Source organism: Pseudomonas sp. BIGb0381, assembly GCF_024809815.1.
GTDB lineage: Bacteria > Pseudomonadota > Gammaproteobacteria > Pseudomonadales > Pseudomonadaceae > Aquipseudomonas.
In genome coordinates this window covers 402,692-457,955 of sequence record NZ_JANUEN010000003.1, presented here as the reverse complement: position 1 = coordinate 457,955, position 55,264 = coordinate 402,692, and the positions used below count along the sequence as shown (strand labels likewise).

The 55,264-nt window shown below is 60.1% G+C and carries 59 protein-coding genes, 1 tRNA gene and 1 pseudogene (2 of these 61 cut by a window edge); 24 read left to right on the top strand and 37 right to left on the bottom strand.

Annotated elements, in window-relative coordinates; translation table 11 throughout:
- From M2397_RS12220 to M2397_RS12205, 4 genes are all read left to right on the top strand, one after another.
- A protein-coding gene (locus M2397_RS12220) for an alpha-L-glutamate ligase-like protein (RefSeq protein WP_131699701.1) crosses the window boundary here: on the top strand, positions 1–836 show its 3' portion. 151 nt of this gene lie to the left of the window's left edge; only the last 836 of its 987 coding nucleotides appear in the window; the start codon falls outside the window, past its left edge; its stop codon occupies positions 834–836.
- Between the two features lie 101 nt (positions 837–937).
- On the top strand, positions 938–2,281 hold the full coding sequence (gene pabB, locus M2397_RS12215) for an aminodeoxychorismate synthase component I (RefSeq protein WP_184743685.1): 1,344 nt from the start codon (positions 938–940) through the stop codon (positions 2,279–2,281).
- A gap of 229 nt (positions 2,282–2,510) precedes the next feature.
- The gene (locus M2397_RS12210; protein ID WP_131699703.1) at positions 2,511–2,813 is read left to right on the top strand and encodes a type II toxin-antitoxin system HigB family toxin; all 303 of its coding nucleotides are present in this window, start codon (positions 2,511–2,513) and stop codon (positions 2,811–2,813) included.
- Positions 2,813–3,169: a type II toxin-antitoxin system HigA family antitoxin gene (locus M2397_RS12205; protein ID WP_092486821.1), complete on the top strand. Its 357-nt coding sequence runs from the start codon at positions 2,813–2,815 to the stop codon at positions 3,167–3,169. Before M2397_RS12210 ends, M2397_RS12205 begins: the two co-directional genes overlap by 1 nt.
- A 139-nt stretch (positions 3,170–3,308) precedes the next feature.
- Here the strand turns inward: M2397_RS12205 and thrH are convergent, their stop codons facing one another.
- A complete protein-coding gene (thrH, locus tag M2397_RS12200) occupies positions 3,309–3,926 on the bottom strand; it encodes a bifunctional phosphoserine phosphatase/homoserine phosphotransferase ThrH (RefSeq protein ID WP_053132712.1) in 618 nt (205 codons plus the stop codon).
- A 151-nt stretch (positions 3,927–4,077) separates the two neighbouring features.
- Between thrH and M2397_RS12195 the strand changes: the two genes are divergently transcribed.
- The 3 genes from M2397_RS12195 (at position 4,078) to M2397_RS12185 (ending at position 7,552) form a co-directional block, all read left to right on the top strand.
- Positions 4,078–4,812, top strand: coding sequence for a phosphoadenylyl-sulfate reductase (locus M2397_RS12195; protein ID WP_027603661.1), 735 nt, complete (start codon positions 4,078–4,080; stop codon positions 4,810–4,812).
- Between the two features lie 468 nt (positions 4,813–5,280).
- The gene (locus M2397_RS12190; RefSeq protein WP_259243273.1) at positions 5,281–6,810 is read left to right on the top strand and encodes an NCS1 family nucleobase:cation symporter-1; all 1,530 of its coding nucleotides are present in this window, start codon (positions 5,281–5,283) and stop codon (positions 6,808–6,810) included.
- 13 nt (positions 6,811–6,823) lie between these two features.
- Positions 6,824–7,552, top strand: coding sequence for an aspartate/glutamate racemase family protein (locus M2397_RS12185; RefSeq protein WP_259243271.1), 729 nt, complete (start codon positions 6,824–6,826; stop codon positions 7,550–7,552).
- 13 nt (positions 7,553–7,565) lie between these two features.
- Here the strand turns inward: M2397_RS12185 and M2397_RS12180 are convergent, their stop codons facing one another.
- Entirely contained in the window at positions 7,566–8,489 is a 924-nt protein-coding gene (locus M2397_RS12180) for a LysR family transcriptional regulator (protein WP_167656092.1), read from the bottom strand.
- 126 nt (positions 8,490–8,615) lie between these two features.
- On the opposite strand from M2397_RS12180, the gene M2397_RS12175 reads away from it, so the two are divergent.
- On the top strand, positions 8,616–9,362 hold the full coding sequence (locus tag M2397_RS12175) for a 3-oxoacyl-ACP reductase family protein (RefSeq protein ID WP_145337034.1): 747 nt from the start codon (positions 8,616–8,618) through the stop codon (positions 9,360–9,362).
- 48 nt (positions 9,363–9,410) lie between these two features.
- Here M2397_RS12175 and M2397_RS12170 read toward each other — a convergent pair whose 3' ends face one another.
- Positions 9,411–10,100 carry an HAD-IA family hydrolase gene (locus M2397_RS12170; RefSeq protein ID WP_131699706.1) on the bottom strand — a complete coding sequence of 230 codons (690 nt, stop codon included), beginning with the start codon at positions 10,098–10,100 and terminating at the stop codon, positions 9,411–9,413.
- A 260-nt stretch (positions 10,101–10,360) separates the two neighbouring features.
- On the opposite strand from M2397_RS12170, the pseudogene M2397_RS12165 reads away from it, so the two are divergent.
- From M2397_RS12165 to M2397_RS12135, 7 genes and pseudogenes are all read left to right on the top strand, one after another.
- Positions 10,361–10,612, top strand: a pseudogene (locus M2397_RS12165) (type II toxin-antitoxin system RelE/ParE family toxin); the annotation flags it as partial.
- Positions 10,596–10,922 carry a helix-turn-helix domain-containing protein gene (locus tag M2397_RS12160; protein WP_131699708.1) on the top strand — a complete coding sequence of 109 codons (327 nt, stop codon included), beginning with the start codon at positions 10,596–10,598 and terminating at the stop codon, positions 10,920–10,922. The pseudogene M2397_RS12165 and the gene M2397_RS12160, both read left to right, overlap by 17 nt.
- A gap of 49 nt (positions 10,923–10,971) precedes the next feature.
- The gene (locus M2397_RS12155; protein WP_131699709.1) at positions 10,972–11,337 is read left to right on the top strand and encodes a DUF2784 domain-containing protein; all 366 of its coding nucleotides are present in this window, start codon (positions 10,972–10,974) and stop codon (positions 11,335–11,337) included.
- Positions 11,338–11,399: 62 nt separating this feature from the next.
- A complete protein-coding gene (locus M2397_RS12150; protein ID WP_259243267.1) occupies positions 11,400–11,978 on the top strand; it encodes a DUF4337 domain-containing protein in 579 nt (192 codons plus the stop codon).
- 91 nt (positions 11,979–12,069) lie between these two features.
- The gene (locus tag M2397_RS12145) at positions 12,070–12,405 is read left to right on the top strand and encodes a hypothetical protein (RefSeq protein WP_131699711.1); all 336 of its coding nucleotides are present in this window, start codon (positions 12,070–12,072) and stop codon (positions 12,403–12,405) included.
- Positions 12,406–12,467: 62 nt separating this feature from the next.
- Positions 12,468–13,508, top strand: coding sequence for a DMT family transporter (locus M2397_RS12140; RefSeq protein WP_259243266.1), 1,041 nt, complete (start codon positions 12,468–12,470; stop codon positions 13,506–13,508).
- Positions 13,509–14,035: 527 nt separating this feature from the next.
- Positions 14,036–14,305, top strand: coding sequence for a short-chain dehydrogenase (locus tag M2397_RS12135; protein WP_167656069.1), 270 nt, complete (start codon positions 14,036–14,038; stop codon positions 14,303–14,305).
- 85 nt (positions 14,306–14,390) lie between these two features.
- On the opposite strand, the gene M2397_RS12130 is transcribed toward M2397_RS12135, so the two are convergent.
- Positions 14,391–14,480 (bottom strand) — tRNA-Ser (locus M2397_RS12130).
- Between the two features lie 336 nt (positions 14,481–14,816).
- On the opposite strand from M2397_RS12130, the gene M2397_RS12125 reads away from it, so the two are divergent.
- The 3 genes from M2397_RS12125 (at position 14,817) to M2397_RS12115 (ending at position 17,555) form a co-directional block, all read left to right on the top strand.
- Positions 14,817–15,509: a crotonase/enoyl-CoA hydratase family protein gene (locus M2397_RS12125; RefSeq protein WP_259243265.1), complete on the top strand. Its 693-nt coding sequence runs from the start codon at positions 14,817–14,819 to the stop codon at positions 15,507–15,509.
- A gap of 212 nt (positions 15,510–15,721) precedes the next feature.
- A complete protein-coding gene (locus tag M2397_RS12120) occupies positions 15,722–16,444 on the top strand; it encodes a 1-acyl-sn-glycerol-3-phosphate acyltransferase (protein ID WP_259243263.1) in 723 nt (240 codons plus the stop codon).
- A gap of 139 nt (positions 16,445–16,583) precedes the next feature.
- On the top strand, positions 16,584–17,555 hold the full coding sequence (locus M2397_RS12115; RefSeq protein ID WP_131699718.1) for a magnesium and cobalt transport protein CorA: 972 nt from the start codon (positions 16,584–16,586) through the stop codon (positions 17,553–17,555).
- Here M2397_RS12115 and M2397_RS12110 read toward each other — a convergent pair.
- The 3 genes from M2397_RS12110 to M2397_RS12100 all read right to left on the bottom strand — a co-directional run bounded on the left by M2397_RS12110 (position 17,552) and on the right by M2397_RS12100 (position 21,738).
- A complete protein-coding gene (locus tag M2397_RS12110; protein WP_131699719.1) occupies positions 17,552–18,277 on the bottom strand; it encodes an amidotransferase in 726 nt (241 codons plus the stop codon). The two genes, M2397_RS12115 and M2397_RS12110, sit on opposite strands and share 4 nt — an antisense overlap.
- 94 nt (positions 18,278–18,371) lie before the next feature.
- Positions 18,372–20,516 (bottom strand): 3-hydroxyacyl-CoA dehydrogenase NAD-binding domain-containing protein, encoded by a 2,145-nt coding sequence (locus M2397_RS12105; RefSeq protein ID WP_259243261.1) that lies wholly within the window; start codon positions 20,514–20,516, stop codon positions 18,372–18,374.
- A 16-nt stretch (positions 20,517–20,532) separates the two neighbouring features.
- Entirely contained in the window at positions 20,533–21,738 is a 1,206-nt protein-coding gene (locus M2397_RS12100) for an acetyl-CoA C-acetyltransferase (RefSeq protein ID WP_259243260.1), read from the bottom strand.
- A 649-nt stretch (positions 21,739–22,387) separates the two neighbouring features.
- On the opposite strand from M2397_RS12100, the gene M2397_RS12095 reads away from it, so the two are divergent.
- A complete protein-coding gene (locus M2397_RS12095) occupies positions 22,388–23,194 on the top strand; it encodes a cytochrome c (protein ID WP_131699722.1) in 807 nt (268 codons plus the stop codon).
- 28 nt (positions 23,195–23,222) lie between these two features.
- Here the strand turns inward: M2397_RS12095 and M2397_RS12090 are convergent, their stop codons facing one another.
- The 14 genes from M2397_RS12090 to M2397_RS12025 form a co-directional block, all read right to left on the bottom strand.
- Complete coding sequence (locus M2397_RS12090) at positions 23,223–24,026, bottom strand: transglutaminase family protein (protein WP_131699723.1); 804 nt, start codon at positions 24,024–24,026, stop codon at positions 23,223–23,225.
- Positions 24,023–24,973 (bottom strand): alpha-E domain-containing protein, encoded by a 951-nt coding sequence (locus tag M2397_RS12085; protein WP_053139428.1) that lies wholly within the window; start codon positions 24,971–24,973, stop codon positions 24,023–24,025. The genes M2397_RS12090 and M2397_RS12085 overlap by 4 nt, the downstream gene beginning before the upstream one ends.
- A gap of 4 nt (positions 24,974–24,977) precedes the next feature.
- Positions 24,978–26,387, bottom strand: coding sequence for a circularly permuted type 2 ATP-grasp protein (locus M2397_RS12080; RefSeq protein ID WP_131699724.1), 1,410 nt, complete (start codon positions 26,385–26,387; stop codon positions 24,978–24,980).
- 456 nt (positions 26,388–26,843) lie between these two features.
- Positions 26,844–27,185 (bottom strand): ribonuclease E inhibitor RraB, encoded by a 342-nt coding sequence (locus M2397_RS12075; RefSeq protein ID WP_015885395.1) that lies wholly within the window; start codon positions 27,183–27,185, stop codon positions 26,844–26,846.
- Between the two features lie 213 nt (positions 27,186–27,398).
- A complete protein-coding gene (locus M2397_RS12070; protein ID WP_048731221.1) occupies positions 27,399–27,635 on the bottom strand; it encodes a hypothetical protein in 237 nt (78 codons plus the stop codon).
- A gap of 103 nt (positions 27,636–27,738) precedes the next feature.
- Entirely contained in the window at positions 27,739–28,344 is a 606-nt protein-coding gene (locus M2397_RS12065) for an START domain-containing protein (RefSeq protein ID WP_259243256.1), read from the bottom strand.
- 41 nt (positions 28,345–28,385) lie between these two features.
- Positions 28,386–28,640 carry a YkgJ family cysteine cluster protein gene (locus M2397_RS12060; protein WP_017527406.1) on the bottom strand — a complete coding sequence of 85 codons (255 nt, stop codon included), beginning with the start codon at positions 28,638–28,640 and terminating at the stop codon, positions 28,386–28,388.
- 162 nt (positions 28,641–28,802) lie between these two features.
- Positions 28,803–29,294 (bottom strand): translation initiation factor 2, encoded by a 492-nt coding sequence (locus M2397_RS12055; RefSeq protein WP_131699726.1) that lies wholly within the window; start codon positions 29,292–29,294, stop codon positions 28,803–28,805.
- Between the two features lie 104 nt (positions 29,295–29,398).
- Positions 29,399–30,838 carry a PLP-dependent aminotransferase family protein gene (locus tag M2397_RS12050; protein WP_017527404.1) on the bottom strand — a complete coding sequence of 480 codons (1,440 nt, stop codon included), beginning with the start codon at positions 30,836–30,838 and terminating at the stop codon, positions 29,399–29,401.
- A gap of 271 nt (positions 30,839–31,109) precedes the next feature.
- Complete coding sequence (locus M2397_RS12045; protein WP_131699727.1) at positions 31,110–31,925, bottom strand: OmpA family protein; 816 nt, start codon at positions 31,923–31,925, stop codon at positions 31,110–31,112.
- The gene (locus tag M2397_RS12040) at positions 31,922–32,284 is read right to left on the bottom strand and encodes a DUF4398 domain-containing protein (protein ID WP_131699728.1); all 363 of its coding nucleotides are present in this window, start codon (positions 32,282–32,284) and stop codon (positions 31,922–31,924) included. Before M2397_RS12040 ends, M2397_RS12045 begins: the two co-directional genes overlap by 4 nt.
- Positions 32,285–32,293: 9 nt before the next feature.
- The gene (locus M2397_RS12035; RefSeq protein WP_131699729.1) at positions 32,294–33,109 is read right to left on the bottom strand and encodes an ABC transporter substrate-binding protein; all 816 of its coding nucleotides are present in this window, start codon (positions 33,107–33,109) and stop codon (positions 32,294–32,296) included.
- An 82-nt stretch (positions 33,110–33,191) separates the two neighbouring features.
- Positions 33,192–34,121: an electron transfer flavoprotein subunit alpha/FixB family protein gene (locus M2397_RS12030; RefSeq protein ID WP_167656074.1), complete on the bottom strand. Its 930-nt coding sequence runs from the start codon at positions 34,119–34,121 to the stop codon at positions 33,192–33,194.
- 2 nt (positions 34,122–34,123) lie between these two features.
- Positions 34,124–34,873 (bottom strand): electron transfer flavoprotein subunit beta/FixA family protein, encoded by a 750-nt coding sequence (locus tag M2397_RS12025; RefSeq protein WP_065924817.1) that lies wholly within the window; start codon positions 34,871–34,873, stop codon positions 34,124–34,126.
- Between the two features lie 533 nt (positions 34,874–35,406).
- On the opposite strand from M2397_RS12025, the gene M2397_RS12020 reads away from it, so the two are divergent.
- Complete coding sequence (locus tag M2397_RS12020; RefSeq protein WP_259243249.1) at positions 35,407–37,071, top strand: electron transfer flavoprotein-ubiquinone oxidoreductase; 1,665 nt, start codon at positions 35,407–35,409, stop codon at positions 37,069–37,071.
- A 70-nt stretch (positions 37,072–37,141) separates the two neighbouring features.
- On the opposite strand, the gene M2397_RS12015 is transcribed toward M2397_RS12020, so the two are convergent.
- Complete coding sequence (locus tag M2397_RS12015) at positions 37,142–38,035, bottom strand: AraC family transcriptional regulator (RefSeq protein ID WP_131699732.1); 894 nt, start codon at positions 38,033–38,035, stop codon at positions 37,142–37,144.
- A 183-nt stretch (positions 38,036–38,218) separates the two neighbouring features.
- Between M2397_RS12015 and M2397_RS12010 the strand changes: the two genes are divergently transcribed.
- Positions 38,219–39,271 (top strand): NAD(P)-dependent alcohol dehydrogenase, encoded by a 1,053-nt coding sequence (locus M2397_RS12010; protein WP_131699733.1) that lies wholly within the window; start codon positions 38,219–38,221, stop codon positions 39,269–39,271.
- Here M2397_RS12010 and M2397_RS12005 read toward each other — a convergent pair whose 3' ends face one another.
- From M2397_RS12005 to M2397_RS11980, 6 genes are all read right to left on the bottom strand, one after another.
- The gene (locus M2397_RS12005) at positions 39,272–40,075 is read right to left on the bottom strand and encodes an IclR family transcriptional regulator (protein WP_259243241.1); all 804 of its coding nucleotides are present in this window, start codon (positions 40,073–40,075) and stop codon (positions 39,272–39,274) included.
- Positions 40,076–40,162: 87 nt separating this feature from the next.
- On the bottom strand, positions 40,163–41,128 hold the full coding sequence (gene araH, locus M2397_RS12000) for an L-arabinose ABC transporter permease AraH (protein ID WP_090400399.1): 966 nt from the start codon (positions 41,126–41,128) through the stop codon (positions 40,163–40,165).
- A gap of 19 nt (positions 41,129–41,147) precedes the next feature.
- A complete protein-coding gene (gene araG / locus M2397_RS11995) occupies positions 41,148–42,647 on the bottom strand; it encodes an L-arabinose ABC transporter ATP-binding protein AraG (protein WP_259243239.1) in 1,500 nt (499 codons plus the stop codon).
- Positions 42,644–43,630, bottom strand: a complete 987-nt coding sequence (locus tag M2397_RS11990; protein ID WP_259243237.1) for a substrate-binding domain-containing protein — start codon at positions 43,628–43,630, stop codon at positions 42,644–42,646. Before M2397_RS11990 ends, araG begins: the two co-directional genes overlap by 4 nt.
- Positions 43,631–43,667: 37 nt before the next feature.
- Complete coding sequence (locus M2397_RS11985; RefSeq protein WP_131697746.1) at positions 43,668–44,489, bottom strand: SDR family oxidoreductase; 822 nt, start codon at positions 44,487–44,489, stop codon at positions 43,668–43,670.
- A gap of 238 nt (positions 44,490–44,727) precedes the next feature.
- Positions 44,728–45,207 (bottom strand): GNAT family N-acetyltransferase, encoded by a 480-nt coding sequence (locus M2397_RS11980; protein ID WP_027607824.1) that lies wholly within the window; start codon positions 45,205–45,207, stop codon positions 44,728–44,730.
- Between the two features lie 187 nt (positions 45,208–45,394).
- On the opposite strand from M2397_RS11980, the gene M2397_RS11975 reads away from it, so the two are divergent.
- From M2397_RS11975 to M2397_RS11965, 3 genes are all read left to right on the top strand, one after another.
- Positions 45,395–46,591: an MFS transporter gene (locus M2397_RS11975; protein WP_259243234.1), complete on the top strand. Its 1,197-nt coding sequence runs from the start codon at positions 45,395–45,397 to the stop codon at positions 46,589–46,591.
- 85 nt (positions 46,592–46,676) lie between these two features.
- Positions 46,677–47,009 (top strand): hypothetical protein, encoded by a 333-nt coding sequence (locus tag M2397_RS11970; protein ID WP_131697748.1) that lies wholly within the window; start codon positions 46,677–46,679, stop codon positions 47,007–47,009.
- A 51-nt stretch (positions 47,010–47,060) separates the two neighbouring features.
- Complete coding sequence (locus M2397_RS11965; protein ID WP_167656076.1) at positions 47,061–47,327, top strand: hypothetical protein; 267 nt, start codon at positions 47,061–47,063, stop codon at positions 47,325–47,327.
- Between the two features lie 59 nt (positions 47,328–47,386).
- On the opposite strand, the gene M2397_RS11960 is transcribed toward M2397_RS11965, so the two are convergent.
- From M2397_RS11960 to M2397_RS11920, 9 genes are all read right to left on the bottom strand, one after another.
- Positions 47,387–48,304 carry a PfkB family carbohydrate kinase gene (locus M2397_RS11960; protein WP_167656077.1) on the bottom strand — a complete coding sequence of 306 codons (918 nt, stop codon included), beginning with the start codon at positions 48,302–48,304 and terminating at the stop codon, positions 47,387–47,389.
- On the bottom strand, positions 48,297–49,763 hold the full coding sequence (locus tag M2397_RS11955; RefSeq protein ID WP_259243225.1) for a cytosine permease: 1,467 nt from the start codon (positions 49,761–49,763) through the stop codon (positions 48,297–48,299). Before M2397_RS11955 ends, M2397_RS11960 begins: the two co-directional genes overlap by 8 nt.
- Positions 49,764–49,840: 77 nt before the next feature.
- Positions 49,841–50,842 carry an ADP-ribosylglycohydrolase family protein gene (locus M2397_RS11950; RefSeq protein ID WP_131697751.1) on the bottom strand — a complete coding sequence of 334 codons (1,002 nt, stop codon included), beginning with the start codon at positions 50,840–50,842 and terminating at the stop codon, positions 49,841–49,843.
- Complete coding sequence (locus M2397_RS11945; RefSeq protein ID WP_145338694.1) at positions 50,839–51,552, bottom strand: GntR family transcriptional regulator; 714 nt, start codon at positions 51,550–51,552, stop codon at positions 50,839–50,841. The genes M2397_RS11950 and M2397_RS11945 overlap by 4 nt, the downstream gene beginning before the upstream one ends.
- 70 nt (positions 51,553–51,622) lie before the next feature.
- The gene (locus tag M2397_RS11940; protein WP_131697753.1) at positions 51,623–52,183 is read right to left on the bottom strand and encodes a DUF1285 domain-containing protein; all 561 of its coding nucleotides are present in this window, start codon (positions 52,181–52,183) and stop codon (positions 51,623–51,625) included.
- A gap of 16 nt (positions 52,184–52,199) precedes the next feature.
- On the bottom strand, positions 52,200–52,805 hold the full coding sequence (locus M2397_RS11935) for a DUF4823 domain-containing protein (RefSeq protein WP_027607816.1): 606 nt from the start codon (positions 52,803–52,805) through the stop codon (positions 52,200–52,202).
- 145 nt (positions 52,806–52,950) lie between these two features.
- Positions 52,951–53,919 carry a GTP 3',8-cyclase MoaA gene (locus tag M2397_RS11930; RefSeq protein WP_145338695.1) on the bottom strand — a complete coding sequence of 323 codons (969 nt, stop codon included), beginning with the start codon at positions 53,917–53,919 and terminating at the stop codon, positions 52,951–52,953.
- A 114-nt stretch (positions 53,920–54,033) separates the two neighbouring features.
- Entirely contained in the window at positions 54,034–54,702 is a 669-nt protein-coding gene (locus M2397_RS11925) for a TetR/AcrR family transcriptional regulator (RefSeq protein WP_027607814.1), read from the bottom strand.
- Between the two features lie 445 nt (positions 54,703–55,147).
- Positions 55,148–55,264, bottom strand: the 3' portion of a protein-coding gene (locus M2397_RS11920; RefSeq protein WP_145338696.1) for a TatD family hydrolase. 669 nt of this gene lie beyond the right edge of the window; 117 of the gene's 786 nt are visible here — the last part of the coding sequence; the start codon falls outside the window, past its right edge; it ends in the stop codon at positions 55,148–55,150.

Here is a 55,264-nt window from a genome sequence, read left to right as displayed (position 1 = left end):
CCGCCGGCATCCATGTGCCGGAAATGTACGGGGTGATCTCCACCGAGAAGGAAATCGACAAACTCGACGAGATCATCGGCGGGCGCAGCGACTTCGTGATCAAACCGGCCCAGGGCGCCGGCGGTGACGGCATCCTGGTGGTGGCGGACCGGTTTGAGGGGCGCTACCGCACGGTGTCCGGCAAGATCATCAGCCATGAAGAGATCGAACATCAGATTTCCAGCATCCTCACCGGCCTCTACTCCCTGGGTGGCCACCGCGACCGTGCGCTGATCGAATACCGCGTGGTACCCGACCAGATCTTCAAGAGCATCAGCTACGAAGGCGTGCCGGATATTCGCATCATCGTGCTGATGGGCTACCCGGTGATGGCGATGCTGCGCTTGCCGACCCGCCAGTCGGGCGGCAAGGCCAACCTGCACCAGGGCGCGATTGGCGTGGGCGTCGACCTTGCCACCGGCCTGACCCTGCGCGGTACCTGGCTGAACACCATCATCACCAAACACCCCGACACCACCAACGCGGTGGATGGCGTGCAACTGCCCAACTGGGACGGTTTCATGAAGCTCGCGGCCGGCTGCTACGAGCTGTGCGGGCTGGGCTATATCGGCGTGGACATGGTGCTCGACCAGGAAAAAGGCCCGCTGATCCTTGAGCTGAATGCGCGGCCGGGGCTGAATATCCAGATCGCCAACGACTGCGGCCTGACCTTGCGCACCCATGCGGTGGAGGCGCGACTGGAAGAACTGAAAGCGGCCGGCGTGACGGAAACCCCGGAAGAGCGGGTGAAGTTTGTGCAGGAGATGTTCGGGCATATTCCGCCCGTGGAAGGCTGATCCGGTCTTCGAACTGTCTATCCCCGACATCCCCTCTAGGAGCAAATCCTACAGGGGACTACAATCCCCCTCCCCCGCGCCATTGGCTGATTCAACCCCGCATGTCGACCTGCTCCGTACACCCATTGCCCTACCGGGCCAACCCCGCCGAGTATTTTGCGGCGATTCGCCACGCTCCCGGCGCGGTGCTGCTCGACAGCGGCCGGCCGACGGCCGAGCGTGGGCGTTACGACCTGCTCAGCGCCTGGCCCGAAGCGACCTTGACGGTAGCGCCTGACGAAAGCGGCGCTGCTTTCCTGCAACGCTTGCGGGAAAACCTCACGCGATTGGGTGAAGCCGCGATTCCCGACGGTTTGCAGTTACCGTTCGCCGGCGGCTTGATCGGCTACCTGAGCTACGACTTCGGTCGGCACCTGGAGCACATGCCGCACCTGGCGGTGGATGACCTGCACCTGCCGGACGCGCGCTTCGGGCTGTACGCCTGGGCGCTGATCAGTGACCACCAGGCCCAGAGCAGCCAGTTGGTGTTTCATCCCTCGCTGGCAGATAGCGAACGGCAACGGCTGATCGCGTTGTTCAGCCATGGGGCTGTCGACACCTGCGCGACGTTCAAACTCCAGGGCCCGATGGCGCCCGACCTCAGCGCCGAGGCCTACCGCCAAGCCATCGTGCGTATCCAGGATTACATCCAGGCCGGCGACTGCTACCAGGTCAACTTCGCCCAGCGTTTTCGCGCACCGTGCATGGGTGATCCCTGGGCAGCCTATTGCGCCCTTCGCGAAGCCTGCCCGACGCCGTTTTCCGGGTTCCAGAGCCTGCCGGACGACGGCGCGGTCCTGAGCCTGTCGCCGGAGCGTTTCGTGCACATCAGCGAGCGCCACGTCGAAACCCGCCCGATCAAAGGCACCCGCCCCCGCGGCCTCACGCCTGAAGAAGACGCCGCCCAGGCCGCCGAACTGCTGGCCAGCCCCAAGGACCGCGCCGAGAACCTGATGATCGTCGACCTGCTGCGCAACGACCTCGGCCGCACCTGCCGCATCGGCTCGGTCAACGTGCCGGAACTGTTCAGCCTGGAAAGCTACCCCAACGTGCATCATCTGGTCAGCAGCGTGACCGGCGAGTTGGCCGACGATAAAGACGCCCTCGACCTGATCGCCGGCAGCTTCCCTGGTGGCTCGATCACCGGCGCCCCGAAGATTCGCGCGATGCAGATCATCGACGAACTGGAGCCGACCCGACGCGGGCTGTACTGCGGTTCGCTGGTGTACCTGGATGTGCGCGGCGAGATGGACAGCTCCATCGCCATCCGCAGCTTACTGGTCAAGGATGGCCAAGTGTGTTGCTGGGGCGGCGGTGGGATCGTGGCGGATTCGCAGTGGGAGGCGGAGTATCAGGAGTCACTGACGAAGGTGCGGGTGTTGTTACAAACACTGGAAAGCCTGTAGCGCACAGTGCCTTCCTGGCTCTCAGACGTAGCGCCGAGCAGTAGAAAAAACCTGAATCAGAACCGCAGTAGACGTAGTTGAACGTCGGAAGATAGCGTCCGGCTTCAACCGTCCACCCGCCGTCTGTGAAGGATCACATGAAGCGACTGCCTACCCGTCAGGAAATATTTCCGAGTTTGCGCCCCCTCTCAACCGCGCCTATCATCTCCCAAATCGGGAGGTTGCAGCGATGCGGATAATCGCCCTCTCGACCTTACGAATATTCTGGGAAAGCCAACCCGCCTATATCGATGCGAAAGCGCCGCTTATTGAATTGTATCGGCATATGGAAAAGGCCATTTACCCTACGCCACAAGCACTCAAGGCAGCGCTCAGGACCGCGAGCATTCTCAAAGGTAGCAGGGTTGTATTCAACGTGGGCGGCAACAAATATCGAGTGATCATGGCGATCGATTACCAGCGACAGCTTGGGTTCATACGGTTCGTAGGGACTCATGCGCAGTACGACCAGATCAATGCGGAGACCGTGTAATGAACATCAAACCCATACACTCCCAGGAAGACCTCACTGCGGCACTCGCGCGGGTGCAGCAGCTCTGGGGAGCGGACATCGGCTCGACTGAAGGCGATGAGCTGGAAATTCTTGCAGTACTCATTGAGAAGTACGAAGCCGAACATTACCCAATGCCACCTTCTGATCCGGTGGAAGCCATTAAATTTCGCATGGAGCAACTGGGCATGACTGCCCGCGACCTGGAGCCATTTATCGGCACCAGCGGACGTGTATCCGAAGTGCTGAACCACAAGCGCAAGCTGAGCCTGTCGATGATCAAGCGACTGCATGAAGGCTTGAGTATTCCTTATGAGCGGTTGCTTGCAGGGAGCTGACAGAAACATTGGTAGTGGCGCTACCTTCCCCATCGGGAGCAAGCCCCCTCCCACATTCGACCTCGTTTATCTGTTGGAATGGTGTCGAATGTGGAAGGGGGCTTGCTCCCGATAGGGCCCTCAGCCGGCCCGAAAGAAATTACAGGCTCAACTGCCGATTCGACGCCCTGATGAACTCTTTCTTTAAATCTTCAAACGTATGCACCGCCGGGAATTGCGGGAATTCGCGGATCACATTTTCCGGCGCATGGAACAGAATCCCACGGTCGGCCTCGCCCAACATGGTGGTGTCGTTGTAGGAGTCGCCGGCGGCGATCACGCGGTAGTAGAGGGTCTTGAACGCCAATACCGACTGGCGCTTGGGGTCTTTCTGGCGCAGTTGGTAGCTGACCACGCGGTCGTTTTCGTCGGTGATGAGACGGTGGCACAACAAGGTCGGGAAGCCCAACTGACGCATCAGCGGCTGGGAAAATTCGTAGAAGGTGTCGGACAGGATCACCACCTGGAAGCGCTCGCGCAGCCAGTTGACGAACTCGATGGCGCCGTCCAGCGGTTTGAGGGTGGCGATCACTTCCTGGATGTCGGCGAGCTTGAGCCCGTGTTCGTCGAGGATGCGCAGGCGCTGCTTCATCAGCACGTCGTAGTCGGGAATGTCCCGGGTGGTGGCCCGCAGGGATTCAATACCGGTTTTTTCGGCGAAGGCGATCCAGATTTCTGGCACCAGCACCCCTTCCAGGTCGAGACAGGCAATTTCCACAAGACACTCCCATTGGATGTTGTTAGTTGAGCGAGCAAAAGGACTGCCGAACTCTAGCGATTCAAGCCCGCCGCCGCAACGCAGGGCGGATTTTGATACCATCGCTCCCCTATAGAGCGCTCAGCGCCATTGACCTGTAGGAACCGTCCTGATGAACCAAGCCTTCGACGTCGTTGAACTCGCCACGACTTATGCCAACAAGTCTGCCCAGGACATTCTCAAGCTGGCGTTCAGCCAGTTCGGTGATGACCTGTGGATTTCCTTCAGCGGTGCCGAGGATGTGGTGCTGGTGGACATGGCCTGGAAGCTGAACAAGAACGTCAAGGTGTTCAGCCTCGACACCGGCCGCCTGCACCCGGAGACCTACCGGTTTATCGAGCAGGTGCGCGACTTCTACAAGATCGATATCGAACTGATCTCGCCGGACCAGAGCAAGCTGGAACCCTTCGTCAAGGAGAAAGGCCTGTTCAGCTTCTACAAGGACGGCCATGGCGAATGCTGCGGCGTGCGCAAGATCGAGCCGCTGCGCCGTAAGCTTTCCGGCGTCAGCGCCTGGGCCACCGGCCAACGCCGCGACCAGAGCCCCGGCACCCGCAGCCAGGTAGCGGCGCTGGAAATCGACACGGCCTTCTCTACCCCGGAACGCACCCTGTACAAGTTCAACCCGCTGGCGCAGATGACCAGCGAAGAGATCTGGGGTTACATCCGCATGCTGGAACTGCCCTACAACAGCCTGCATGAGCGCGGCTTTATCAGCATCGGGTGTGAACCGTGCACCCGTCCCGTGCTGCCGAACCAGCACGAGCGTGAAGGTCGTTGGTGGTGGGAGGAAGCCACGCAGAAGGAATGCGGGCTGCATGCCGGGAATATCATCAGCAAGGCTTGAAGTTGATGCTGTAAAAAATGTGGGAGGGGGCTTGCCCCCGATAGCGGTGGGTCAGCCAGTTCAATGGTTGCTGACACACCGCAATCGGGGGCAAGCCCCCTCCCACATTTGTCTTGTGTTGAGTGTTAGAGATGTACACATACATGTAACCATCGGTGCCATTTATGTGTGCAATTTCTATTCAGCCGCACCATAACGTAACACCTCTCCCCTCCCCTCGGTTGGCCTGGCGAATCGCACGCTGACAACCCAAAAATAAATAGCTGTTCAATCGGTCAATTTATATTTCTTCAAATTCAGCCAGTTATTTAACCAACCTATAAAAACGAAATTACCCAGGACTTTCATAGATTCAAAACTGGCACGTATGTGGCTTAAGGTGAAATGCGCTTTGTATACAATAAATACAAAACCTACATACACTTTGCCATCTGCGGCTTCCCGGCAGATGTGCTGGAGCCTGCCGGAATGCGTACAAGCCTCTCGAATAACATCGCACTGGATCTGCCCTCCTCCGCCCTGAACTCAGACGCCGCGGGCCCCGGCCCCTTGGTGCTCAGCCCACGCCTGCACAACAAGGACCTGGCGCCCACCAAGGTCGAAGGCCGACGCTGGGGGCGCTACAGCATCTTCGCGCTGTGGACCAATGACGTGCACAACATCGCCAACTATTCGTTCGCCATCGGCCTCTATGCGCTGGGCCTGGGCGGCTGGCAGATCCTGTTGTCCCTGGGCATCGGCGCGGCGCTGGTGTACTTCTTCATGAACTTATCGGGGTATATGGGCCAGAAGACCGGCGTGCCGTTTCCGGTGATCAGCCGCATCAGCTTTGGCATTCACGGTGCGCAGATTCCGGCGTTGATCCGCGCCGTGATCGCGATTGCCTGGTTTGGTATCCAGACCTACCTGGCGTCGGTGGTTTTCCGCGTACTGCTGACGGCGATTCATCCAGGCTTTGCCGACTATGACCATAATTCGATCCTGGGGTTATCCACCCTGGGTTGGGCGTGTTTTGTAGTGATCTGGTTCGTGCAGTTGGTGATCCTGGCCTATGGCATGGAGATGGTGAGGCGCTATGAAGGCTTCGCCGGGCCGGTGATTTTGCTGACGGTGGCCGCGTTGGCCGGCTGGATGTACTTCCAGGCCGGTGGCAACATCGCCTGGTCGATCCGCGAGCCGCTCACCGGCGGCGAGATGTGGCGCAATATCTTTGCCGGTGGCGCGTTGTGGCTGGCGATCTACGGCACGCTGATCCTCAACTTCTGCGACTTCGCACGCTCTTCGCCGTGCCGCAAGACCATCCTGGTCGGCAATTTCTGGGGCCTGCCGGTGAATATCCTGGTGTTTGCCGCAATCACCGTGCTGCTCTGCGGCGGGCAGTTCCAGCTCAATGGCCGGGTGATCGAAAGCCCGACCGAAATCATCGCCGCCATCCCCAATACCTTCTTTCTCGTGCTCGGCTGCCTGGCATTCCTGATCGTCACCGTGGCGGTAAACATCATGGCCAACTTCGTCGCGCCGGCCTTTGTGCTGAGCAACCTGGCGCCCAAGTACCTGAACTTCCGTCGCGCCGGGTTGATCAGCGCCGCCGTGGCCGTGCTGATCCTGCCGTGGAACCTCTACAACAGCCCGTTGGTGATCGTGTATTTCCTCTCCGGCCTGGGCGCGCTGCTGGGGCCGTTGTACGGGGTGATCATGGTCGACTACTGGTTGATTCGTAAAAGCCAGGTGGACGTGCCACAGCTGTATAGCGAAGACCCGAATGGCGCTTATTACTACAACCGAGGGGTGAATATGCGTGCAGTGGCGGCGTTTATTCCTGCCGCCGTGATCGCCATCCTGCTGGCGCTGTTGCCTGGATTTGCCAGCGTCTCGCCGTTTTCCTGGTTGTTTGGCGCCGGTATTGCAGGGTTGCTGTACCTGCTGATCGCCAAGCGCCAGCCGTTCTACGCCGATGTCAGCGGCGAAAGCATTGCCGTCGATAACGTCAGTCACTGAGTAAGGACCTTCCATGCGTATCCTCGTGGTCAACGTCAACACCACCGAATCCATCACTGAAACCATCGCTCAACAGGCACAGTCCGTGGCTTCGCCGGGCACCGAGATTGTCGGGCTTACCCCGTACTTCGGCGCGGAATCGGTGGAGGGCAATTTTGAAAGCTACCTGGCCGCCATCGCCGTGATGGACCGGGTGATGGCTTACGACCAACCGTTCGATGCGGTGATCCAGGCCGGCTACGGCGAGCACGGCCGGGAAGGTTTGCAGGAATTATTGAATGTGCCGGTGGTGGACATCACCGAAGCGGCGGCCAGCACGGCGATGTTCCTAGGCCATGCCTATTCAGTGGTGACGACCCTGGACCGCACCGTGCCGCTGATCGAAGACCGCCTGAAACTCGCCGGCCTGTACCAGCGCTGCGCCTCGGTGCGCGCCAGCGGCATGGCGGTTCTGGAGCTGGAAGAAGACCCGCTGGCCGCCATGGAAGCCATCGTGCGCCAGGCGGAACTGGCTATTCGCGAAGACAAGGCCGAAGTGATCTGTCTGGGTTGCGGCGGCATGGCCGGGCTGGATGAGCAGATTCGCCAGCGCACCGGGGTGCCGGTGGTGGATGGCGTGACGGCGGCGGTGACCATCGCCGAATCCCTGGTGCGGCTGGGGTTGTCGACGTCGAAGATACGGACTTACGCGACGCCTCGGCCAAAGCAGGTGATTGGCTGGCAGACTCGGTTCGGCCGCTGAGCTGCACTTGGTTTTAGATTGCGCTGAACCTTTGCCCCAGTTTCTTTTCGGCAAACTGCTCGATGATGAAATCCACAAACGCCCGGGTCTTGCCGGGCAGCAGTTTGTGCTCGGCGTAGTAGACGGAAATATTGCCGTCGTCGACGTACCAGTCGGGCAATACCCTGACCACGTCGCCGCTGTCGAGGAACGGCACGGCCATGGGCATGCTCACCAGCGCAATCCCCAGGCCTTGAGCGCTGGCACAGCAGGCGGCTTCGGAGTCGCTCATGGTCATGCCGGGCTTGAGCACCAGCGGGCGGTGTTCACGTTCGATACTGGTCAACTGCCAGGACCGGATACGCCCGGTTTGCGGTGAGCGGATCAGGATACCTTTGCACCGCGACAAGTCTTCGGGCTCGCGCACCGGTGGGCGTTGCGCCAGGTAACCCGGGGAGGCCACCAGCACCCGGTGCGCCGGCGCCAGCTTGCGCGCTACCACGCCTTGGGGCAGCTCAAAACCGCCGCCGATGGCGGCATCGAAGCCCTGGCCGATCAAGTCAACCTGGCGGTTATCGAAATGCCAGTCCGGGCTGATATCCGGAAAACGCTCCATGAATGCCCCCAGCAACGGCACCACATAGCGATTGCCAAACACCGTGCCCATGCTGACCTTGAGCGTGCCCACCGGCCGGCCTTCGGCGCTGGCCAGGTTGGCCACGGCATTCTGGATGGTGGTGAGGCTGCCGCTGACTTCGGCCAGGAACAGCTTGCCGGCTTCGGTCAGCGCCAGACGCCGGGTGCTGCGCTGGAACAGCCGCACGCCGAGGCGCACCTCCAGCTTGGCGACGCTTTTGCCGACCGCCGCCGGGGTCAGGCTCAGGTGCCGCGCCGCCTCGGCAAAGCTGCCGCCTTCGGCGCTGCGCACAAAGCATTCGATACTGCCAAAGCTCTCCATCACGCCCCACTCTAAACTTTTGGTTTACACAGACTATAGCAATCACGGTCTACCGGCAGCGGCGAGCGAGGTCGATACTCGGCTCCAACAACAGGGCATTGCGCCTTGAACGACTCGGAGATCGACATGACCACACACAACCTCAGCGGCAAAGTCGCCTTGATCCAAGGCGGTTCCCGCGGCATCGGTGCCGCCATCGTCAAGCGCCTGGCAGCACAGGGTGCAGCCGTTGCCTTTACCTACGTCAGCTCTGCCGCCAAGGCTGAAGCCCTGCAGAACAGCGTGATCAGCGAAGGCGGCAAAGCCCTGGCGATTCACGCCGACAGCGCCGATGCCACTGCGATCCGCAATGCGGTCAACGCCACCGTGGAAGCCTTTGGCCGCCTGGACATCCTGGTGAATAACGCCGGCGTGCTGGCCATCGCCCCCTTGGAAGACTTCAAGCTGGAAGACTTCGACCAGACTTTGGCGATCAACGTGCGCAGCGTGTTTATCGCCACCCAGGAAGCCGCCAAGCATATGGGTGAAGGTGGCCGGGTGATCAACATCGGCAGCACCAATGCCGAACGCATGCCCTTTGGCGGCGGTGGCCCGTATGCGATGAGCAAAGCGGCGCTGGTCGGCTTGACCAAAGGTTTGGCGCGGGACTTGGGGCCACGGGGCATCACGATCAATAACGTGCAACCTGGGCCGGTGGACACCGATATGAACCCGGCAAACAGTGATTTTGCCGAGAGCCTGATCGGGTTGATGGCGGTGGGGCGTTACGGGCATGTGGAAGAGATTGCCAGTTTCGTGGCGTATCTGGCCGGGCCGGAAGCGGGGTATATCACCGGTGCCAGCCTGACTATCGATGGTGGGTTCAGCGCATAACCCAAGGTGGGAGGGGCTTGCCCCCTCCCACATGTTGACCTTGTTGGTTCAGGAGATGGGGGGCAGGCCATAGGCCGCCAGGTCGAAGTCCGCAAGCTTGCGGATGATCTGGTCGGCATGCTGGTACTTGCTGTCGGCCATGGCTTCATCGGGCACGGCGATGGCGGTCATACGGGCGGCCTTCGCCGCCGTTACACCAAACGGCGAATCCTCGAACACCAGGCAATCCTCAGGGGCAACGCCCAGGCGGCGCGCAGCGGTGAGGAAGATGTCCGGCGCAGGCTTGGCAGCGCCGACTTCCGGGTCGTCAGCGGTAACGATGGTGTCGAACAAACCAAACCATTCGCGGTGCAAGGTGGTCTTGTGGCCAAACGAATTGCGCGACGAACTGGTGCCCACGGCAATCGGAATGTTGTGCGCCTTCAAGTGCCGCACCAGCGCCTCGGCACCAGGCATGCCCAAGGCCTTGGGAAAGCGCGCGCTCATCAGCGGTTCGCGAATTTCGAGGAATTCAGCCGGGGTAATCGGCAGGTCCAGCGCCTTGACCACATAGTCGGCCAAATCCTGCGCACCGCGCCCGATGATGTGCTGCTTGATGCCCCAATCGTAGGTTCGGCCGTAGCGTTCGGCGATGATCTGCGTGACTTCGGTGTAGATGCCTTCCGTATCCAGCAACAACCCGTCCATATCGAAAATCACGGCCTTGATCGGACCGACTGCGGTACGCGGTGCATTCATCACTACACAACCCTGGAGGAAGGACTAAAAGGATTCAGCACAATAACGGCCTGGGTTGCCTGCAAGCAACCTTCGCGGCCAGGTATTGAGTCGGCAAAAGACTGCAGTCTGTGTGCGATCAGTGATTCATACCGCGCAACAGTTTTACCCGCCCGCGTGCGATGCGGCCGTCTAGGGTTTGTGAGAACAGAGCGTCCGCTCGATGGCTCGCCGCTGAAAAATACCCCTTGCAAACCTTATAAAAGACTTATTAACCTCTGATGAACTCAATCCACTGGACCCGAAAAGCCGTCAAGCAATTGCTTCGATTGCATTCGTATCATCAGCAACAAGTGCGCGATGCCGTCTTCGCACTTGAACGCATGCCCGACGCAGTCAACGTCAAAGCGTTGGTCAACCACCCCTGCAGTTACCGATTAAGGGTAGGGCGTTACCGAGTCCTTTTCGATTGGGACGGCGATATCCACGTGGTCAGCATTCAAGAGGTCAAGAAACGTGACGAGCGAACCTACTGCCATACAGATCATCCACAATACGGAGGGCAAGCCAGCTTTCGTGGTGATTCCTTATGAACACTATCTGGCCCAGCAGAACGATCCAAACCTAATCCCCCACGCGGTTGTCAGCCGCCTGGTAGATGGCGCAACTCCGATCCGAGCCTGGCGCGAACACCTGAACCTGACCCAGGAAGAAGTCGCCCAACGCCTGGGCATTTCCCAATCCGCATTTGCCCAGCAAGAGGCGGTGAACAAACCTCGCCGGACGACGCGGGAAAAGATTGCCAAGGCATTTGGCATCAACCCCGGTCAACTGGAGCTATAGCCTCAACGGGACTGTCCGCGCCTCCAGTCACCTAAAAGCGAAACCAAACATGCTCTATCGTCTAGCCGCAGACAGCCTCGTGCTGTTCCACCTGTGTTTCATCCTGTTCGTACTGTTTGGTGGGCTGCTGGCGCTGAAATGGCGCCCGATTATCTGGCTGCACCTGCCCGCCGCTGCGTGGGGCGTGGCGGTCGAGGTGTTCCACCTGCCCTGCCCGCTGACCCGCTGGGAAAACCTGTTTCGCCACCTCGCCGGGCAGGACGGTTATGGCGGTGGGTTTATCGAACATTACATCCTGACGATGATCTACCCGGCCGGGCTGACGCCACAGATCCAGCTGGGCCTGGGCGGGTTGGTGCTGGCGATCAATATTGCGGTGTATGTGCGCTTGATCCGACGTTACGTACAGGCTTGAGACAGCTTCACTGGTGAAGAATCAGACTCCCTCAGTCCGTTTTCCTTGACCGGCGCGCCCTCATGTCCGAAGCCTTCGAAGTCCCCAGCCCTCACGAAAAACACCTTGAACACACCACCGAACATGCCCACGGCCGTGGGGACAATTTCGCCAGTCGCATCGCCGTCATGACCGCGCTGATGGCCACCCTCGGCGCCATGCTCAGCTACCAGGCCGGCTCAACCGAGAGCGAGGCGGCGATGGACAAGAACAACGCGGCCATCATCAAGACCGAAGCCGCCAACCAGTGGAACTACTACCAGGCCAAGTCCAGCCGGCAGAACCTGGCGGAACTCGCGACCCATATTCCCGGTGTGGATGCCGCGCATTACAAGGATGAGATCGAGCGCTACAAAAGCCAGAAGGAAGAGGTACGCAAGCAGGCGGAGAAACTGGAGGCGACCTCAAAGGAATGGGATGAAAAATCCGAGCAGGCCCTGCACCAGCACCATCGCTGGGCCCAGGCGATGACCGCGATTCAGATCGCGATTTCGCTGGCGGCGATTACGTTGTTGACGAGAAGGGAATGGTTGAAGCGCATGTCCTATGCGGCGGCGGGTGTGGCGGTGGTGTTAGGTAGCCTGGCGTGGTTGCATATCTGACGGGGGAAGATTGATTTCAATCCCTTGCCGGGGCGATTAAAGTACAGCCCCCGAGAATTGAATCTCGGGCTTTAGTCCATGGAGTTTCCCAGTGAAGTACATCAGTAAAGTGGTTGCAGCAGCAGTTCTCGGTTTCACGCTTGCAGGCTGCACCGGCACCGCCATCAAATCCCCGCAATACGACAGCAGCCAATACACCGTCCTGGGCCACAGTGAAGCCAGCGCCACCGGCATCATGTTGTTCGGCGTGATCCCGATCGGCCAGAACAGCCGTTTCGTGCGCGCCCAGAATGCCGCCATCAAAGCAAAAGGCGGCGATGCGCTGATCAACACCCAAGTGCAGGAAAACTGGTTCTGGGCCTGGGTGCTGAGCGGTTACACCACCAAGATTTCCGGTGATGTGATCAAGCTGAAAACCGCGCAGTAAAATCGCCCGGGCTTTCACCTGAGCCCGCGACGTATCATGGGCCGACCTTTCGAGGACGGCCCATGAACCTCAGTATCCTCTACGCACTCGCCGCCGCCGCGCTGTTCGGCGCCAGCACCCCACTCGCTAAAAACCTCGGCCTGGGCCTCTCGCCCGTGCTGCTCGCCGGCCTGCTCTACCTCGGCAGCGGCGTCGGCCTCGCCGGCGTGCGCCTGATCCGTGATCGTGGCTGGAAACCCAGCGGACTGACCCCATCGGAATGGCCCTGGCTGCTCGGCGCCATCGCATTCGGGGGCATCCTCGGGCCGGTCGCGTTGATGTTCGGCCTGACCCGCACCGCCGGCGCAACCGCCTCCCTGATGCTAAACCTGGAATCGGTGCTGACCGCCGTTATCGCCTGGGTCGTGTTCAGGGAAAACGCCGACCGTCGCATCGTCCTGGGGATGATCGCCATCGTGCTGGGCGGCGTGGTGTTGTCAGGGGCCGACGGCGGTGGCACGAGCCACGATTGGGCGGGGCCGCTGGCGGTTGCCGTGGCGTGCCTGTGCTGGGGAATCGATAACAACCTGACACGCAAAGTGTCTGCGTCGGACGCGCTGTTTATCGCCGGGGCCAAGGGGTTGATTGCGGGGCTGGTGAATGGCGGGTTGGCGCTTTATCTAGGGGCGCAGATCCCGGGCATGGCGCAGCTGGCGCCTATCTTGCTGGTTGGTTTTCTGGGCTATGGCATCAGCCTGGTGATGTTCGTACTGGCGCTGCGCGGACTGGGCAGTGCACGCACGGGAGCCTATTTTTCCACCGCGCCGTTCCTGGGTGCCGCGATTGCGGTGCTGATGTTGGGTGAGTCAGTGACACTGGCTTTCTGGATTGCATCGGCGTTGATGGCCGTGGGCGTTTGGCTGCACCTGACGGAACGGCATGCCCATGAACATCAGCATGACGCGACGGAACACGGGCATCGGCATGTGCATGATGAACATCATCAGCATGAGCATGGGTTTGAGTGGGATCCGAAGGTGCCGCACAGTCATGTGCATACGCACAGTGCGATGAAACATAGCCATGCGCACTTTCCGGATGTGCATCATCGGCATAGGCATTGAGGGAGGCCCCACTACCTCTTCGACGTAGCGCTGTCGCGCAGCAAACTGGGACCTCTGTGGCGAGCGGGCTTGCCCCGCGCTGGGGTGCGAAGCGCCCCTGATGAAGACGAATGAGGTGTATCAGGCACTCCTCTGCGCCTGGTTTTGGGGCTGCTGCGCAGCCCAACGCGGGACAAGCCCGCTCGCCACAGGAATGCGGTCGCCCGAAATTGCTTATGCAAGGCTCAAGACTTTAGGGTGAAATATTAAATCTTAAAAATCAGTAAGTTATTTTAAGTTTGATAAGAGATGTATTGCACAGCAGCAATAGATTTGAGCAACTTCCTACAAAGCTCTCAGAAGCGCCACTCTCCCACTTCAAAACCGCCCAGCCTATAGTCCCTCGGTCGCTGATATGGCGACCGGGTTTGGCGACTCGAGGACAATCAAGACGGAACGTAGACGAGGTCATTGTCCACGCTATTCCCGTTAACGGTTTAGCGTGAAAAGGCTTCGTTGTTTTTATATTTGTCTTAATGGAGTCACTCATGAACCAATACATGGCCCTCACCAGCAACGATAGCGCCACTCCTGCTCTTTTTGTCGATACAACCGCACCACTGGAAATCCTCCTCGACGCCGCGACCTATCGACTTCGTGCCGTGACACAGGTCCTAGAGAACCTTGCGCTGCGCGGCGAAATAAATAGCGATGCGGTCGTACTCAGCGATTTTGCCTTACTGTGCTCAATCCCGTTACGCGATGGGTGTGACTTGCTGGACGTCATAGCGCGTAGGATGGATACACCAAGCAAATGATTTGAATTAGGTTAGTGTTTCAAACCCCAGAAATCACAAAACCCCTGGGTTCTCTCGAAACCAGGGGTTTTGTTTACATCGAATTTGGCGGTGAAGGAGAGATTCGAACTCTCGATACAATTTCTTGTATACACACTTTCCAGGCGTGCTCCTTAAGCCACTCGGACACTTCACCGTATCTCGTCAAACCAGTTCAGTCTGTCGAGGCGCGCTAATGTAGTCGAAAGCCTTTCTGATGGCAAAGGTTTTTTTCAGAATTTTCATGCGGTTAGACGGCTATGCCGGTAGTCGCCCGGCAAGGGGTGGTGATTCTGCCATTCTTGGGCATGGGCGGCCTGCGTCTGGGGCGGGTGTTGCGCCCTGCCTCAGGCCTTGCAGCGTTCACTCTGCGGGGAAAGTCTGACTGGGCAGTCAGTCACGGCGCTTTACCAGGGCGGGCGTGGTGGGTAACGTCTGCGCATGCGCCGCTATAAACAGCCTCTCTATAACAAATCCTACAAGGAACCGCGTCATGAGTGAGTTGATTACTTACCACCTCGAAGACGGTATCGCGACCCTGACCCTGAGCAACGGCAAGGTGAATGCCATTTCTCCGGATGTGGTCAGTGCGTTCAATACAGCGCTGGACCAGGCCGAGAAAGATCGGGCGGTGGTGGTGATCACCGGCACGCCGGGGATTCTGTCGGGTGGTTATGACTTGAAGGTGATGACGGCCGGCCCTAAAGAAGCCATCGGCCTGGTGACGTCGGGTTCGACGTTGGCGCGTCGCCTGTTGTCGCACCCGTTCCCGGTGATTGTGGCGTGCCCTGGGCATGCGGTGGCCAAGGGTGCGTTCCTGTTGTTGTCGGCAGATTATCGGATTGGGGTGGAAGGCCCGTTCAGCATTGGCCTGCATGAGGTGGCGATCGGCATGACCATGCACCACGCCGGTATCGAGTTGGCGCGGGACCGTCTGCGTAAATCGGCGTTTCATCGGTCGGTGATCAATGCCGAGATGTTTGACCCGCAAGGCGCGTTGCAGGCCGGCTTCCTCGACAAGGTGGTGGCACCTGAAGAGCTGCAGGCGGCGGCGCTGGAAGCGGCACGTCAGTTGAAGAAACTGAATATGAATGCGCATAAGCACACCAAGCTGAAGGTGCGTAAGGCGCTGCTGGAGGCGTTGGATGAAGCAATCATCCAGGATCAGGGCCATATCCTGAGTTAAGCCCTACAACCGAAACATCAGAGCCCGACCTTGCGTCGGGCTTTTTCTTACACATGAATCCGAAACATCTTTAGCCGCTCTAGCCTGCCTATGTCGGTACATGTTGAAACATGTGCTTAAACATCGCCCATCTCCTACCTCTTTAGGGGCAATTGCCGAATACAGTGCACATCCGTACACTGCGCCACCTTTTGTCACGATGGGCCGTGTCGATGCTTTTTCTGTTACGTATGCTGTTGATGGGCCTGCACTTTATGGTCGCCGGTGTACTGGGCGTTCTGCTCGGGGCCTGCCGACCGTTCAACCCGGACAACAGTCGTTTATGCGCGCGCCTCTATGCGCTGCCGGCCATGTGGATTCTGGGGCTGAAGGTGAAGACCGATGTCGACTCCCTGCGCAACAAGCCCGGCACGTGCGTGATCATCGCTAACCACCAGTCCAACTATGACCTGTTTGTGCTGGGCACCGTGGTGCCCCATCGCACCGTGTGTATCGCCAAAAAGAGCCTGAAATGGGTACCGCTGTTCGGCCAGTTGTTCTGGCTGGCGGGCAATGTGCTGATCGACCGCGGCAATGCGCACAAGGCACGTCGCGCGATGCTCACCACTACTCATACGTTGCAGCATCAGGACACGTCGATCTGGGTGTTTCCGGAAGGCACGCGCAACTTGGGCAAAGGCCTGTTGCCGTTCAAGAAAGGCGCGTTTCATATGGCCATCGCCGCTGGCGTGCCCATCGTGCAGGTGTGTGTCAGCAATTACGTCACCCATATGAAGCTCAATCGGTGGAACAGCGGTGATGTGCTCATACGCTCATTGCCGCCGATTCCTACTGTGGGCCTGACTTCGGATGACATCCCGCAGTTGATGCAGACCTGTCAGGCGCAGATGGATGAGTGCATTGCAGCCATGGATCGCGAAGTGCAATCCGCCTGAACCCCTTCTGGGGGGCTTGGCCCCCATCGCAAACAAGCTTGCTCGTCACAAAAAGCGAGCACCTGCAAACGCCGCAACGGAACGTCATTCAAGCTAAGCTGCCCAACACCTGTCCTCCTAATAAGAAGTGATCAGTACCATGGGTAGAGTTGTTGCGGCCGCCGTGTACAGCGCCGGAAAGAAAGTCACTGATATCACCCTCGACGAAGGCGCGGCCTGGGCCGCCAAACCCGGGCACTTTGTGTGGATCGGCCTGGAAGAGCCCGACGCCCAGGAGCTGGCCAATCTACAACGCCAGTTCAACCTGCATGAACTGGCTATCGAAGACGCCCTGGAAAAACACAGCCGCCCCAAGTTGGAAACCTTCGGTGATGCGCTGTTTATCGTCACCTATTCACCGGTGCGCGAGAACGGCAAGCTGGAGTTTATCGAGACCCATATCTTCGCCGGCAACGGCTACATCATTACCGCACGCAATGGTCACTCGGCGTCCTACGGTTTTGTGCGCCAGCGTTGTGAGGCGCGCCCGCTGTTGCTGGAGCATGGGGAAGATTTCGTACTGTATGCCCTGTTGGATTTCGTCACCGAAAACTACCAGCCGGTCAGCGAGGCGATCCACGCCGAGATCGATGAACTGGAGCACAACGTGCTGTGCAGCTCGCTGAGCGAGCGCGATATCCAGAAGATCCATGGCCTGCGCCGCGATGTGCTGCGGCTCAAGCGTTACGTGGCACCGATGGTGGAGATCAGCCAGGAGCTGCAGAAGCTGAGCTTCCCGTTTATCGACAAGAACATGCGCCCGTATTTCCGTGACGTGCAGATCCACGTAACGCGGCAGATGGAAGACCTCACCACCCTGCGCGACATCGCCAGCCAGACCATCGAGATCGGTGTATTGCTGGAGGCCTCGCGCCAGAGCGTGGTGCAGCGCAAGTTTGCCGCATGGGCGGCGATCCTGGCGTTCCCCACCGCAGTGGCGGGGATTTATGGGATGAACTTCCAGAACATGCCCGAGCTGCAATGGCACTACGGCTATTTTGCGGTGCTCGGGTTTATTGCGTTCGGTTGCACGGGCTTGTGGGCCAGTTTCAAGCGCTCGGGCTGGCTTTAAACCCGGGCCTCAGGCTTGTGCGCCACGAAGCGCATCATCCATTCCGCCACGGTCACGCCGTGGTGGTCGCGCGCCAGGCTGGCTACGCCGTTTGTGTAGATTTTTTCACCCAGGGTTGTCTGAAGAATCTCCAGCAACTCGCGGGAATAGTCATGGATAAATTCCGGATGCCCCTGGAAGCACAGCACTTGGTCGCCGATATGATAGGCGGCGAACGGGCAGAATTCGCTGGAGGCGATGACCGTGGCATTGTCCGGCAAGGTGGTGACCTGGTCCTGATGGCTGATCAATAGCGTCAGCTCTGGCACTTCCGGGCTCATCCACGGTGCCTTGGCATCGAGTTTGTAGTCGTGAATGCCCATGCCCCAGCCCTGCCCCGCGCGCTCGGCCTTGCCGCCCAGCAGCAGGGCCAGCAATTGGTGGCCGAAGCAGATGCCCAGCAACTTGTCGCCGCGCTCATAGCGTTGGAGCAGGTAGGTCTTGAGGGTCTGGATCCAGGGGTCGGTGCCGAAGGAATCGGCCTTGCTGCCGGTCACCAGGTACGCATCGAACACTTCGTCGTCCGACGGGTATTCGCCCTGCACCACGTTGTACACAACGAATTCGGCGGCAATCGGCTGCTTGGAGAACAGGCGCTTGAACATCTGCCCATACCCTTGGTACTGATCGATCAAGCCTGGACGCAGGATATCGGTTTCCAGGATACAGACGCGTAGCGACATAAAAAATACCTGACACGGTGATGGGAATAATGCACACCCCAGAGCCTGCCTTGAAATACCCTGACAAGGCAAGCCCTGTACATACCCAAAACCGTCAGAAGGTCGTGTTCTGCGCAGCTTTCTCCAACAGCAACGCCGGCGGTGAGAACCGCTCCCCATACTGTTCGGCCAGGTAGCGGGCGCGGGCGATAAAGTCGTTGAGGCCGTACTGGTTGATAAACTGCAACGCGCCACCGCTCCAGGCGGCAAAGCCAATCCCGAAGATCGACCCCACGTTGGCGTCCGCGGTGGACATCAACACGCCCTCCTCCACGCAGCGCACGGTCTCGATGGCCTGGATAAACAGCAAACGGTCGCGCACATCCTGCGCCGAAATCTGCTGGTCGGCCCGCTCGAAGCGCGCTTTCAACTCAGGCCATAAATGCTTCTGCCCGCCCGCCGGGTACTCGTAGAAACCGCCCCCCGCCGCCTTGCCCGCGCGCTTGTACTCGTTCACCAACAGATCAATTACCAGCGTCGCCGGATGATTCGGCACTGCTTTACCTTCCGCCTGCAGATCCTTGGCAGCCTGCTGTCGGATATGGCTCATCAGGCTGAGGGACACTTCGTCGGACACCGCCAACGGCCCTACCGGCATACCTGCCTTGCGCGCTTCAGTCTCGATCATCGGCGCAGCCACGCCTTCGCCCAACATGGCGATGCCTTCATGGGTGAAAGTGCCGAACACCCGCGAGGTGAAGAACCCACGACTGTCGTTGACCACGATCGGAGTTTTCTTGATCTGCAGGACGAAATCGAAACCCCGGGCCAGGGTTTCGTCCGAAGTGCGGGCGCCCTTGATAATTTCCACCAGGGGCATCTTGTCCACCGGGCTGAAGAAATGCAGGCCGATGAACTTGCCTTGATCCGGCACCGCCGTGGCCAGGCCGCTGATGGGCAAGGTGGACGTGTTGGAGGCGATGACCGCGTCGGCGCCGACCACACTGTGTGCGGCAGCCGAGACCTTGGCCTTGAGTTCACGATCTTCGAAGACGGCCTCGATGATCAGGTCGCAGCCGACCAGATCAGTATCTGAAGCAGTAGGATGAATCAGCGCGAGGGTGGTTTCGCGCTCCTCGGCGGTTAATTGCCCACGGCTGACCTTTTTGTCCAACAGCGCCGCCGAATGTGCCTTGCCCTTCTCGGCGGCTGCCAGGTTGATGTCCTTGAGCACGACATCGATGCCCGCACAGGCGCTGACATAGGCGATACCGGCGCCCATCATCCCGGCGCCGAGCACTCCGACCTTACGTGTCACGTAAGGCGCAAAGCCCTGAGGCCGCGAGCTGCCGGCGTTGATTTCATTGAGCTGGAACCAGAAGGTGCCCATCATGTTTTTCGCCACCTGCCCGGTGACCAATTCGGTGAAGTAGCGGGTTTCAATCAGGTGCGCGGTATCGAAGTCCACCTGCGCGCCTTCCACGGCGGCGCAGAGGATTTTTTCCGGGGCCGGGAAGCAGCCATGGGTTTTACTGCGCAAAATCGACGGTGCGATGGCGAGCATTTGCGCAACTTTCGGGCTGGACGGCGTACCGCCGGGGATCTGATAGGTCTTGTTGTCCCACGGCTGTTTGGCCTGCGGATTGGCGAGAATCCAGGCGCGGGATTTGGCCAGCAGTTCAGTAGGATCCGCTGCCAACTCATCGATCAGTCCCGCTTGCAGGGCCTGCTGTGGCCGGACCTTCTTGCCTTCGAGCAAATACGGCAAAGCCTTTTCCAGCCCCAGCATGCGCACCATACGCACCACGCCCCCGCCGCCTGGCAGCAGGCCAAGGGTGACCTCCGGCAAACCGAGCTGCACCGACTTGTCATCCAGCGCGACGCGGTAGTGAGACGCGAGGCAAATCTCCCAACCACCGCCGAGGGCTGCGCCATTGATGGCGGCCACCACCGGCTTGCCGAGGGTTTCCAGGCTGCGCAGTTGCGCCTTCAACACCAGGACGCTGTCGTAGAAATCCTTGGCGTGGGCCTTGTCGACCTTGATCAGTTCATTGAGGTCGCCGCCGGCGAAAAAAGTCTTCTTCGCCGAGGTGATAACCACGCCGGCAATGCCGTCCTTTTCCGCTTGCAGGCGTGCGACGGTGGCCGCCATCGCCTCACGGTACACGGCGTTCATGGTGTTGGCGCTCTGGCCGGGCATGTCGAGGGTCAGCACCACGATCTGGTCCTGGCCTTTTTCGTAACGAATGGCATCGGTCATGACAAATTCCTTGGGCTCAGAGACGTTCGATAATGGTGGCGATGCCCATGCCGCCGCCGACACACAGAGTGGCCAGGCCGTAGCGCTGCTGGCGCACCTCCAGTTCGTCGAGCAGGGTGCCGAGGATCGCGCAGCCCGTGGCGCCCAGCGGGTGGCCCATGGCGATGGAGCCGCCGTTGACGTTGACGCGCGCGGCATCGATACCCATGTCCTTGATGAACTTGAGCACCACCGAGGCAAAGGCTTCGTTGACCTCGAACAGGTCGATGTCTTCTACGCGCAAACCGGCCTTGGCCAGCGCTTTGCGGGTTGCCGGCGCCGGGCCTGTGAGCATGATGGTCGGGTCGGTGCTGGTGACGGCCGTGGCGACGATGCGCGCCCGAGGTTGCAAGCCCAGTTCGCGGCCCTTCGCTTCGGAGCCGATCAACATCAATGCGGCGCCGTCGACAATGCCGGAGCTGTTGCCCGGTGTGTGGACATGATGGATGCGTTCCACATGGCTGTAGACCCGCAATGCGGTGGCGTCGAAGCCCATCTGCCCGATCATTTCGAAGCTGGGCTTGAGCTTGCCCAGGCCTTCGAGGGTGGAGTCGGCGCGAATGAATTCATCATGGTCCAGCAGCACAATGCCGTTCTGGTCCTGCACGGCGATCAACGACTTGTTGAAGGACCCATCTGCACGCGCCCTGGCGGCTTTCTGCTGAGACTGTAGGGCAAAGCTATCGACATCCTCACGGGTGAAACCTTCCAGGGTGGCGATCAGGTCGGCGCCAATGCCCTGGGGCGTGAAATGGCTATGCATATTGGTTTGCGGGTCGAGCACCCAGGCGCCGCCATCGCTGCCCATGTGCACGCGGGACATGGACTCCACGCCGCCGACCACCACCAGGTCCTCAAAGCCGGAACGCACTTTCATCGCGCCGAGGTTGACCGCCTCCAGGCCCGAGGCGCAGAAGCGGTTGACCTGTACCCCTGCAACGCTGACGGCCCAGTCCGCCACCAGGGCAGCCGTCTTGGCGATGTCGGCGCCCTGATCGCCCACCGGGGTAACGCAGCCGAGCACGATGTCATCCACCTGCTGGGTGTCGAGGTCATTGCGTTGCGCCAACGCGGTGAGCAAGCCCGCCACCAGGTTTACCGGCTTGACGCTGTGCAAGGCGCCGTCGGCCTTGCCCTTGCCGCGGGGCGTGCGTATCGCATCAAAGATCAAAGCTTGGGTCATGACGTCCTCGAACCGCTGTGCATGTGTGCCCTTACCTTAGGCCCGATTGACACGGTTTCAATGACGGATGCGCTCATTGCTTTTGACCGCCACGCTCGGACGAACGGTAGGGACCTAAGGTAATTGCCTGATTAATCGTTTTAGCTGTCTAGCCAAGGCATTGGCGCCAAGATGGCGTTATGCCTCATGCCTTTTTAAGTAGAAATACTTATTAAGTGATATGAAATGGGTCTAAGCGGCGCATAACGAGGGCTCTAAGGTTCAATCAGTAAGAAGTTGCTGCCGGGTTTTGCTGGAGCAGCTGTAAGAAAAGCGACACGTCACGTTGCGATACTGAAATACACCGGCACGCATTTGACGCTCAGGAATAACAACAAAAGGCAGTCAGCCATGTTCAAACATTCGAAAGTACGTCAGGCGGGACTTATTCTGTTCGCCACCACCCTGATTCTGATCTTGCCCAACCTGACCAAGGTTATTGGGTAAAGGTCCGCCCCCTCCATTCTGTGCACTTATTGCATCAGGATTACTGCTTTTGGCAGCACCTGCCGGGACTTCGTGCATAGCGATCCTGTTGCAGGGGCTGCCTTTTTACCCGCGTTTTTCCGGTATCGTGAGCCCTATCGCCACTTAATACGGGGCCGCCGCCTTGAAACCGATCTTCGCATTCCTAGCCGTGTTGCTCGCCCTGCCCGCTTCGGCGGCGCAATTGACCGTCGAGCTGGATCACACGCGCAAGACGTGGCAAACCGCTGACCTGCTCAAGCATCCGGACGCGCAGACAGTGCAGGTCGTTGATGACGTTTCCTACAAGCGCAACATGACCTATCGCGCAGTCCCGCTGGCAGTGCTCCTACCGGATATCCAGCCCGATAACCATCTGCAAGCCGTTGCCCTGGATGGATTCGCCGCGGAACTGACGGCCGCACCGTTGCTGCAAAAAAACGGCGCCCGCGCCTGGCTGGCCGTGGAAGACCCGGCCCACCCGTGGCCCCCATTGGCAGACGGCAAGCCGAGTGCCGGGCCGTTCTACCTGGTGTGGACCGATCCGCAGGCCGGGCATATCAGCCCGGAGCAGTGGCCGTTCCAGATTTCCGCGATCAAGCAGTTGAAGACCGTAGCTGAACGTTTTCCCGCGTTGTTGCCCGACCCGACATTGGCGGTCGATGATCCGGTCAACCAGGGCTTTGCGCTGTTCCAGAAGAACTGCCTGGCCTGCCACCGCCTCAATGGCGCCGGCGATGCACAGGTGGGACCCGACCTGAATGTTCCCTACAACCCTACGGAATATTTCAGCGGCGACTTCCTCAAGCGCTATATCCGCGACCCGCAGAGCCTGAGGCACTGGCCGCAGGCGAAGATGCCAGCGTTCGCCGCCAGTGTGTTGCCTGACAGCGAGCTGGAGTTGCTGGTGGGGTACTTGAAGCATATGGCGGGGCGTAAACAACAACACTGACCCCACCTTAATCTCTGTGGCGAGCGGGTTATTGCTGCTGGACCAGGACCACCGGCGTCGGCGCCACGAACACCTTGGCGTGCATCTGCTCATGCCCACCGCCACGGCGCATGCCGCGCACCGGGCAAGCGTCGAGGTAGTCCAGGCCCACAGCGAGTTTCAAATGCCGCTCCGGCCGGGCCAGTTGGTTGGTCACGTCAAAGCTGTACCAGGCGTCATCCAGCCAGGCTTCGGCCCAGGCGTGGCTGGCCAGGTGGGTGCTGTCTTCCGTGTACAAATACCCCGACACATACCGCGCAGGAATGCCCAGGCTGCGCGCGCAGGCCAGGAACGCATGGGTATGGTCCTGGCACACCCCCGCCCGCCCAGCGAAGGCCTGGGCGGCGCAGGTGTCGACTTCGGTGGCACCCGGCGTGTAGACCATCGACTGGTTGAGGGCGTGCATCAGGTCGATCAACGCGGTGCGATCACGCCGCTGGTGGCAATGCTGTTGCGCAAAGGCGCGCAGGGCTTCGTCGGGCTCGGTCAGGCGAGTACAGCGCAGGAACGGAAAGGCTGACTGGCTCTCGTGTTCAGCCTCACGCAGCTCATCGATATCCACCTGGCCACGGGCGCCGATGATGATCGCGTCGTGGGGTTCGTCCAGGGTCAGCACGTGCAGGATGTTGCCGAACGGGTCTATCTGCGCGCGCACCGGGCGTGGCAGGTCCAGTTGCCAACTGAGCACATGCTGGCGCTCGCTGTCGTGGGGCGTGAGGCGCAGGTACTGGATGCTGGCGCGTACCTGGTCGTCGTAGTGGTAAGTGGTTTCGTGACTGATGGAGAGTCTCATGCAGCCTCCAGGTAGGAACTGTAGATGGCGTCGCCCAACTGGCGAACCAAGGGGATAAAGTCGGTCAGCCAGGCGTGCAGGCCTTCCTCGAGGATTTCATCGATGGCGGTAAACCGCAGGCGCGCGTCCATCTCGGCGGCCAGGCGCTGGGCCGGACGGCCGTTGATACCGGGCAGGCTGGCAAGGATCTGGTCGATCTCTTCGCTGCAGGCTCGCAGCGAGCGCGGTACATCGGCGCGCAACAGCAACAGTTCCGCGACTTGTCGGGCCCCTGGGGCGTCCCGGTAGATCTCGGTGTAGGCCTCGAACGACGATAACGCGCGCAGCAAGGCACTCCATTGATAGTAAGCGTGGGCGGTGCCATCAGTGACGGCGTCGGCCTGGTCGCCGGCCATTTCATAACGCGCATCCAGCAGGCGCAGGGTGTTGTCGGCGCGCTCGATAAACGTACCCAGCCGAATAAAACGAAAGGCGTCATTGCGCATGATGGTGCCGTAGGTCGCCCCCCGAAACAGATGGGAACGCTCCTTGACCCACTCGCAAAACCGGCTCATGCCGTAGCGGCTGAGACCCTGCTGTGAGATTTCGCGAATATCCAGCCACGTGGCGTTGATGTTTTCCCACATGTCCGCGGTAATTCGCCCACGAACGGCATGGGCACTGGCCCGCGCGGCGCCGAGACAACTGTAGATACTGGCCGGGTTGGCCGCATCCAGTGCGAAAAAATGCAACAGGCGTTCGGCATGCAATTCACCGTGGCGCTCGCGATAATCATCCAGCGTGCCGGTGATCAACAGCGGCATGGCCAGTTCATGCAGGCCATCACCGCGCCCGTCCTGGGGCATCAGCGACAGCGAATAACTGACATCGAGCATGCGCGCGAGGTTTTCAGCGCGTTCCAGGTAGCGCGACATCCAGTACAAATCCGAGGCAGTTCTACTCAACATGGCATCAGTCCTCGACCACCCAGGTGTCTTTGGTGCCGCCGCCCTGGGATGAATTGACTACCAGCGACCCTTCGCGCAGCGCGACACGGGTCAAGCCGCCGGGTACCACCCGGGTTTCCTTGCCGGACAACACGAACGGGCGCAGGTCGATATGGCGCGGCGCAATGCCGTTTTCGACAAAGGTCGGGCAGGTGGATAAGCACAGGGTTGGCTGTGCGATATAGGCGTGGGGCTTGGCCTTGATGCGGGCGCGGAAGGCTTCGATTTCAGCGGCCGTGGACGCCGGCCCCACCAGCATGCCGTAGCCGCCGGAGCCCTGGGTTTCCTTCACCACCAGGTCCGGCAGGTTGGCCAGCACGTGTGACAATTCGTCGGGCTTACGGCATTGGAAGGTGGGAACGTTCTGCAGGATCGGTTCTTCATCCAGGTAAAAACGGATCATCTCGGTGACGAAGGGGTACACAGACTTGTCATCCGCTACCCCGGTGCCGATGGCATTGGCCAGCACCACATTGCCCGAGCGATACGCCGCCAGCAGGCCGGGCACGCCGAGCATGGAGTCCGGGTTGAACGCCAGCGGGTCGAGGAATGCGTCGTCAAGGCGACGGTAGATCACGTCCACGGCTTTGGGGCCGTCGGTGGTGCGCATGAATACGCGGTCGTCGCGCACGAACAGGTCGGCGCCTTCCACCAACTCCACACCCATTTCCCGGGCTAAAAACGCATGCTCAAAGAACGCGCTGTTGAAGCGCCCCGGGGTCAGTACCACCACGCTGGGGTTATCCAGGGGGCTGGCACTTTTAAGGGTATCGAGCAGCAGGTTGGGGTAATGGTCGATCGGCGCGATACGCTGAGCGGCGAACAACTCGGGGAACAGGCGCATCATCATCTTGCGGTCTTCGAGCATGTAGCTCACACCGCTGGGTGTACGCAGGTTGTCTTCCAGCACGTAGTAGGTGCCGTCGCCATCGCGTACGAGGTCGACCCCGGAGATGTGGGAATACAGATCGCGGTGCAGGTTCAGCCCCTGCATCGCCAACTGGTATTGCTCGTTAGCCAGCACCTGTTCGGCGGGAATGATCCCGGCCTTGATGATGCGTTGGTCGTGATAGAGGTCGGCGAGAAACATGTTCAGCGCCTTGACCCGTTGGATGCAGCCACGTTCGACCATTCGCCATTCGCTGGCGGGAATGCTGCGAGGGATGGTGTCAAAAGGAATCAGGCGCTCGGTGCCCTGCTCGTCCCCGTAAAGCGTGAAGGTGATCCCGGCGCGGTGAAACAGCAAGTCGGCTTCGCGCCGGCGCTGGGCCAGCAGTTCAGCGGGGGTTTCGGACAACCAGCGGGCGAACTCGCGGTAGTGAGGGCGAACCTGCCCTGCCCCATCGTACATTTCGTCGTAATAAGTGCGGATCATGCCGTACTCCTTGTCACCCGGACGCAAGAACCATCGCAAGGCCCGTGCCAGCGGCATAAACACTTAAAAATCAGTGGGTTGAATATAAGCAAAGACCTGATCGCACCGTCCTGGTGCGCAGAATCCCCACTGCACTGCTGCACGCTTCATGGCAATGCAAGCTTTGGCTATCAACAGCATAGTCAGAGTTGATTTCACTGCCCACGCAAGCCTGCGGATAATCGGCCCCATCAGTTGAACAGGACACGTCCTACAGCCTTACCCATCCCGCACTCGGTACCTTGAGGCTCGTGTACTGACCGGCTCCTACGGTCTTCCCTTTCAGCCACCCTTTTCGGGTGGCTTTTTTTTTGGTGCAAGAAAGGGCAGCGCAAGTTCCGCAAACCTTCACGCAGCCCATACAAAATCGGCCGACCCTAAGGTCAGCCGATACGCTGCGTTGCTCATACAGTCGCGCTACATGGGTAACCCACGCACCTCCTGCTTGACGCCCCATCCTTCGATGATCCCTCCCAGCGGCTCAACCACCGCTTCAAAGTCTTGCTCGAAGTCTCCTATGCCGTCGTAGGTTGCAAACATGATCTTGCTCAGTTCCAAGTACCAGGCGCCATCGTCGCGCGCACTGACTTGGGCATTCAGGGACTCGCCACGAAATTCACCCGCAGCCCTGCGCGCCCGTTCCTCATCCGGGAAAATGGCGTAGAACTCAATGGGGTGGAAACGTGAAAAGTCGAAGCCGCCTTCTTTCATGCGGCGCAGAACGTTGGTGCTGATGTCTTCTTGATAGGCTGTGCTCATGAAACGTCCTCCTCAAACCGATGGATAGACTTTCCGTGCTTCCCAAAGCCCGCGCGCTGACGGCGCGGGTACCACGGCAACAACATCACCACGGGAAAACAAGCATGTAGCTGACAAGACCAGACCTTAGCGATTCATTCGCTGATCTCACTTGCAGAGTAGCGCGAAGCTATCACCTCCACCAGAGGTGCTTGAATGGCATACAGGGAATATTCAGGCGGCGGGAGAGATGTCGAGGATTTGAATACTGTTCTGATCTTTGAGGATCTTGACCGTTGGCTCGGGTTTGCGCCCCTCAAGATCATTGAGGTCCAGTTCGGCGGCCACCGGCACCAACTTGTTGCGAATCATGTGTGCCGCATCTTCGAGGCTGGGCTTCTGCTCGCAGGTGAACTGCTCCACGGACTGTACGCCGTGATCATCAACGAAGGTAATCTGCCACTTTTGCATCGGTGCCTCCTCGATAAAACCCGTGTGTGGGTTCACAACTATCTGGACCTTGAGGGCTCGGCAAACGTTCCACTCAGGTCAGGAGGCACCGGATCAACTGCGTTTATTTTTCAGCGTGTTCTTTCAAGGCTTTCAAGGTGTTGAACGGCGCCTCCACCACGAACTTGTTGGCCAACCACGACGGCACGCTGCCGCCTGGCTCGGTGTGTACCTGGTAGGTGACTTCGGTCTCATTGGCGCCTTTAGGCACCAGTTTCCAGAAGCCCTCGACCTGGGCGACACGCACGTAGTCTTTTTCTTCGGGCTTGTAGGTCGGCACGCCCTGCAACTTGCGGGTCACGCTGCCGTCGGCGTCCTTGGTGGTGGTGACATGGATGTACGAATCACGATCGGTCACCGGGAACGGCGCCTTGAACTGGGTGTAGGTCCAGGCCTCATCGCCTTTCTTGTCGACCAGCTTCTGGGATTTGCACTCATGAATCCACGAACAGGCGCCGACCACATCTTCCTGCAGGGCCTGGATCTTGGCGACAGGCGCCTTGATCACGGTCACACCGCGATACGCCTTGTATTTGGAGCCGGCGACTTCGCTCAGGGACACCTTGATACCGTCTTCATCCTTGGCGACTTGCCAATCCTCAGCCTGGGCAGTGGCAGTAAATAACAGCGTAAAACCGCACAGCACAGCCAGTCGTTTCAGCGAACCCATTGTTTTATTCCTTATTGTTGAAGTTCCAATAGTAAAGCCCATCAAGCCGCCGTCATCTGCTCCCACCAGCCGATCAACCGGATCGCATCGGCCTGGTCGGTGCCGCAGACATCGATATCCGCCTTGAAATCACTGCACACCGCCGGGCGCTCCGGTTGGCCGAACAGTTGGCACAACTGTTCGACCGACAGGTGCAGGCAGCGTTCGCCCGCCGGTTTGCCATTGGGCATTCCGGGTAAGGGCGAACTGATGGAGGGGGCGATGCAGCAGGCGCCACAGCCTTCACGGCAATTCATGACCAGCAGGTCCTCGACGACTCAATAGGGATGGCCGGGCTAGAGTACGCCCTTAAACAGCCGTTTTAAAATGGTCTAACAGGGGTTTTTCGCACAAAACAAAAGTGACCGATCAGTCTGCGACAGATGGTCGATGGCCTGCGTCACTTCTTAGGAAAAAGTTTACTGCTTGAACTCGAACTCCAAAGCAGCACCTTCCACTTCACGGCGCTCTTCGTTGCGCAATTGCAGCTTCATCTCATTGCTGAGCAAACGGCCGTTGATCTGGAACGCACTGTTGTCGGTGGGCTTTTCACCGAACATCGGCGGCAACAACGGCACGCTTTTGGGCTTGGGCATGGTACCTAAGGGCTGCAGATGCCTGACCATGTCCGAAGGCAGGGACAAATCCAACTGTGCCGGTGGCAGCTTGGTTTGCGCCACTTCCTGGGCTGACTTGGATTTTTTCGCCGTCGACGCCCGTTTTTTCGCCGTGGTGGTTGGCTTCTTCGCGACGGGGGCTTGCTTGGCGGAGGTTGGTTTTTTTACCGGGGCATCCTGCTGGGTATCGGCAGCAGGCTTGTTTTCAGCCACGGGTGCCGCCGCCAGCACTGTGCTGACGTTACACAGGCTCAACAGGCCAACCACCAAAGCAGCGCGAACAATCGAGGTCATATTGCCTACAGCATTAACGGCAGAGGGCCATATGCTCGCTTGTTGTGCGCGGCATGACAAGCACGGTGATCAGCCAGCCATCGGCGTTGTCCCTTTTCGACACCTCAAAAGCCGGCTGCGGTTTCCTGGCATAACTGGCTGGCCAGCATCCCCAGGGTCATCAGCGCGCGCTCTGCTTCGCGGTTCCACGGTGTGCCGCAGTTAAGGCGAATACAGTGGTTGAACTGCTCGGTGTTGCTGAAGATCAACCCCGGCGCAATGCTGATGCCCTGTTGCAGGGCACGCACGTGCAGTTCCTGAGTATTGACCCGCCCAGGCAAACTGACCCACAAGATAAAGCCGCCCGTCGGACGGGTCATCTGGGTGCCTTCCGGGAAATACTGCTGCACCGCCAGTTGGAAGGCGCTGAGATTCTTGCGGTATTCCTGGCGAATGTAACGCAGGTGCCGATCGTAGCCACCGTTCTCCAGGTACGCCGCCACGCCCATCTGGGTGACGCTGCATGCCGAGTGGGTGCTGAACATTTGCAGGCGCTGGATTTCCTGCTGGTACTTGCCGGCGATCATCCAGCCGATGCGCACACCCGGCGACAAGGTCTTGGAGAAACTTGAGCAATAGATGACCCGGTCGAGGCGGTCGTAGGCCTTAAGGGCCTTGGTGCGGCCGAGTTCGAACATCAGTTCGCCGTAAATATCGTCTTCGACAATCTGGATATCGAAATCCGACGCCAGGCGCAGCAACTGTTTCTGCCGTTCCTCGGGCATGGTGCCGCCCAGGGGGTTGCTCAGGCGGGTGGTCAGCACCAGGGCCTTGATCGACCATTGATTGGCCGCCAGTTGCAAGGCTTCCAGGCTCATGCCGGTAGACGGGTCGCTGGGGATCTCGATGACCTTGAGGCCCAGCAGGTCGGCCAGTTGCAGCAAGCCGTAATAGGTCGGTGATTCAGCCGCGATCAAGTCGCCGGGGCGTGTCAGCACCCGCAGGGACATCTGCAATGCATCAACACAGCCATGGGTGATCACTACTTCGGAAGGGTCCACCACTACGCCGGCGTCACGCATGCGAATCGCCACCTGACGGCGCAGCGGCTCGAAACCGGGGCTGAACATGTAGCTGAAAGCGCGTGGGCTCTGGAAGCGCGTGACCTTGGCCAATTGCTGGTGCAGCGCCCGTACCGGCAAATAATCGACGCTCGGCACGGCGGCGCCCAACGGGAATACGCCTTCGCGGCGCGACTCGCCCAATACCTGCTGGATAATGCTGCTGCGGGTGACCAACCCAGGGCGCTCGACCCGCGCGATGTCCGGCGTCGGCGCCGTCAGCGCTGGCGTCTGGTGCACGTAGTAACCGGACTGCGGCCGCGCCCGGATCAGCCCCTGGTCTTCCAGGTTGGCATAAGCCTGCAATACCGTGGCGTGGCTGACATTGAGCTGGGAGCTCATCTTGCGCACCGAAGGCACGCGCTCACCCGGTTGATAGACACCGCGACGGATATCCTCAGCCAGTTGCTGGGCGATACGTTGGTAAAGCAACAGATTGGTCATGACGCAGCACTCGATTTCACGGGTATTTTATTTTTGTGTGAAACATACCGGCACAGTTTAGAAGTGTACGGGGACAGTTGCCACAATAGTCGAGCGCGGCTGGCAGTGATAGCAAAAACTGTAAGGGTGGCGGATAGAATTTTCAGGGGTGTGCAGAAAAATGTGGGAGGGGGCTTGCCCCCGATGACGGAGTGTCAGTCACCCAAAATATTGACTGAACCACCGCTATCGGGGGCAAGCCCCCTCCCACACTTTTGATCTGTGCTAGGCGTTAGCGCGCGGCGCCCAGTTGGCCTTTTTCGTCGGAGAACACTATTTCCACGCGACGATTCTGCGCGCGGCCACGTTCGGAGGCGTTGGCTTCCACCGGGTACTGGTCGCCGTAGCCCTCAACCTGGATGCGTTTTTCGTCGATCCCCAGATCCACCAGCACATCGGCCACCGATTGCGCACGATCACGGGACAGTTTGAGGTTTTCCTGCTGACCGCCCGTATTGTCGGCGTACCCCTCGATGCGCACCACACGCTTGGGGTTCAGTTGCAGGAACTGCACGATTTTCAACACGGTGCGATTGGCCGAGTTTTTCAACTCCGCTTCACCGGTATCGAACAGCACGTCGCCCAGGGTCATCACCAGGCCACGATCAGTCTGGGTGGTGGTCAGGCTGGCGATCTGTTCTTCGAGCCATTTACCCTGCTGCTGCACGCTGATCAGCTTGCTTTCACGCAGGGCCAATTGCAGGCGCTGGCGTTCCAGTTCGAGCTTGGCAGCACGTTCTTCGTTGAGTGCCTGCTCGGTGTGTTCGCGGGCAATGGCGCTGTAGCGCTGGCTCAGGTAGGCGTAATGCACCACGTCGGCACCGCTGCCCCAGTAGCTGGACAAGCGGTCGGCCCGTGCCAGGGATTCACCGGCGCGGATGACGTCCTTGGGTGCGATACGCAGCACGTTGGCGTCTTCCTTGACCTTCTGGAAGTCACTGCCCGCCTGTTGCAAGGCCTGTTCGCCATTGGGGTGGCTGGCACAACCGCCGAGTGCCGCACTGCCCAACAGCACAGCACACCCCAGACCACGGATCATCGGGTTCATTGGGCTTCTCCCAGCTGCAATTGCTTGCGCAGGCGCGTGATGCGGGTGTTGAGCACGTTCAGTTGTTCCTGGCTCTTGCGGGTCAGTACTTGGGCTTCGGCCAGGCGCGCATCCAGCTCGGCCTGTTCGGCCTGCATGCGCGCGTCCTTGTAGGATTGCTCGGCCATGTCGGCCTTGGCCCGGGCGAATTTGTCCTCGGCCAGTTTAAGTTCGGGTGATTCATCGGCGCTGGCGCCCACGGCGTTGGCTTGTACCAGGGCTTGCTGGGTAAGACGAATTTGTTCATTCGGCGCAGGATCGGCTGCACATCCCGCCAGAGCGACAACGGCGAGGGCCGCGAAAAAAGGTCGAAGAGTCACTGAAAATCCCTACTTTGTTGGGGTGCCGACGGGTTGTTGCAATTGCGCTTTCCAACGCTCCAGATTGCGCTGCAACGCGGCTTCCGTCACACCAGACCCGCGCAATTCTGTCATCTTTTTGGCCAGCTGTCCGCGCAGCCAGGGATCATTGCAGGCCGAGTTATGGGAAATCGCCAGGTACAGGCCGGGCTGATCGACGGGCACATCGCGGGCTACCAGGTCATTGCTCATGCCCAGGGTCTGGGCCATGGCCATGCCGGAGTAACGCCCGGCCAGCACGTAGTCCACTTCCCCCAGCAGCAGTTTCTGAAAGGCCGGGGTCAACGTGGGCAGGCGTTGCAGGGTCAGTTGCTGGGCGGCGAAGGTTTCAAAGTCGCGGCTCAAGCGCGCACGTTCCGACACCGCGCCCTTGTGACCATGCAGGTCGGCCGCCGTGGTGTAGGCCAGGGCCGAATCCTTGCGGGTCCAGACCAGATAATCGAGCTGCACCAGCTCCGGGTGGATGTAGTCGAGGGTTTCCAGCTCACCAAGGTTCAGCGGTGCATCGGCGAGGATGTCCATGCGCCCGCTGCGCACTTCGTCCAGGGCCTGGGAGCGCTTGCCACCGTAGAGCAGGTCGATTTTCAACCCAAGATCCTTGGCTACCTGCTGCAATACGTCGGCGGTGGCGCCGATCAGGTGCGTCGGGTCTTGGGGATCGCGCCACAGCAGCGGCGGTGCGTCCGGGCTGCCGGTGATCACCAGGCGATCACATTTGCCGGCGGCCAGGGTCAGGCTCGGCAGCAGCGTAAGTCCCAGCAGTACGGCCCAGGGGCGCAGTTCCATGGCGGTTTCTCCGGTGTTCAAAAAAGCCAGGCAAAAAAAACCCGGTCACAAGACCGGGCTCTTTATAAGTGAAGCGGCTGGATTAGACCAGCTTCTCCAACTCAGGTACGGCTTCGAACAAGTCCGCCACCAGGCCGTAATCAGCCACCTGGAAGATCGGTGCTTCTTCGTCCTTGTTGATCGCGACGATCACTTTGGAGTCTTTCATACCGGCCAAGTGCTGGATCGCGCCGGAGATACCGACGGCGATGTACAGCTGTGGCGCAACGATCTTGCCGGTCTGGCCGACCTGCATGTCGTTGGGTACGAAGCCTGCGTCGACGGCCGCGCGGGAGGCGCCGACCGCAGCGCCGAGCTTGTCGGCCAGGGCGTACAGGTGCTTGAAGTTGTCACCGTTCTGCATGCCACGGCCGCCGGAAACGACGATCTTGGCAGCGGTCAGCTCAGGACGGTCCGACTTGGCCAGCTCTTCGCCGACAAAGCTGGACGTGCCAGCGTCGTGTGCCGCAGCAACGGCTTCAACGGCAGCCGAACCACCTTCAGCGGCAACCGGATCGAAACCGGTGGCACGCACGGTGATGACTTTGACGGCAGCAGTCGATTGCACGGTAGCGATGGCGTTACCGGCGTAAATCGGACGCTTGAAGGTGTCGGCGCTTTCTACCGAAACGATTTCGGAGATCTGGTCAACGTCCAGCTGTGCGGCAACGCGCGGCAGGATGTTTTTGCCGTTGGAGGTGGCGGCAGCCAGGATGTGGCTGTAGCCAGCGCCGAGCTCTGCTACCAGAGGGGCGACGTTTTCCGGCAGTTGGTGAGCGTAAGCGGCGTTGTCGGCCAGCAGTACTTTGCTCACGCCAGCGACTTTGGCTGCGGCTTCAGCCACGGCGCCAGCGCCTTGACCGGCGACCAGTACGTGGATGTCGCCACCGATTTTAGCGGCAGCAGCAACAGTGTTCAGGGTGGCCGGGGCCAGCACCTTGTTGTCGTGTTCAGCGATTACCAAGATAGTCATTTTTAGATTACCTTCGCTTCGTTTTTCAGTTTCTCGACCAGTTCAGCCACGGACTTGACCTTGATGCCTGCGCTGCGTGCAGCCGGCGCTTCGACTTTGACGGTCTTGTTGGTGGAGGCGGTGGAAACGCCCAAAGCATCCGGAGTCAGCACTTCGAGAGGCTTCTTCTTGGCTTTCATGATGTTTGGCAGGGACGCGTAGCGCGGCTCGTTCAAACGCAGGTCGGTGGTGACGATGGCCGGCAGTTTCAGGGAAACCGTCTGCGCGCCGCCGTCGATTTCACGGGTCACGGCAACGTTGTCGCCGCTCACTTCGACTTTCGAAGCGAAGGTGCCCTGGCCATAACCGGTCAGTGCAGCCAGCATCTGGCCAGTCTGGTTGTTGTCGCTGTCGATCGCCTGTTTGCCGAGGATCACCAGCTGAGGCTGTTCCTTGTCGACAACAGCTTTGAGCAACTTGGCCACGGCCAGGGAGGTCAGCTCTTCAGCGGACTCGACCAGGATAGCGCGGTCGGCACCCAGTGCCAGGGCGGTACGCAGCTGCTCTTGAGCAGTGGTCGGGCCGATGGAAACCACAACGATTTCAGTCGCCACGCCTTTCTCTTTCAGGCGTACGGCTTCTTCCACGGCGATTTCACAGAAAGGGTTCATCGACATCTTGACGTTAGCAAGGTCGACGCCGGAATTGTCCGCCTTGACGCGAACTTTCACGTTGTAATCGACAACGCGTTTGACAGCTACAAGAACCTTCATGGATTCCTCGTTACTCTCCGGTGAAAAGAAAGTCGCCTAGGCGAACCTGGCGGTTGATGCTCATCGGCACACAAGGGCACCTCCAAAAACGGCGGCGAATGACCTTGCTCACGGGAAATGATGACCGTTCGTCAGTGGTGACTGGGAGGTCATTCTTTATCGCGGCGTGTAAACTGCGCGCTATCAATTAAACGCGCGTCACCTGTTTTGCCTTTGCCGTGCTTTTGGACGTGCTCTTGAAACCTACAGTCTGCCTACGGTCTGTGCAAAACCGACCGTATATTGACCGGAACGCCTATTCTGGTCAATACGGCAAAATGGCCAGTCATAAGCCGCGTTGCTTTGATTTACCTAGCCTGCGGGCAATTCAAACAAACGTTTGTATTGGACGCTGACAGTGGTCTATATATAATGCGCCACCTAGAGAGACAGGTGGGTCATCCCCTGCCGTTGCGCACGGCGATGACGGACACGACACCGAACCTCCACCCATTAGAAAAAAAGCCTGTTGAGCCTTGAGTAGGAGATAGCCTGTGGAACGCGAATACATGGAATTCGACGTGGTCATCGTCGGCGCTGGCCCGGCGGGCCTGTCTGCCGCCTGCCGACTGAAGCAGAAGGCCGCCGAAGCCGGTAAGGAAATCAGCGTCTGCGTGGTCGAGAAAGGCTCCGAAGTGGGCGCACACATCCTTTCCGGTGCCGTGTTTGAACCACGTGCCCTGAACGAACTGTTCCCGGACTGGAAGGAACTCGGCGCCCCGCTCAACACCCCCGTGGTGCGCGATGACATCTATGTGCTGCGCAGCAGCGAGATCTCCACCAAGGTGCCTGACTTCTTTGTGCCCAAGACCATGCACAACGAAGGCAACTACATCATCTCCCTCGGTAACCTGTGCCGCTGGCTGGCCCAGCAGGCCGAAAACCTGGGCGTGGAAGTCTACCCAGGCTTCGCCGCCCAGGAAGCGCTGTTCGATGAAAACGGCGTAGTGCGCGGGATCATCACCGGCGACCTCGGCGTTGACCGTGAAGGCCAGCCAAAAGAAGGCGTCTACACCCCGGGCATGGAACTGCGTGGCAAGTACACGCTGTTCGCCGAAGGCTGCCGTGGGCATATCGGCAAGCAGTTGATCCAGCGTTTCAACCTGGACAGCGACGCCGACGCCCAGCACTACGGCATCGGCCTCAAGGAAATCTGGGAAATCGACCCGGCCAAGCATCAGCCAGGCCTGGTGGTACACACCGCCGGTTGGCCGCTGGACATCATGAGCAACGAGAACACCGGTGGCTCGTTCCTCTATCACCTGGAAAACAACCAGGTGGTCGTCGGCCTGATCGTCGACCTATCCTACAGCAACACCTTCCTGTCGCCGTTCGACGAGTTCCAGCGCCTCAAGCACCACCCGGTGCTGGCCCAGTACCTGGAAGGCGGCAAGCGCATCAGCTACGGCGCACGCGCCCTGGCCAAGGGCGGCATCAACTCGTTGCCGAAGATGGTCTTCAAGGGCGGCGCGCTCATCGGCTGCGACCTGGGCACCATGAACGTGGCCAAGATCAAGGGCAGCCACACCGCGATGAAGTCTGGCATGCTCGCTGCCGATGCCGTGGCCGAGCGCCTGTTTGCCGACTCCGAAGGCGGCGATGAGCTGACCAACTACGTCGACAGCTTCAAAGCCAGCTGGCTCTACGAAGAACTGTTCGCCAGCCGCAACTTCGGCCCGGCCATGCACAAGTTCGGCCCGATCATCGGCGCCGGCTTCAACTGGTTCGACCAGAACATCCTCGGCGGCAAGATGCCGTTCACCCTGCACGATACCAAGCCGGACTACGCCTGCCTGAAGCTGGCCAAAGACAGCCAGAAAATCGACTACCCGAAACCCGACGGCAAGTTGAGCTTCGACAAGTTGAGCTCGGTGTTCATCTCCGGTACCAACCACGAAGAAGAGCAGCCGTGCCACTTGAAGTTGAAAGACCCAAGCATCCCGATCGGCACCAACCTGCCGCTCTACGATGAACCGGCGCAGCGCTACTGCCCGGCCGGCGTGTATGAAGTGATCACCAAGGAAGACGGCGAGAAGCGCTTCCAGATCAACGCCCAGAACTGCGTGCACTGCAAGACCTGTGACATCAAGGACCCTTCGCAGAACATCACGTGGGTCACACCGGAAGGTGCGGGCGGGCCGACTTACCCGAATATGTAACGCAAACGAGGCTCCCAAATGGGAGCCTTTTTTATGGCCCACATTTGGATTGTGCTTTTGCCTGAAATGACTATGCAGCCCGCTCTTCGCCAGGGTTGCGCTCGAAGTAGCGCTTGTACTCGCGACTGAACTGCGACGTACTCTGGTACCCCACGCTGTGCGCCGCCTGCGCGACGCCCATGCCTTCCACCAGCAGCAACTGCTGAGCCTTGAGCAAGCGCAAACGCTTCAAGTACTGCACCGGCGACAACAACGTGCAGCGTTTGAAATGCTCGTGAAACGTCGACGCACTCATATGCGCATACCCCGCCAACGTCTCGATATTCAGCGGCTCGGCGTAATGGGCATGCAGGTGGTTCAACGACGTGGCGATTCGCGAGAACTGCCCTTGCTGTTCCACCAACGCACGCAGCACATCGGCCTGGGGGCCGCGCAAGGCGGTGAACAACAATTCGCGCACCCGCGCCGGGCCCATGATCCGGCTTTCCAGTGGATCGTGCAGGCACTGCAGCAGCCGCTCGACGCAGCCGCGCATGGTGTCATCCAGGACCACCGAACTCATTGACTCCAGGGTTTGCGCGGTCGGCGGCGGCCCGGCCTGCATGCCCATGGCGATCACCAATTCACCCAGCACCACGCGGTCAATGCCCACAGTCACCCCCAGCAGCGGCGCACCGGGCGCCATGGCGAATGTCTCGCACTCGAACGGCACCGGCATCGCCTGGATCAGGTAGTGCCCGGCGCCATACTCCAGCGTACGCGGGCCCAGGTAGGCGACCTTGCTGCCTTGGGCCACGAACATCAGGCTCGGCTCGTAGATCTGCGGGCCGCGCGCTACGTCGCAACTGGCACGCAGTACTTGCACGCCCGGCAGGTGGGTCGGGGAGAAACCGTCGCGGGACGTCAGCCCCTCGATCAGGGAAACCAGCGTGGCGTTGGCATCAAGATGGCGGGTCAACAGCATGGCAAAAAACTTCGCGAAAAAGGGATGAGAGCATCATCGCAGGTCTGGCGACCAATGAATCCAAACAAGGGGCACTGCCGGACGAATAGGCATGAGACTCGGAGCAATCACCATGGCCGTTTCAGGGGGTGGTGGGGAGAATGGCCCGCCTCATCTGTCAGTGCTTTTGCGAGGTTTTTTTCCATGTATACCGCCATCGGTTATGCCGCCCAGTCGGCCACCACTCCCCTCGCCCCCATGTCGTTTGAACGCCGCAGCCCGCGCGCCGATGACGTGGCCATCGAGATTCTCTACTGCGGCGTGTGCCACTCCGACATCCACCAGGCCCGTAACGAATGGGGCATCGCCGTGTACCCGCTGATGCCGGGCCACGAGATCGTCGGCAAGGTCACTGCCGTCGGTGCCAGCGTGACCGCGCATAAAGTCGGCGACCTCGTCGGCGTCGGCTGCATGGTCGATTCGTGCCGCCATTGCGAAGCGTGCAAATCGGATCTGGAGCAATATTGCCTCGAAGGCCCGACCATGACCTACGCCACACCGGACCGCGTCGATGGCAGCAACACCATGGGCGGCTACTCCGACAGTATCGTGGTCAGCGAGCACTTTGTGGTGAAGATCCCGGCCAAGCTCGACCTGGCCAGCGCTGCGCCGATCCTGTGCGCGGGCATCACCACCTATTCGCCGCTCAAGCACTACGGCGTCAAGGCTGGCGACAAAGTCGGGATTCTCGGCATGGGTGGCCTGGGCCATATGGGCATCAAGTTCGCCAAGGCCATGGGCGCGGAAGTGACACTGTTCACCCGCTCGGCGAGCAAGGCTGAAGAAGGCCGCCGCCAGGGTGCCGACCATGTGATCGTGTCCACCGATGCCGAACAGATGAAAGCCGCCGCCGGCAGCTTCGACTTCCTGCTCGACACCATTCCGGTGCAGCACGACCTGAACCCCTACCTCGACGTGCTGCGCTTTGATGGCGTGCACATCCTGGTTGGCCTGATCGAGCCCGTGGACCCACCGGTCAACGCCGCCAAGCTGGTATTGGGGCGTAAAGTGCTCGCCGGTTCCTTGATCGGCGGTATTGCCGAAACCCAGGAAGTCCTGGATTTCTGTGCCGAACATGGCATCACCTGCGACATCGAAATGCTCGATATCCGCCAGATCAACGAGGCCTACACCCGCATGATCGCCGGTGATGTGAAGTACCGCTTTGTCATCGACATGGCGACCTTGAAGGTCTGATCAGTCTTTTGCGCCCAACTCCGCTGACAGCCGCGCTGCGACCTGTTTGATCACTGGGATCAGCTCGGCCATTTTCTCCAGCGGCATGTAGGGCACGGTACTGGCGATGCTGATGCCGGCGACGATTCGTCGGCTGGCATCGCGCACCGGTGCCGCTACGCAACGGATCGATGGTTCGTTGTCTTCCAGGTCGAACGCATAACCCCCCACCACATACTCACGCATGCGCTGCTCGAACTGCGCCCAGGACTGTTCTGGATGCTGCGGCCATTGCAGGTTTTTCCCACCCGCCGGCAGGCTGGTCTCGTACAAGCGCTGCCACTCTTGCACCGAGTCATCCAGCAGCATCGCCTTGCCCACGCCCGTGCGTGCCAACGGCATGCGATGGCCGACCCGCGAACGCATTTCCGGGCCGTTGCGGCCAGGGTTCTTGTGCAGGTAAAGCACGTCGTCGTATTCGCGAATGGCCAAGTGAATGGTGTCGCCGGTCAATGCCGACAACTCATCCAGGTACGGCACCGCCAGGGTCACCAACGGCAGCTCTTCGCGCGCCTGAAACCCCAGCTCGATCAACTTCGGCCCCAACAGGTAACCGACTTGCGGCACCACGCGCAGGTAACGCTCCTCCACCAGACAACTGGCCAGGCGGTGCGTGGTGCTGCGGGTGGTGCCGATGCGCTTGGCGATCTCTTTCAGATCCCGCGCACCGGCCGCCACCGCCTGCACGACGCCCAGGCCACGCAGCAGGGTCTGGGTGCCGGTGGGGGCTGCGTCTTTGACGGGGGTGTGGGCGTTTTCCTGCATATCGGGCCTATAGGTATGAAAGCGGGGGCATTATGGCAAATACCGTCCCTCAATACAGTGGAGATCCAAAGGTGGGTGGTGTTCGGTTTAGCGCTGCTTCATACGGTCGATGATGACTGCCAGCAACAGGATCGAACCGCGAATCACGTACTGGTAGAAGGTGTCGATGTTCTTCAGGTTCATCGCGTTCTCGATGATCGCCAGGATCAGCACACCTGCAATCACGTGGCGGATCATACCGATGCCGCCGCTCAGCGACACCCCGCCCAGCACGCAGGCAGAAATCACCGTCAGCTCGAACCCCTGGCCGATCATCGGCTGGCCCGAGGTCATGCGCGAGGCGAGGATCACACCGGCCAAGGCACCGATCAAACCGTGCACGGCAAAGATGATGATCTTGGTGCGATCAACGTTCACCCCGGCGAGCAACGCGGCTTCCTGGTTTCCCCCGATCGCCATGGTGTTGCGCCCATAAGTGGTGTAGTTGAGCAGCCAGCCGAAGAACACAAAGCACAGCACGGTGATGATGATCGGCACCGGCACGCCCAACAGTTGGCCGTTGCCGAACACAAAGAAATCCTCGTTCATCACCCCCACCGCTTTGCCGTTGGAGAAGATGTAGGCCAGGCCGCGTACGATCTGCATGGTCGCCAACGTCGCGATCAACGCATTGATACGCAGTTTGGCGATGACAATGCCGTTGATCAGCCCGACGACCAGGCCCATGGCCAATGCGGCCGAGACACCCAGCACCACACTGTCGGTGTCGCGAATCACGATCCCGGCCACTACACCGGCGCAGGCGATGACCGAGCCCACCGACAAGTCGAAGTGCCCCGACGCCAGGCAGAACAGCATGGTGCAGGCGGCGATGCCCACGGTGGAAATCGCCAGGCCCAGGCCGCGCATGTTCAACGGCGAGAGGAAGTTGTCGATAAACAGTGCGCTGAGCACAAAGATGCCCAATGCCGCCAACAGCATCACCCAGTCATCGAGAAACTTGCGCTGGTTGAAACCCGGCCAGAAGCCCTTTGCAGTTTTTACCTGAGACATGCCTACACCCTCTTATTCTTTAAGCCCGCGAACGCGGGAGTGCCAGTTGCAGCAGGCGTGCTTCATCCGCTTGATCGCGGCTCAGTTCGCCGGTCAGTGCGCCTTCGCTCATCACCAGGATGCGATCGGAGATGCCCATCACTTCCATCAGGTCACTGGACACCACGATCACCGCAATGCCGCTGGCGGCCAGGTTATGAATGATCTGGTAGATCTCCGACTTGGCGCCGATGTCGATGCCACGCGTCGGCTCATCCAGCAGCAGCACCTTCATGGGCATCGACAGCCAGCGGCCAAGAATGGCTTTCTGCTGGTTGCCGCCGGACAGGTACATGATCTTTTGCGCGGCGGTCGGGGTTTTGACTTTCATTGCCTTGATCTGCTGGTCGGCATTGCCCTTCTCCCAGCCATCGCGCAGCAGCCAGCCGAACGAAGAGTGGGCTCCACGCGCGCTGATATTGATGTTCTCGGCGACGCTGGACAGCGGAATGATGCCTTCCTTCTTGCGGTCTTCCGGGCACAGCAGCACACCGGCGGCGATGGCGTCGCGGGGTGAGCGCAGTTGCAGGGCCTCCCCACATAACTCCAGGCTGCCGGCGCTGGCGCGCTCCAAACCGCTGAGCAAACGGAACAACTCCGTGCGCCCTGCCCCCACCAAACCGAACAGGCCAAGGATTTCGCCTTTGCGCACCTCAAAACTGATCGGTTCACGCAAACCCGGGCCCAACAAACCGTCCACCTTGAGCGCCACCTCGCCGTGCTCACGCAGGCGGTAGTCGTAGATGTCCTGGATGTCGCGACCGACCATGCAGGTCACCAATTGGTCGTGGGTCAACGCACTCATGTCGTCAAAGGTACGCACGTAGCGGCCGTCCTTGAACACCGTGACCGCGTTGCAGATGCGGAACACCTCTTCCATGCGGTGCGAGACGTAGAGCACCACTTTGCCCTCGTCCCGCAGGCGCGTGATGATCGCCATCAGCCGGTCGATCTCCCGCGCCGACAGGCTGCTGGTCGGTTCGTCGAAGGCGATCACATGGGCGCCACGGGACAGCGCCTTGGCGATTTCCACCAGTTGGCGCTGGCCCAGGGACAGGCGGCCGAGTTTTTCCTCGGGGTCGATTTCATCCGCCAGGCCCTTGAGACAAGCCAGGGCCTGCTTGCGCAGCAGGCCCCGGTTGACCACGCCGAAGCGCGATGGCAAATGCCCGAGGAACAGGTTTTCGGCGACGGTCATTTCCGGCACCAGATGCAGCTCCTGGTGAATCACCGCCACGCCGCTGGCGATGCTGTCGGCGGCGCATTTGAACGCCATGGTCTGCGCGCCGATCTGCACGCTGCCGCTGCTGGGGATATAGGCACCGCCCAATATCTTCAGCAGCGTCGACTTGCCCGCGCCGTTCTCGCCCATCAAGGCGTGCACCTGCCCCGGATGGGCGGTGAAGCTGATGCCGTCCAGCGCCTTGACCCCGGGAAAGGTCTTGCCGATCCCCTCGAAACTCAGGGCCGCAGCGGTCATTTCCACAGCCCGATCTTGGTCAGTTCTTCCTGGAAGTTGGCGCGGGTGATCAGGGTCACTTCATCCATGGCGGTGTACTTCGGCGGTTCGGTGCCCTTGGTGACCCACTCGTACATCATCAGCGCGGTGTTGTAGCCCTCGATGTGCGGGCTTGGCAGCATCGAGCCGAAGAAGCCGCTGTTGGCTTTCTTCAATTCGCCGATGGCGTCGGTGCCATTGATGCCGATACCGACCACATTGGCCGCCGCGAAACCGGCGCTTTCGGTGGCGCGCACGCCGCCGAGCACGGTGTTGTCGTTCATGCCGCCGATGATCAGGTTTTTCGCGCCGCTGGGCAGCTTGACCAGGGCCGAGTTGGTGGCGTCCATGCTGCCGGGAACGTCGAGGGTTTTCAACGCGGCGGTGAGGATATGGTCCTTGGGAATGCCGGCTTCTTCGAGGGATTTGATCGAGCCGTCGGTGCGTTTCTTGCCGGTGTCGAGTTCATTGAAGGTGTTGATCACCGCGTAGGTGTCCTTCCAGTCCCAACCGCGTTTTTTCGCCTCGGCAGCCATGGCCGCGCCTTGCTTCTGGCCCACTTCAAACGCGGCCATGCCCAGGTACGGCACGTCCTCCATGAAGTTGCCCTTGGCGTCGACAAAGCGGTCATCCACGGCAATCACTTTCAAGCCGTTGGCCTTGGCCTTGGCGACGATGGCCGGGCCCAGGGACACATCCGGCGGGCAGATCACAAAGCCCTTGGCGCCGTTGGCGGCCAGGCTGTCGATGGCCGAGAGGGTTTTCTCGCCATCGGGCACGGCGATCTTGATCACGGTAAAGCCATGTTCCTTGCCGGCTTTTTCGGCAAAGGCCCATTCAGTCTGGAACCACGGTTCCTCGGCCTGTTTGACCAGGAAGCCGATCTTCACTTCCTCGGCAAATGCGAAAGTACTGAGGCCGCTGAGCACGGCGGCAGCTGCCAGTACGCGTATTCCTTTTTTCATGAACGGCACCTCTTGTTGTTATTGGGAGTGGCAAGTTCTAGTCGTGGTACATCACAGACCGCCCGCCATCGATCATCAGGCAGGTGGCATTGATAAAGGGCGCCTCGTCGGTCGCCAGGAACAGCGCCGTCATCGCCACCTCGATGGGCTGGCCGATGCGCTTGGGTGGGTGCAGGTCGAACGCGCGCTGGCGCTCGGCGTGGGGGTCAGGGAAACCGTTCCAGTAGTCGACGTTGAGCTGGGTTTCGATATAGCCCGGGGCGATGGCATTCACGCGAATGCCCTTGGGCGCGTATTCGATACCCAGGGCGCGGGTAAGGCCGAGCAGGCCGTGCTTGGCCACGGGGTAAGGGAAGCAGCCGGGAATGATGTGGCTGGAATGGGTGGAGGCGATATTGATGATGTTGCCGATGCCCTGCTCGATCATGTGCGGCAGCACCGTGCGGCAGCCGTACCAGGCGCCGTCGAGGTCGATGGCGAAGCAACGACGCCAGTCTTCGTCGCTCATCTCCAACGGGTCGCGGAACACGTTGACCCCGGCGCAGTTGACCAGTACATCCACCCGGCCGAAGCGCTCAATGGCCACATTGACCAGCGCCAGCCATTGCTCTTTGGAGGTGATATCGACCGATTGCGCGTAGATCTCGGCGCCGCGTTCGCGCCAGTGGGCGGCGACTTTCTCGACCTTTTCGCCCTGTATATCAGCGATCACCAGGCGTGCCTGCTGGGCCTGGAAACACGCGACGATCGCCTCACCAATGCCCTGAGCGGCGCCGGTGATGATCACCACCTTGTTCTTCAGCCGCTCGCCGTAGGTTGGCTCGGGCACGGCGGGTAATGACAACGGTTGAGCCTGCATCGCTTCACCTGTTTTATTTTTGGCAGTGAGTGCTGATGCAGAGGACTATAAACCCATCATTTGAAATATCTCAATATATAAATTTGCATCCCACATAGTGAGCAAAATCAAAAAATAATGTGGGAGGGGGCTTGCTCCCGATAGCGGTGAATCAGTCAGCCTTTCTGTAGCTGACGTGCCGCTATCGGGAGCAAGCCCCCTCCCACATTTGATCTACAGTGCTTTCAAAACGGTGGCCTCAGCCAAGGGCGAAGTCTCGCAGCGCATCACCTTCCATGCGATAGCGCACCCACTCCTCCTGCGGCTGGGCGCCGATGGATTTGTAGAAGGCAATCGCCGGCTCGTTCCAGTCCAGCACGCTCCATTCGAAGCGCGCGCAACCGTTATCAAAGGCAATCTTCGCCAAGTGGCGCAACAACTTCTTGCCCGCCCCGCCGCCACGTTGTTCCGGGTTGATGTACAGGTCTTCGAGGTACAGGCAGTTGCTGCCCAGCCACGTGGAATAGCTGAAAAAGAACACCGCAAAACCAATCGGCAAGCCATCCCGCGAGCAGATCAGGCCATGGGCGGTGGCGCCCTCGCTGAACAGGCTGCGCTGGATGTCCACCACGCTGGCGATCACTTCATGCCGGGCTTTTTCGTACTCGGCCAACTCAGTGATGAAAGTCAGGATTTGCGCAGCATCGCTGGGCACGGCGGGGCGAATCTCGATGGTCATGGGCGAGCCTTGGGCAATTTCAAAGCACACATATTAAGGCGCTTTGATGACTGGTTGCAGTGCAATTTCGTGGGTTGCCACGTTACTCCGGCCAGCAGTAATGCAAGGACCAGCAACCACAGAACAAACCCAATCAGCGTACATGTTAAACAAGGGACCATAAATCCAACCACCTACAGGCGGCCCCATGCACTCCAAGTCCCCGGTGAGCACCCAGCTGTTTGCCCTGTTCTGCCTTGCCAGCTTCCTGCTGTCGCTGTCCTACGGCTCGACCTTTCTGTTGTCATTGCTGATTCATGCACGCGGTGGCAACGAACACGACGCCGGCAGCGTGATCTGCGCCGCGATGCTCAGCACTTTTGTCGCGGTGCTGCTTTCCGGTCATTTGGCCGATGCGTTGGGGGCGGCGCGGGCCGTTGCGGGGATGGGTGTATTGCTGGTGGTGGCGTGCCTGGGTTTTGCGTTGATGCCGGGATTTGGCGAGGGCCTGATGCTGTTCGGGTTTTCCCTGGGGCTTGGCTGGGGCGTGTTCTATACCTTGGGCCCGATCATCGTGGCCATGCTGGTAGAGCCCCGGCAACGGGCCAAATATTTTGCGTTGCTGTCGGGCAGCATGATGAGCGGCATCGGTGCGGGGCCTTTGCTGGGACGCGCCGCCAATGCGCTGGACCTGCCCCTGACCAGCGCCTTCTACATCGCCGCGCTGGCCAGCCTGGTCGGGGTGCTGGTGTTCTGGCAATTGGGCACGGCGCTCAAGCGCCACGCAATGGCGCCGGTGTCGAAAATATCCTGGGGAGCGTGTTACCGCGTGCTGTCTTCACGGGCCGTGTTTGCGATTGTCATGGTGGGCCTCGGAGGGTGCGTGTTTGGTGGTTTGTCTTCGTTCCAGACCAGCTACGCAGCGGCCCACAGCCTGGATTATTCGCTGTTCTTCACAGGGTTCGTGAGTGCGGCCATTTCCAGTCGCCTGCTGATAGCCGGCTACGTGGTCAAGCGTGATGCCTATGTGAGCGCCTGTGTGCTCTCCGGCGTGATGCTGGGGTCGATCCTGCTGTTTGCCTTTGGGGTCAGCGGCAACGCCAGCTACCTGTTGGCGGCCGTGACCTTGGGCGTCGGTTATGGCCTGACGTATTCGGTGATCAACGGGCTGGTGGCCAACGAGGCACCCGCCGGCACTACGTCCCAGGCACTGCTGTTGTTTAGCCTGGCGTATTTTGTCGGGGTATTCGGCTTTCCGTGGCTGGCGGGCTGGATCATCGTCGATTTCGGCCTCCCGGCGCTGATGCTCAGCGTGCTGGCCGTGGCCTTGGGCAATTGGTTGATCAGCCTGGCGCGCCTGGCTTGGCGCCAAGCAGCGTCACATAAAATCTTACAGGTGGGTTGATACCGTTCGTCGTCCTCAAGGCACGATCCGCAAACGGCGGCTGACCAATAAAGGGTAAGGACATTAATCCTAGGGAGAAACCCTCATGAAGCATTCCACGTTTGCTGCCCTCGCCCTCTCGGGTCTGTTGTCTGCCGCGTCGCTGAGCGCCTTTGCTGCCAGCTCGTCCACCGGACCGACCGATCCAACACCTGACGCCACCACTGAGTCCCAGAAATCCATGGGTACCGGCCTCGACACCAATGGCGGTGCGATTATCCAACCCGGTGCTGACCCTCGTACCCAGGGCAATGACACCCAACGCCAGGCACCGCCTGCCGTCGGCAACGGCAAAATGGGCCCGGCGATCAATCAACCCAATATCAACAAGGGCGACGACTCGAACGTCCCTGGCGCGCCGAAACAGCCTGCACCTTGATCCATCGATAGCAACACCGACACCCGACCATTTCCCTGTGAAGAGGTACGCATGAACGTCGATAGAAACCTTGAGAAAGAAGTCCTCACCCGCCTGCTGCACGCCCATCCGCAAGGCTTGGGCAAGGAAGTGCTGGACAACTACCGTGGCGAAAAAGAGGTTGCCAGTGTATTGGCATTTCTGCAGGACCGCGGGCTCATCAAGGATGGGCATGTGACCACCGACGATGCCGGTGAGTACTCACTGAATTTGCCGATCAAGTTGACATCGTCGGGTGTGGACGAGGCGCGCAAGCTCGAAGGTGAGACACGCCAGTAGCACTCGTGCAAAACCAGATGTGGGAGTGGGCTTGCTCGCTCCCACATTTTTGCCCGCGTTTATTCTGTGAGTAATGCGTCGACTTCGGCGGCGCCTGGGGAAGTTGCCGGCCCCCACCGTGTCACCGCCAGAGCTGCCGCGGCGTTCGCCCGCTGTGCTGCCGCGGCAGGTTTCAAACCACCCGCCAATCCCGCAATAAACACCCCTGCATGTGCATCCCCCGCGCCATTGCTGTCCACCGCCTGCACCTTGAAGCCGGGTACATGCTCGATCTGACCCGCACGTCCCACCCAGCAGCCATTCGGTCCGTCACGCACCACCAATAGCGTCTCGGCGCGCAGGTGCTGGCTGAGCGCCGGCAACGCTGCTGCAATGTCTGCCGTGCCAGTGAACGCCAAGGCTTCAGGACCATTGCTGGTCCAGATATCGATACGTGGCAACAGCGCACGCATCAGGGGCGAATCCGGTGCCTTGACCAACGGGCCCGGGTCGAACACCACCGCGATTTCCCGGGGCAATGCCAGCAGCCAGTCGATCAGTGGCTGGGCCTTACCCTCCAGAAGCAGGCTGTAGCCACTGACATACACATAGTCATCCGGATGCGGCACAACATTGGCCAGGTCCTCGGCACTCAGTTCACCCTCGGCGCCGATATGGGAAATAAAGGTGCGCTCGGTAGTGGCCTCGGTCAGGGACACGCACAAACCGGTGTCCTTTCCGCTGCTGGCCGCCAGGGCCATTTCAATGCCCTCGGCCTGCATCGCCGCGCGGGCCAGGTCGCCGAAGCGGCCATCGCCGTGACGGCCCAGATAGACCACCGGCAAGCCATTGCGCCGCGCCGCCGCCATCACATTGAAGCCCCCGCCGGCTTCGAAGCTGGCGGACTTGGCCAGCACGTCGCCGCCGGTCGCGGGCAAGGTGTCGAGGGCCATGACCAGATCGACGATGACCTGGCCGGTGTGCAGCAATCTAGACATTGGGACTCTCGACTAACGCCGGACGACGGTCAGCCGCGCCGCCCAGTACCGCATAAATCCCACCGGCAACCAGGAAGGTGACGATCCAGCCCAGGCCATTGTGGCCAAGCCAGGAGTCGGACAACGGCCCGGCGAACCAGATGTTCTCGGCGGTGGTGCCGATGGTGGTGAAGCTGAAACCCAGCACGATGGCCACGGCCCAGGCGCCGAATGCACGCCATTCCACACCGCCGCGATACCAGTAGGCGCTGCTTGGGCTCACGTCCAGCAGGTCCTTGGGGCTGTAGTAATGACGATGGATCAGGTCGACCACGAAGATCCCGACCCACGCGGTGATCGGCACCGCCAGCAACGAGATGAAGGTGATGAACGGGCCGTAGAAACTGTCGGCGATCAGCATGAAATAAATGGAGCCTGCGAAGATCGCCACGATGTCGACGATCACCGCATGCACGCGCTTAACCTTCAGGCCGAGGGTCAAGGTGGTCAGGCCGGCCGAATACACCGACAGGTTATTCGACAGCAACAGCCCGCCAAACGCGGTGATCAGGTACGGCACCGCCATCCAGGTCGGCAGCATGTCGCGGATCGCAATGATCGGGTCAGTGGCCGAGGCCAGGTCATTGTTGCCCACCGACAGCAGGCCGCCGAGGGTGATCAGCAGCACCAGCGGAATGCCCGCACCAAATGCCGCCGACGCCACCAGGCGCACGGCTGTGACGCTGCGGTGCTGGTAGCGCGACATGTCGGCACCGGCGTTGGCCCAGCCGATACCGGTACCGGCGGCCATGGTGCCAACGCCGATGATCATCGCGCTCAGGGGAGCCGGGGTGGCATTGAACACTGCACTCCAGTCGATGGTGGCACAGAGGAAACCGCCCACCAGAATATTCAAGGCGCCGAACACGTAGGTGGCCCACTTCTGGATCACCAGCAAGGTGGCGTGGCCCAGGCCCGAAACGGCCAACGTCAGCAACACAAAAATGCCGATGAATATCAGGGTAAGGACCGGTGCGCTTTTCGCCTCGACCGCAGAGCCGAACAGAATCGAACACAACGACAGCAACACGAAGGCAGCCGTGGTGGTGTTGACGGTTTCCCAGCCCAGGCGCGACATCAACGACACCAGCGTCGGGCCGATATTGCCGCGCACGCCGAAGATGGCGCGGGACAAGGTCAGGCTGGGCGCACGACCGCGACGGCCAGCGATGGAGATGATGCCCACCACGGCGAAAGAGCCGGCGGCGCCGAGGATCGCGACGATAATTGCCTGCCAGATGGCCAGGCCGCGAAACGCCACAAGGGTCGCGCCGAGGGGCAGGCCGAGGATGCTGATATTGGCGGCGAACCACACCCAGAACAGTTGCAGCGGATGGCCGTTGCACTCGCCTTCAGGGACCGGTTCAATACCGCGGGTTTCCAATTGCCCGGCACTTTGGCCGGAAGAAGTACTGCTCATGAGACGTGCTCCTGGTGCCTGTATTGTTGTGGTTGTGGCAGATATGCAAGTTGAATCGGTATCCCGGTCTTCCTGACTCAGCGCAATTCGAGCAAGCCTTGAACCAGCGGCTGCAGATCCAGGCCATTGACCTGCTTGACCTGCTCGATCATCGATTCGGGCCAGCACTGCAGGCCGAGGCAGGCACCGAGCATCGCGCCGAGCATCGCGGCAATCGTGTCGGTATCGCCGCCCAGGCTCGCGGCCAGGCACAGGGCTTCGAACGCGTTCATGGCCCCCACCGCCACTTGCTGGGCGAGGGCAAATGACACCACCACCGACTCCTGGGAGGCGACGGAGGTGCCGATCAATTCATACAGCAGGTCGGCGAACAGGGCTTTGTCGCCGCTGCCGACGCTCAGGGTGCGTGCCCAACTGATGCGGGTGGAGATGCGCCCGCCGGCAATCCAATGGCCATGGCCTTCCGCCTGTTGAGCCACCTGGGTGCCGATATTCAAGGCTTCACCCAAGTCCACACCGTTGATGCCCGCGGACACCACCGCCGCCACTGCCGCTGCGCTGGAAATGCCCAGGGTGGTGTTGTGGGTGACCTGGCAGGCCTGGATCACCGCCTGGATAAATCGCGCCGGGTCGCTGACATTGGCGGCGATCCCCACGGGAGTGATGCGCATGGCGGCGCCATTGGTGGTGCCGTAGCGCCCGGACTCTTCCGGGGTATGGCCGTTGAGGATCATGTCGATTGCACGCTTGGTGGAGGGGCCGAGCAAATCCTGGGAGCCCTTGGCGCGCATCACCGCTTCCCAATCGATCAGGCGCCGGGCAAGCACGGTGGGGTCGATCTTGCCTTGGCCCTCGACCAGCAGCTCACCCACCAGGATCGCTTGCTCGGTGTCATCGGTGATGGAGCCCGCCGGCATATTGGGCGCGATGGGTTGGTCGGCGTCGGCATCTTCCAGGCCGGTAATGGCACCGAAACGCTGTTGCACTTGCTCACGGCTCAGGGATTGGGTGGGCATGCCCAGGGCATCGCCCAACGCCAGACCGTAGAAAGCGCCGAGGGCGCGGCTATTCGGGGTCATTTCGAAGATCCAAACTGCAGGTGCAGGCGAAAGTGCAGAGGGTCGAGCAGGCTTTCGACGTACTCCATGAAGCGCTCGCGGCGATCGTAGGTGGTGCGCGAGGCCTTGAGAAACACCGTGCCCACCGGGCGGCCAAGCAACTCGGCGTCTTCATCGCCAAGGGGCTCGGCGCCGATCCATTGGTCACCTTCGGCACCGACGTAACCGTAGGCTGCCAGGGTGATGGTCAGGGAATTGTCGATCAGGCCAACGCGGGGCAGGCCTTCCAGGCCACCGGACGCGGGCATCAACGAGCGCTCAAGGGAAACGGCCGTGCCATCAGTCGTCCGTCGACGGCGGTCGAGGGCGATAAATTGGTCGGTGCCGAACCGGCTGAACAGATCGGAGCGCGTCGTCGCTTCCAGGCGCAGAATATCGGTGGTCACCAGAGCCCCGGTGTCCGCCAGGGCCTGGGCCCAGCCGCTGGTTTGATCGAGCGCGATGCCATCAAACGTGACGATAGAGCCCACGCCGCTCTGGGTCGCGATGTAATTGCGCCTTTTGAGTTCGGCGAGGGCTTCACGCAGCGTGCCCCGGCTGACCGCAAACTCTTCAGCCAGTTGATGCTCGCCCGGCAACAGGAAACCGTCGGCCATCACCCCACCCTCGATACGGCGGATGAGCTCGTCGACGACGCGTTTTTTCTTATCAAAGCGGACATGTCTAATCATGTACAAATTGATAACCGAAAGCGGCCATTTGCAGCAAGCGAATTATTTCAGGGAGATGAAAAAATCGGGCTCAGGGTTCCAGGCCAATGCGGAAAAATTCGCCGCCGCTCCATACGCCAAGCCAGGTCTGTCCATTGATCGGACGGCTCACTGCCAACTCCACCAATTGGTAGAACACATTGCGATGCACCAGGGCTTCAAGGTTGGTACGCACGCGCAGATAGGGGGACGGCTCTTGGGTGACAGGGTCGATCACCACCCGCAGTGGATGCTCAATATCGGCTTCAATCTGTTCGTCGACGTTGGTGGTGAAGCGCAATACCTGGCTTTCGCCCTGCCCTTCGACGTCAAGAGTAACCGCGACAAACGGCGCATCATCGACGGTGATACCGACTTTTTCCACGGGAGTGATCAGGAAGTAATCATCGCCGTCGCGGCGGATAATAGTGGAGAACAACTTGACCATCGGCTTACGCCCGATCGGCGTGCCCTGATAGAACCAGGTGCCGTCACGGGCGATCCGCATGTCGATATTGCCGCAGAAATCCGGGTTCCACAGATGCACCGGCGCCGGTCCCTTGCCCTTGGGCAACTGTGCCAACAGATCGTTGGCCTTGGCGGAATCGGTCATGGTGTTCTCCTTGGTGTTACTGATCGCCCATGCCCAGCAGGCCTCGGGCGTACTGCGCCAAGGGGCGGGCAATCAGATCTTCTGGCTTGTTGTCGTGGAACGTCAGTAAACCGCCACGACTGCGAATACGTGCAGTATCAATCAAATACTGGGTGCTGGTCTCGATCAACATGATCTGGATCACCCCGTTGTCAAGGCCAAGCCGGTCCAGCGCCTCTTGATCAGCCCATTCGTCGGCGTTGCCGATACGGTCATCGGCTTTGGCGAAGCGGCAGTACAGCAGGTAGTGGGCACCCGCCGCACGGGCTTCGGCCATCGCCTGCTCGAGGCCTTCCGGCTGACGAGCGCGACGCACCATGGGGAAGTATTCGACGAAACCGTTGAAGGCTTCCTCGGCCACCACGTTCGGCCGCGGGTAGGCGCTGCCGGGCGGTACGAAGGCGCCCTGGGCAATAAAGACAAAGGAATCCGGCTGTATGCGCACCGAGGCGGTACGACGAGTATCGCTGTGGTCCAGCAGCCCGGCGTCGCTCATCTGATAACGGGTGCCTTCGGCCATATCGCTGACGGTCATGCAACCACTCAGCGTCAACGACGCCAGCAACAAAACCAGACTACGCATCCTAATCCTCCAGAAGCCGGTGACGGAAAACCGGCGAATGGCCACGAGATGCAGAATCCGCGCCATTTGGAAACAACGCAGAACTAAATGTGGGAGGGGGTTTGCCGCCTCCCACATTGGGTGATGTGTAATCTTGGGGATAGGGTCAGCCGCCGATGATCTTCATGACCGTCGCGCCGCCGGAGAAGGCCACTTCCTGTTTGTCGCCCAGGGCCTTCATCAGCAGGCCTTGCAGGGCCGGCAGCGCCTGGTGGCGGGGCTTGTCCAACAGGTCGCCGACGTAGTGACGGTTGCTCGACGACAGGCAGCCATGCAGCCAGCCGGTCGACGACAACCGCAGCCGTGAACAGGTACGGCAGAACGGCACGCTTTCGTTGGCGATCACGCCAAAGAAGCCTTTGCCCGGCACTTCGTAGCGCACCGCCGTGGCATCCACGGGAGCGTTGGCTTGCAGGTATTCGTGATGTTCGCCGATCAGGCTGAGCAGTTGTTGCAGGCTGACGAACTGCTGCAGGAATGCATTGGAGTCCTTGGCCAGGTGGCCCATGCGCATCAACTCGATAAAACGCAGCTCGTAACCACGCTCCAGGCAGTAGTCGAGCAGCGGCATCACCTGGTCGAGGTTCTGGCCGCGCAACGGCACCATGTTGACCTTGATCTTGATCCCGGCGGCGCGGGCCTGGTCCATACCATCGAGCACGGTGGCCAGGTCGCCGCCACGGGCGATGCTGCGAAAGGCATCGGCATCCAGGGTGTCAAGGGAGACGTTGATACGGCGGATGCCGGCATCCACCAGCAGCGGCAGTTTGCGCGCCAGCAACTGGCCGTTGGTGGTCAGGCTGATATCGCTGAGGCCCATGCCGCCCACTGCGCCCATGAAGGCTTCCAGCTTGGGGCTGACCAGCGGTTCGCCGCCGGTGATGCGCAAGCGGTCGATACCCGCCGCTTCGATCAGGTAGGCCACGCCACGGGCCATGGCCTCCGCCGAGAGTTCGTCCTGGGCAGCCACCAGCCGCTTGCCGTTCGGCACGCAGTAGGTACACGCGTAATTGCAGGCTGAGGTCAGGCTGATCCGCAAATTGCGAAAACGCCTGCCTTGACGATCAACGATCATGGATCACTCCGGCAGAGGAAGATTCGGGCGCACTGAAAACTGACTGATAAATCAGCTTTTAGCAAGATCCTTGCCTGAGTATATTCCTGGGTTACTGCGCCTGGCAGTAAATCGTTACGTGGCTGGGGTTTCGACGGGGGCCGCTTCAACCAGTGCTGGCTCGCTGCTGTGTTTACGCTTGTTGCCCATGCGCACACCGATGTCCATCAGGAACTGGAAGAAGCCTTCCTGATCTTCCAGCACATTGCTCCAGAACGGCGAGTGGTACAGCGCCACGGCGCCGTGCACCAAGGCCCATGCAGCGCAGTAGTGGAAGTACGGTGGTACGTCTTCAAGCTTGCCTTCGCTGATGCGCCCCTTGATCAGCAGGGTCAGGCGTTCGAAGTTCGAGGCGCGGATCTTGTGCAGCTCCTCGACCATCTCCGGCACTTGATGGCCCTTGACCACCTTCTCTTCCAGGCGGTCAAACAGACGGTAGCGCTGTGGGTCGCGCATACGGAACTCGAAGTAGGCACGGGACAGCGCTTCCTTGTCCTTGTCGACATCGGCCGAATGCAGCAGCTCGTTCAAGTCGCGCTCATAGTCGAGCATCAGGCGCAGGTAGATCTCGGCCTTGGACTTGAAGTGTTTGTAGATCGTGCCTTTGCCGATACCCACGGCATCCGCGATCATCTCGACGGTGACGCTGTCTTCGCCTTGTTCGAGGAACAACTTGAGTGCGGTGTCGAGAATTTCCTGCTCACGGCGGCGAAACTCACGGACCTTACGGGGTTCTTTGTGCATGAGGAAGAGGTCTGCAAAGGTCGGAATAGGGAGGGTTGCGCAGGGCCACAAATACATGGCGATACGATTTACCCAGTGCGAGGGATTATCCCGACTGAACGGTCGTTGGGCAACGTCTATGTGAACCCGCCCTGCACTTTACTTTCAGAGCGCCAACGATTTCATGCCTATCAGTCAGAAATAAAACGCAACAACTGCGCCCGTGCACCCGCCCAATGAGAACTCAAGCGAAGCGCATGTATTCCAAATCTGTTTAAAAAACGATCAGTCGTGACTGGACTGAATCAGATACTGATCAATACTTGAACTGTCGGCGTGACATCTCCCCCAAGTGAAGCGCCGACCTGGGTACCGACGGACTGTGTGCCCTTGTTTTACTCCTAATGGTCTTAACCCGGATTCACCCCCCAGAACCCGGGTTTTTTTTGCCTGCGATTCAGTCGTGTCAGGCAACTACATGGGCCAGAGGGAAGAGGCGCTTGAAGTTTTCGGTGGTCTGCTCGGCAAAGCGCTCATAGGACTCACCGCGCAGCATGGCCAGGTAATCCGCCACATCCCGTAC

Excerpts from the sequence above, each read along its gene's own strand:
- pabB (WP_184743685.1), top strand. The coding sequence starts at position 938 with ATGTCGACCTGCTCCGTACACCCATTGCCCTACCGGGCCAACCCCGCC.
- M2397_RS12210 (WP_131699703.1), top strand. The coding sequence starts at position 2,511 with ATGCGGATAATCGCCCTCTCGACCTTACGAATATTCTGGGAAAGCCAA.
- M2397_RS12205 (WP_092486821.1), top strand. The coding sequence starts at position 2,813 with ATGAACATCAAACCCATACACTCCCAGGAAGACCTCACTGCGGCACTC.
- M2397_RS12195 (WP_027603661.1), top strand. The coding sequence starts at position 4,078 with ATGAACCAAGCCTTCGACGTCGTTGAACTCGCCACGACTTATGCCAAC.
- M2397_RS12190 (WP_259243273.1), top strand. The coding sequence starts at position 5,281 with ATGCGTACAAGCCTCTCGAATAACATCGCACTGGATCTGCCCTCCTCC.
- M2397_RS12185 (WP_259243271.1), top strand. The coding sequence starts at position 6,824 with ATGCGTATCCTCGTGGTCAACGTCAACACCACCGAATCCATCACTGAA.
- M2397_RS12180 (WP_167656092.1), bottom strand. The coding sequence starts at position 8,489 with ATGGAGAGCTTTGGCAGTATCGAATGCTTTGTGCGCAGCGCCGAAGGC.
- M2397_RS12175 (WP_145337034.1), top strand. The coding sequence starts at position 8,616 with ATGACCACACACAACCTCAGCGGCAAAGTCGCCTTGATCCAAGGCGGT.
- M2397_RS12170 (WP_131699706.1), bottom strand. The coding sequence starts at position 10,100 with ATGAATGCACCGCGTACCGCAGTCGGTCCGATCAAGGCCGTGATTTTC.
- M2397_RS12155 (WP_131699709.1), top strand. The coding sequence starts at position 10,972 with ATGCTCTATCGTCTAGCCGCAGACAGCCTCGTGCTGTTCCACCTGTGT.
- M2397_RS12150 (WP_259243267.1), top strand. The coding sequence starts at position 11,400 with ATGTCCGAAGCCTTCGAAGTCCCCAGCCCTCACGAAAAACACCTTGAA.
- M2397_RS12140 (WP_259243266.1), top strand. The coding sequence starts at position 12,468 with ATGAACCTCAGTATCCTCTACGCACTCGCCGCCGCCGCGCTGTTCGGC.
- M2397_RS12135 (WP_167656069.1), top strand. The coding sequence starts at position 14,036 with ATGAACCAATACATGGCCCTCACCAGCAACGATAGCGCCACTCCTGCT.
- M2397_RS12125 (WP_259243265.1), top strand. The coding sequence starts at position 14,817 with ATGAGTGAGTTGATTACTTACCACCTCGAAGACGGTATCGCGACCCTG.
- M2397_RS12120 (WP_259243263.1), top strand. The coding sequence starts at position 15,722 with ATGCTTTTTCTGTTACGTATGCTGTTGATGGGCCTGCACTTTATGGTC.
- M2397_RS12115 (WP_131699718.1), top strand. The coding sequence starts at position 16,584 with ATGGGTAGAGTTGTTGCGGCCGCCGTGTACAGCGCCGGAAAGAAAGTC.
- M2397_RS12110 (WP_131699719.1), bottom strand. The coding sequence starts at position 18,277 with ATGTCGCTACGCGTCTGTATCCTGGAAACCGATATCCTGCGTCCAGGC.
- M2397_RS12105 (WP_259243261.1), bottom strand. The coding sequence starts at position 20,516 with ATGACCGATGCCATTCGTTACGAAAAAGGCCAGGACCAGATCGTGGTG.
- M2397_RS12100 (WP_259243260.1), bottom strand. The coding sequence starts at position 21,738 with ATGACCCAAGCTTTGATCTTTGATGCGATACGCACGCCCCGCGGCAAG.
- M2397_RS12090 (WP_131699723.1), bottom strand. The coding sequence starts at position 24,026 with ATGAGACTCTCCATCAGTCACGAAACCACTTACCACTACGACGACCAG.
- M2397_RS12085 (WP_053139428.1), bottom strand. The coding sequence starts at position 24,973 with ATGTTGAGTAGAACTGCCTCGGATTTGTACTGGATGTCGCGCTACCTG.
- M2397_RS12080 (WP_131699724.1), bottom strand. The coding sequence starts at position 26,387 with ATGATCCGCACTTATTACGACGAAATGTACGATGGGGCAGGGCAGGTT.
- M2397_RS12075 (WP_015885395.1), bottom strand. The coding sequence starts at position 27,185 with ATGAGCACAGCCTATCAAGAAGACATCAGCACCAACGTTCTGCGCCGC.
- M2397_RS12070 (WP_048731221.1), bottom strand. The coding sequence starts at position 27,635 with ATGCAAAAGTGGCAGATTACCTTCGTTGATGATCACGGCGTACAGTCC.
- M2397_RS12065 (WP_259243256.1), bottom strand. The coding sequence starts at position 28,344 with ATGGGTTCGCTGAAACGACTGGCTGTGCTGTGCGGTTTTACGCTGTTA.
- M2397_RS12060 (WP_017527406.1), bottom strand. The coding sequence starts at position 28,640 with ATGAATTGCCGTGAAGGCTGTGGCGCCTGCTGCATCGCCCCCTCCATC.
- M2397_RS12055 (WP_131699726.1), bottom strand. The coding sequence starts at position 29,294 with ATGACCTCGATTGTTCGCGCTGCTTTGGTGGTTGGCCTGTTGAGCCTG.
- M2397_RS12050 (WP_017527404.1), bottom strand. The coding sequence starts at position 30,838 with ATGACCAATCTGTTGCTTTACCAACGTATCGCCCAGCAACTGGCTGAG.
- M2397_RS12045 (WP_131699727.1), bottom strand. The coding sequence starts at position 31,925 with ATGAACCCGATGATCCGTGGTCTGGGGTGTGCTGTGCTGTTGGGCAGT.
- M2397_RS12035 (WP_131699729.1), bottom strand. The coding sequence starts at position 33,109 with ATGGAACTGCGCCCCTGGGCCGTACTGCTGGGACTTACGCTGCTGCCG.
- M2397_RS12030 (WP_167656074.1), bottom strand. The coding sequence starts at position 34,121 with ATGACTATCTTGGTAATCGCTGAACACGACAACAAGGTGCTGGCCCCG.
- M2397_RS12025 (WP_065924817.1), bottom strand. The coding sequence starts at position 34,873 with ATGAAGGTTCTTGTAGCTGTCAAACGCGTTGTCGATTACAACGTGAAA.
- M2397_RS12015 (WP_131699732.1), bottom strand. The coding sequence starts at position 38,035 with ATGCTGTTGACCCGCCATCTTGATGCCAACGCCACGCTGGTTTCCCTG.
- M2397_RS12010 (WP_131699733.1), top strand. The coding sequence starts at position 38,219 with ATGTATACCGCCATCGGTTATGCCGCCCAGTCGGCCACCACTCCCCTC.
- M2397_RS12005 (WP_259243241.1), bottom strand. The coding sequence starts at position 40,075 with ATGCAGGAAAACGCCCACACCCCCGTCAAAGACGCAGCCCCCACCGGC.
- araH (WP_090400399.1), bottom strand. The coding sequence starts at position 41,128 with ATGTCTCAGGTAAAAACTGCAAAGGGCTTCTGGCCGGGTTTCAACCAG.
- araG (WP_259243239.1), bottom strand. The coding sequence starts at position 42,647 with ATGACCGCTGCGGCCCTGAGTTTCGAGGGGATCGGCAAGACCTTTCCC.
- M2397_RS11990 (WP_259243237.1), bottom strand. The coding sequence starts at position 43,630 with ATGAAAAAAGGAATACGCGTACTGGCAGCTGCCGCCGTGCTCAGCGGC.
- M2397_RS11985 (WP_131697746.1), bottom strand. The coding sequence starts at position 44,489 with ATGCAGGCTCAACCGTTGTCATTACCCGCCGTGCCCGAGCCAACCTAC.
- M2397_RS11980 (WP_027607824.1), bottom strand. The coding sequence starts at position 45,207 with ATGACCATCGAGATTCGCCCCGCCGTGCCCAGCGATGCTGCGCAAATC.
- M2397_RS11975 (WP_259243234.1), top strand. The coding sequence starts at position 45,395 with ATGCACTCCAAGTCCCCGGTGAGCACCCAGCTGTTTGCCCTGTTCTGC.
- M2397_RS11970 (WP_131697748.1), top strand. The coding sequence starts at position 46,677 with ATGAAGCATTCCACGTTTGCTGCCCTCGCCCTCTCGGGTCTGTTGTCT.
- M2397_RS11965 (WP_167656076.1), top strand. The coding sequence starts at position 47,061 with ATGAACGTCGATAGAAACCTTGAGAAAGAAGTCCTCACCCGCCTGCTG.
- M2397_RS11960 (WP_167656077.1), bottom strand. The coding sequence starts at position 48,304 with ATGTCTAGATTGCTGCACACCGGCCAGGTCATCGTCGATCTGGTCATG.
- M2397_RS11955 (WP_259243225.1), bottom strand. The coding sequence starts at position 49,763 with ATGAGCAGTACTTCTTCCGGCCAAAGTGCCGGGCAATTGGAAACCCGC.
- M2397_RS11950 (WP_131697751.1), bottom strand. The coding sequence starts at position 50,842 with ATGACCCCGAATAGCCGCGCCCTCGGCGCTTTCTACGGTCTGGCGTTG.
- M2397_RS11945 (WP_145338694.1), bottom strand. The coding sequence starts at position 51,552 with ATGATTAGACATGTCCGCTTTGATAAGAAAAAACGCGTCGTCGACGAG.
- M2397_RS11940 (WP_131697753.1), bottom strand. The coding sequence starts at position 52,183 with ATGACCGATTCCGCCAAGGCCAACGATCTGTTGGCACAGTTGCCCAAG.
- M2397_RS11935 (WP_027607816.1), bottom strand. The coding sequence starts at position 52,805 with ATGCGTAGTCTGGTTTTGTTGCTGGCGTCGTTGACGCTGAGTGGTTGC.
- M2397_RS11930 (WP_145338695.1), bottom strand. The coding sequence starts at position 53,919 with ATGATCGTTGATCGTCAAGGCAGGCGTTTTCGCAATTTGCGGATCAGC.
- M2397_RS11925 (WP_027607814.1), bottom strand. The coding sequence starts at position 54,702 with ATGCACAAAGAACCCCGTAAGGTCCGTGAGTTTCGCCGCCGTGAGCAG.